Genomic DNA, 57,671 nt, shown 5'->3' on the forward strand with positions numbered 1-57,671 from the left:
GCGCGAAAGAAAATGGTCGCTGGTTTATTCGTGCAACCAACACAGGTGTAACAGCATTTATTGATCAAAATGGTCATATCACTGAACAAGCACCGATTGATAAAGAGTTTGTCTTGAGAGGTGATTTACCAGCTATGCAAGGCCAAACTCTCTATAACCGTCTAGGTGATTACCCAATTTTAGGATTTGCAGTATTACTGTTGGTTTTAGGTTGGATCTATCGTCCACGTCAAGTTGATGTGTCTTATAAATCACGTCGCTAAATTATAATAGCTTTGTACCCAGAGGCACTTCAAACTCTGGGATACAAAGTGCTACATCCCCATCTGCGTTATGAAACCCTGTCACTAAACATTCTGACTGAATAGGCCCGATTTGTTTTTTAGGGAAATTTACGACAGCAACGACTAATTTACCAATCAAGTCCTGCAGTTGATAAAGTTTAGTAATCTGAGCACTCGATTTACGTACACCCAATTCTTCACCAAAATCTACATGCAGAATATAAGCAGGTTTACGCGCCTTTTCAAAAACCTCAGCTTGAATAATTTTACCTACACGAAGCTCTACTTTTAAAAAATCATTCCACTCGATTTGTTCCATTTACTTTTCTCATATTCTTAAATATCTGATTTGAAGCATATAATATGTACAAATAAAGAAACACCCTCTTTTTATTTTCAGCTCTCAAAATTCATGTTAAATTAAATCTGCTGACTCAAAAGCCGTAAACGTTTACGTCAATCAACGTGCCAACATACCTCCAACAATGCTTGGAGCTATTTATTCAAAATATTTTTATATTTTGAATGGCACGGGCGTTTGTTGGTTTACGGAGTTAAAATGAAAAACTCACAATCTTTATCTAGTTTTAGAAAACTTCCAAATCGCTATACCTCTATCGTTTTACCATTTCTTTTATCGATCATTATGACTTTTGTGGTTTCAATGATTAGTACATTACGAAGTTTGGGATTAGAAGAATTTTCCCTATATGTATGGATGTCTGCATGGGCAATTTCTTGGATAATCGCTTTTCCAACATTACTTTTAGTCTTACCGATCGTCCGTAAAATCACGACACTATTGGTACAGCCTGCTTAAACAAAAAAGACGTAGATTTAATATCTACGTCTTTTTCAAAAATGAAGTTAGCTATCATATCAGTATTAAAAAGCGATAGATAACTGCAAAGATAAATAAGCAACTAGACTTGATAAAAAAACCATTGGTACATAGCGATAAGCTTTAAAAACTAATTGCTCATATTTAGATGATATTTGTTTCGCTTGCCATACGCTCGCTTTTAATGCAGTGAAAAAGCTCACCATTAACCATGCACTGACAATACTTAATGCGAAGAAACCAATCATGATTTGGCTGCTACCTTCTGTACTCAGCCATAGTTTTAATGAAACTTCAGCAATTGGTAATAATGCTAAAATCAATAGGACAGACTTAAGCATCGCCCAATGAAACTGATTCAGTTCATCAAGTACGAGAAATGCTTTCATTTAATCTCTCCCATAGTTTTATAAAGTGGTTTTTATTTATTATGCAAAGCTTTTATTTAAATATATAGCTTATTTTCTCTCATATTTTAACTTTCTTGTAACTATTAAATATGGGAATAATTCTTATTTTAAATCTCAAATCTAATTATTAACTTTATTACTTTATTTTCAACAGCTTATTATATTTTTGTGATTAAGAAAGATTATCAATTCGAATTATCAATTTCTCTTACTCTCTGAATCGATAATCTCTCTTATATTTTAATTAAGGCTGGTAATAAATATCTGCATCGTTACCTTCACCACCTTCTTTACCATCTGCACCAAATGAATATAGGTCAAAAGGATGGCCGTCTTTTCCAGGAATGACGTATTGAATATCATTTTTCCAACTATCTTTAGGGTAACCACCTTTCACATAACCACCCGGCATCCAGTTTTTTGCTGTAGCAGGTTGGTTAATAAGTGCATCTAGTCCACCTTCTTGCATAGTTGGGAAATGCCCGTTATCAAGCTTGTACTGATCTAAAGCACCCGCTACACCCTTCAAGGTAATTTGAGTCGTATCGATTTTAGCTTTTTCACTACGGCCCATAACGTTCGGTACGATTAAAGCAGCCAACACGCCTAAAATTACAATAACGACCATAACTTCAATAAGGGTAAAGCCTGACGCACGTTTCATTCGAGCACCGCTCGAACGTGCCGCAAGTCCGAAAGCTGTGCTTGAGGAACAAACATCTGATACAGAGCTATGCTCAGAATGGCACGTTGGCTCAAGCTGATTTGAAACCGCAGCTTCACTATGTTGTTTCATCACTGTTTCGCTTTGAATATTTTTTACTTTCATCATTATCTCTAATATCAAAGTTATTAAATCATATTGTTCATATTTACGATTGGTAGCATAACCGCGATTACAATAACCAGCACAATGCTTGCCATTAATACCAGCATAAGCGGTTCAAGTAATGCCAATAAGGTTGAAATAAATGTCGTAACCTCACGGTCTTGCATAGTCGACGCACGTTCCAGCATACGGTCAAGCTCACCTGATGCCTCACCACTTCGAATCATTTGTACCATCATTGGTGGGAAATAACCACTGCGCTCCAATTGCGTACCCAAGTTACCACCTTCTGTGACACGTTCAGCAGCATGAGCAATTGAGTCACGGATCACCCAGTTATTGGTCACAGCAGCACCAATTTTTAAAGCGTCTACCAAAGGCACGCCTGAACGAGTCAAAATAGATAAAGTACTGGCAAAGCGTGCAGCATTAATACCACGGGACAGTTTACCGAATAATGGCAGTTTGAGTGTTAAGCGATCAAAAGCATAATGACCAGCCGTTGTTTTTAAAAACCGCACAAAGGCAACAACGCCTATCACAGCAAAAAGAATAATAAACACCCACGCATGGCGAATAAAATCACTCGCTTTCATTAAAGCGACTGTAATCCATGGTAAGGCATCTTTGCTTTGATCGAAGGTTTTTACAATCTCTGGGACAACGTAGGTCATTAATCCCATCACAATACCAAATGACATGAGCATTAAAATGATCGGGTAAATCATGGCACCTTGAACTTTCTTTTGCATAGCAAAACGGTTCTCAGTGTAGTCGGACAACTGATCTAAAATCAGGTCCAAATGCCCTGAACGCTCACCTGCGGCAACCGTTGCAATATAAAGGTCAGGAAAACGTCCTGACTGTTGCATGCCTTGCGCAAGTGAATGCCCTTCTAATACTCTTGAACGAACAGAGAGTAAAAGATTTTGCACATGTGCTTTTTCACTTTGTCTGCTCACGGCGCGCAAAGCTTCTTCTAGAGGAATTGCAGCAGCAACCAAAACAGAGAGTTGTCTGGTCATTAGTGCCAAATCGTAAGCACTAAACTTTTTTTGAAATAATCCGTGGCTTTGATGCTTGTCTTTTTGTTCAACAGGATCAACGCTAATCGGAGTCCATGCTTTATCACGTAATTGTTGGCGAATCTGACGTGCTGAGTCTCCCTCAAGCACCCCCTTTTGCTGCTTCCCTGAAGCATCAATAGCAGTAAATTGATATGCAGGCATGGTAATGTTCTAATTTTCCAAAAATAATAGTCGCTGCTGTTGCATCTATGCTACGCAATCATTCATATTCATTCTATAGCCTGTGTAGAATACCCAAGTCCTCTTCACGACGCTACGCCGTTTTTTTAAAATTGACGAAATGAGCCTCTATGACCATAACGCCAAAACCTGATTCTATTGTTTATCGTGTGCGTGTTGCCGTACCTGTGCATCTGTACGACACTTTTGACTATACACTCACCAAAGCACAATATGAACGAGCTCAGGTAGGTTCACGCGTCGCTATTTCATTTGGACGGCAGAACCTGATTGGTATCATTACTGAAAAAGTTGACCCACAAGAATCATTTACAGGCAACTTTCAGCTTAAAGCCATTTCTGAACTTTTAGATGATGAACCTATTTTAGATGAACAAGTTTTAAATTTATTGACATGGTCAGCACAATATTACCAATTTCCAATTGGTGAGGTTATGCAAACGGCCCTACCCGCGTTATTGCGTCAGGGTAAACCGATGGATGTGTTGTTTCATTTATGGAAAATCATTCCATGTGACAATGTTGAAGCTCTGTTAAAGCGTTCCATTAAGCAACAAGATGCTTATCAGATTTTAAAATTGCACCCTGCGGGCACTACAGAAAATATTCTTAATTTAAGTGGTGTAGAAACGGCTACGCTTAAAGCGCTGCAAAAGAAAGGACTCATAGACTGTACACTTGAGCCTCATGATTTTAGCCCAGCACCTGTGCAATTGGCTCAAATGCCACTTACGCTAAATGATGACCAAAAGAAAGCAACTCAGCACGTCATTAACGCACAGCATCAATATCAGGCGTTCTTGTTAGATGGCTTAACGGGAAGTGGGAAAACCGAAGTTTATCTGCACATCATGCATGAAGTACTAAAACAAGGTAAGCAAGTACTGGTGTTAGTACCTGAAATTGGTTTAACCCCTCAAACTATTTCACGCTTTAAGTCTCGTTTTAATTGCGATATTGCTTTACTGCATTCGGGCTTAAATGACTCTAAACGCTTACAAGCTTGGCAACAGGCTCAAACAGGCAAAGCATCTATTATTTTAGGGACTCGCTCAGCCATTTATACACCGCTGCCACGTTTGGGCCTTATCATTTTAGATGAAGAACATGACCTGTCTTATAAACAGCAGGAAGGCTTTCGTTATCATGCGCGTGATGTCGCACTGTACCGAGGCCACTTACAAAGCTGTCCTGTTATTTTAGGCTCGGCGACTCCAAGCATCGACAGTTATCACTTGGTGGAAACTGGCAAGTTAACCTCACTGCAACTTAACCAACGTGCAGGCCACGCGCTTTTACCTAAAATGCATTTGATCGACCTTAAAATTGTCAAAAAACAGCATGGAATTAGCCAGCCTTTAATCGAGCAAATTAAAAATACCCTAGCAAGAAAAGAACAGGTTTTAATTTTTTTAAATCGTCGTGGCTATGCGCCTGTACTTGTGTGTGAAAGCTGTGGATGGCAAGCGAATTGTCCACATTGCGATGCGCATTTTACGTTGCATACTCAGCCTTATTCTTATTTGCATTGTCACCACTGCGGCACGGTTCATCGCTTGCCAGACCACTGCCCTGAATGTCAGCAGAAGAGTTTAAAAACTTTAGGTGCAGGAACAGCTAAGGTTGAAGAACACTTACAAGAACTATTCCCAGACTATGATGTGATTCGTGTTGACCGTGACAGTACAAGTCGTGTCGGTAGCTGGCAAAAAATCTATGATCGTATTCATCAAAACAAACCCACAATTTTGCTTGGTACTCAAATGTTGGCAAAGGGTCACCATTTTCCACATGTGACCTTGGTTGCTATTTTAGATATTGATGCAGGTTTACTAAGTGTCGATATTCGTGCGCCAGAACGTACTGCACAGTTGATTGTACAAGTGGCTGGTCGTGCAGGTCGTGGAGAACACAAAGGTCATGTTTATTTACAGACTTTAAGGCCAGATCATCCTTTACTCACTACACTCATCGAAAAAGATTATCGGGCAGTCGCAAAACAAACATTAGCTGAGCGTAAAGTTGCATTACTGCCGCCTTATCGTTATGCAGTCTTAATTCGTGCTGAGTCGAAAGATCGTGACTATACCTTACATTTTTTAAATGAAGCTGCCGAACAGCTTCGCCAAATTGCAGGTGATATTGTTGATATTTGGGGGCCGATTCCAGCACCAATGGAACGTAAAGCGGGACGTTACCGCGCCCATATGGTGATTTTGTCTGCCGACCGTGCTCGTCTGCATTTTTACTTAAGACAATGGTGGGCTCAGTTGGTTCATGCACCAAGACAGCATCAACTTAGACTCTCTATTGATGTTGATCCGCAAGAATTTAGTTAGATGATTTGAATATGATGGTGTGAAGAAGCCTTTTTGGCTTTACACTTAAAAAGATCAATACATTCGGGGTAATGAATGTCATTCCTACTGCAAGCAACAATTTTTCTTGGAGCTTCTCTGATTTTAGTCCCTTTGGGTAAACGCTTAGGGATTGCAACAGTTTTAGGTTATTTATTTACGGGCATCCTTCTTGGCCCAAGTGTTTTAAATATTGCCCATGACCCTGAAGCCATTATGGAATTGGCTGAGTTTGGGGTCATCTTACTTATGTTCCTCATTGGCTTAGAGTTACGTCCACAACGTTTATGGGAAATGCGTGACTCCATTTTCGTGATGGGAAGTTTGCAAGTGGTGATTACGGGTGTAATTCTTATGCTCACCGTATTGCTACTATTTCAGCAACAACTTGCTGCCAGCTTTGTCATTGGTTTTGCCCTCGCACTGTCTTCTACTGCGTTTGTATTACAGTTACTGACCGAAAAACAACAACTCAATACCACCTACGGTCAGCAATCGTTTTCAATTTTGCTTTTCCAAGATATTGCAGCGATTCCTTTATTAGCAGTCATTCCACTGTTAGCAGGAACAGAATCTACTCATCATGGCATTGCTTATTTTGCTGCCATCATTGCAACATTCAGTGGTCTGTTCCTATTTAGTCGCTATGTGATGCGTCCATTTTTCCGTTTCGTTGCAAAAAGTGGTGCAACTGAACTGATTACCGCAGTAGGGTTATTTATTATTCTTGCTGTTGTGCTACTCATGGATACTTTAGGGATTAGCACAACTCTAGGCGCTTTCCTCACTGGGGTACTTTTAGCCGACTCAGAGTTCCGTCATGAACTTGAAGCAAGTATTGCTCCATTTAAAGGACTATTACTTGGTTTGTTCTTTATGACTGTGGGCATGACCACGCAACTGTCTTTACTGATTGAAATGCCTTGGCTCATTATTGGTGGAGCGATTGGCCTACTCGTTATCAAAACCCTCGTGTTAACTACCATTGCCCGCTATAAAAAATACAGTTGGAACAATAGTCTGCTGCTTGGAACTTGCTTGGCTCAAGGTGGTGAATTTGCTTTTGTCATTTTAAGTCTTGCGAAAAGTGAAAAAGTTTTAACTGATGCTTTATTAGAGCCTGTTACGCTAATTGTGACGTTGTCGATGGTCCTTACACCAGTAATTTACTGGATTATGGCAACTAAAATCATTCCTTTGTTTAATAAAGAACGTCCACCTGAGTATGATGAAATTCCTCAGCAAGATAATCCAATTATCATCGCTGGGTTTGGACGCTTTGGACAAATTATTGCACGTATTGCCCGCTTGCAGCACTTAGGCTTTACTGCCATCGACAACAACCTTCACCAAGTGGACTTTGTGCGTCGATACGGCGGTAAACTCTACTATGGAGATGTCACCCAACCTGACTTACTTCGCTCGGCAGGCATCGAAAAAGCCCAAGTATTTATTCTCGCAATAGACGATGTCGAAGACTCTATGAACGTTGCACGGCATTTAAGATTGAACTATCCCCACATAAAGTTACTAGCACGTGCACGTGACCGACATCATGTACATCTATTAAGAGACTTAGGTGTTGAACATATTTGGCGTGAAACCTATTTATCATCATTAGGTATGGCTTATCGCGCTTTACGCGAACTTGGTATTTCCGATGAACAAGCCTATAACAATATCGAAATCTTTCGAGATTATGATGAGAAATTACTCATTCAGCAGCAAAGCATTTATACCGATGAACAAAAGGTTTTTGAAACTCATCGTAATGCGCTGGCTGAACTTGAACATCTCTTCGAAAGTGATGCACAGCAAGCCACATCAAGACATGACGTGGACTTAAAGCGTCATTTACAACCAAATCGTATCGACATTACACGAGATCACGAAGAATAACTTGAGATTTCGCAAAATGGCTATATTAAGGACTTATTCACATTGCCTAAATGATTGCGACAATCGGTACAAAAGTTGCCGTTGTCCTGCTTGCAGCTTCGCTGCATTCCCTAAGCTTGATTAAACCGAAGTTGTTATAATCTGCTTAGGGCCCTGGAGAATATTATGTCTGATTTACGCCAACGCTTTTATATAGAGGACTTTCCTGTTCGCGGTGAAGTAGTTCATCTAGAAGAAGCATTACAAACTATTTTAGCTCAACGCGACTACATGCCTGCGGTTAAAATTCTACTAGGCGAGATGTTGAGCGCGACTGCATTACTTGCAAGTACTTTAAAAATCAAAGGCCGTATCAGCTTGCAAATCCAGGCTAGCGGCTCTTTCAAATGGGCTATGGCTGAATGTAATCACTTAGGTGAAGTTCGTGCTTTAGCAGACTACGAAACAGATCCACGTTTTGTTGAAGCAACTGACAGCAGTACAGTCCTTGGTGCTTTAGTTAATCCAATTTTATTTATTAACATCGAACCCGAGCATGGTGAGCGTTATCAAGGGATCGTACCTCTTGACCAGACAAATCTAGCGGGTTGTTTGATGCAGTATTATGATTTATCTGCTCAAATTCCAACTCGTATTGTATTGGCAAGTACAGCTAAACGCTCTGGTGGTTTACTCATTCAGTTATTACCTCGTCATGATGAAGAAGAGCAAAAACTGGTTGATGAAGACCTATGGCCACGTTTGACTATGCTGACTGAAACACTTAAGCCTGAAGAACTGACTGAGCTTTCAGCGAATGAGATTTTGTATCGTCTCTATAACGAAGAAGAAGTACGCTTGCCAGAAGTTGAACACTTAAAATTTGGCTGTACGTGTTCTAAAGAACGTTGTGCTAAAGCATTACTTCAAATTGGTGTTGATGCTGTTCATGAAACACTGGAAGCTCAGAACCCAATTCAAATGGATTGCCAGTTCTGTAACACCCGTTATGAGTTCACTGCTGAAGAAGCACTGGGTTTATTTGGTGAACATTTGAGTTAATTACTCACTTCATAAAAAGGCGGTTAAACCGCCTTTTTATTTATCTATAGTTTTTGATGATAATTTTCAGCATCTTATTTTAAATCAGTTAATATGAGCTTACTTTATAGCCTAATAAACAAGATGCTTATATTTCATGAATTATTTTGATTATTTTCTCTTTATTTTTAGTGTCATTATTATGATTGCTACCCCTGGCCCAGTCATGATTTTAGTGGCAAGCGCTGGACTTAAAGGCGGCTATAAAAAAGCACTTGAAACCATTTTTGGTACAAATCTCGCATCACTGGTTTTAATTTTTATTTCAGTACTCGTACTTAAAGGAGTACTCGGTATTAATGAAAGCTATTTAAATATTATTCGTGTTTTAGGCTGTCTCTATATTGGCTATTTAGGTTTGAGCATTCTAAAAGAAGTGATTCAAGCTCCACATCCAGAAGCAATACAAACCGTTTCTGCCCAAAATGGTGGTTTTAAAAAAGGCTTTTTGGTCGGTATTTCAAATCCTAAAGATATTATTTTCTTTTCGGCTTTCTTTCCTCAGTTTGTCTCTATTTCACCTAACTTAAATTTCAGTCTAACTGTTCTTACCCTGACATGGATTGTTTTAGATTTTTTAACCCTGTCTTTAGTGTATGTATTTTTCCGTCGCCTTTCTAACAGCCACTTATACCCTAAAATACTCGGCTTATGCGGCCTATTGCTTTTATTAATTGCCTTATACGGTTTATATCAGACGTTCATTTAAGCAATCAGAGGCATAACCCTAATCGACTTATGTCTCTTCCACCTTGCCTCTCCATTTCTGTAAGAGAACAACTCTTATACAATCTAGCTCATTGAAAGCCTTAAAAATTGTTTCATAATGAAATAAACAACACCATCGTGATAAAACATTATGGCCAAAAATTATTATGAAGAATTAGGGGTTACACGAGAAGCCTCTGCTGATGAAATTAAAAAAGCATATCGGAAATTAGCTCGTAAATATCACCCCGATATCAGCAAAGAAAAAGATGCAGAAAAAAAAATGCAGGCGATTAACGTTGCCTATGACACGTTAAGCAATGCAGAAAAAAAAGCTGAATATGACCAAATGTTAGATCACCCACAGGGCTTTAATGACTTTGGTCAAGGTGCAGCTCAAGGTGGATTTGATGGCGCGCGTTTTTATCGTCAGGGCTTTACGGGCGGCGGTGGTGAACAAGCTGATTTTAGCGGTTTCGAGGATTTGTTCGGCCGTTTTGGTGCTGGTTTTGGTGGTGGGCAACAACAATACCAAAGACAACAACGCAGTTACCGAGGTGAAGATCAGCATGCCAGCATAGAGGTCGATCTTGATATTGCCTACCATGGATCAACACAACAGATTACCTTACAAATTCCGACTGTGAATGTCTATGGTGAGCCTGAGGTACAACGTAAAACCCTACAGGTGAAAATACCGAAAGGCATGAAGGAAGGCCAACAAATTCGCCTAAGCGGACAAGGTCAAAGTGGTATCAATGGTGGTGCCAACGGCGATCTTTACATCGAGATTCAATATAAAGACACAGATCGTGTTCATGTCGAAGGCAGTGATGTATATTTAACTGTAGATGTAGCACCTTGGGAGGCCGCATTAGGTCAAGGTATTGAAGTAAAAACACCTGCTGGGTCGTTACATGTCAATTTACCTAAAAATGCAAAACAAGGACAACAGCTACGTTTAAAAGACAAAGGGATACCAAATAAAACGCCAGGCCATCTTTATTTAATTTTAAATATTGTATTCCCGCCTGCACATTCTGAAAAAGAAAAAGAAGCGTATCAGCAATTGGCTGAAGCCTTTGCTTCATTCGAACCTCGTTCATCTCATTAGGGAGCAAGATCATGACAACCATCCATTATCGAGAAATTGTATGTGACGGCCACACCTTTAGTGCTGAAGTCGTTGATGAACAATCTACATTTGACTTACAACAATTTGCTCAAGCCTGTGGTCAAAGCCCGGACTGGATTTTAGAGCTTATTGAGTACGATATTTTAGTGATTGAAAGTACACCTGAAAAACATCAGTTCATGGGTGAAGATGTCATTCGTGCTCGTAAAGCTTACCGTTTGCAACGTGACTTTGACGCAAGTTTGGCAGCAGTTGCGGTGATGTTAGATTTGATTGATGAAGTGCAACAACTTAAAAAACAGTTGAAGCATTTTCATTAAGATTTTTTCTTCTAAATAATTTTTCACACAGGTATGAGCTAACGCTATGGGCGGCATGGATGCCGCCTTTTGGGCTGCGGTAACATGGATGTACCGTCAGCCCAAGAAAGGGGTTTTGTTACTTTTGCCCAGTCAAAAGTAAGGATATGCCTATGCAATAAGTATCAAATTAATCCCTAAATTTGAGGCAGTACTAACAAATCAACTTTACTGATTTTGAAAATTCCTATTACTTCAACCGAGTAATCTTCTCCACTTCCTTCAAAGTCTGCTTAATCGGTTCATATTCCAAAAACCAGAACAAATTCATACGCTCTTGGCGGTGCTGCTGAGCCAATAAATCAATAACACTTTTCTCGCCACGCCCTACCAAATGCTGTCGATAGAAGTAGTAAAGCAAGAAAACCGTACTGAGCAACATGACACCAAGCATAATCCAGAACCCCACTGGCGACTTAAGCCCTGGAATAAACTCAAAGTTCATTCCATAAATACCTGTTAAGAGTGTAAGCGGTGCAAATACGGCCGTAATAATGGCAAGAATACGCATATTTTCATTGGTCTGGTTCGCAATCGCTGAGAAATGCAAATCAATCGCCGATTGAATAGCACTACGTAAACGTAAAGTATGCTTTTGAATACGTTCGACATGACTCATTAAATCATTCAAACGAACTAACAGAAGATCTTGAGAACTATGTGTCCGCTCGCCAATCACATGATGATAGTTTTCTACAATTTCATCTCGAAACTCTTGTAGGGTTTCAATTTGTTCTTCACAAAGGTTTTCGACCTGTTGAAAGGCCATATTTTCATGAAACAGTTGATGCCATTGTTTAAAACGGCGATTGCCCTGTAATAGTTGTTGTTGCCAATGCTCGACCCTTCTAGTTAAAGGTGAACGAATATCCAGATAACCATCCACCATGCTATTGAGCAGACGTAAACACAAATCTACAGGTGAATTAGGCAACTTACGGGTTTTGTTTTGCTCTTCTAGAGTTTTACATAAAATATTTTCAAGACGCTGAATATAGTTTTCAATCGACTTATTGCCCTGCTCCCGTACGCTAATCAGAACTTTAGGCGTAAAAATAAAACTAATTGGCGTGGTGGCTAAGCCAAATACACTCTCATGAGTTTCCCCATTTTTAATTTCATCATCAGGTGTCACGAGCTTTTTGAAAATGAGCAGATCATATTCTTCAAGCGTATCAAAGGCACAAGGATGCTCAATATTGGCAATATCTCGCATATGAAATTCATTAATTGCGACATCTGAAAGCTGCTGAATTTTCTGTTGCCATTCTTCATTATGATTAACAACATCAGATCTCACACTATCAATCCAGAAGAACTCTAGAACATGTTCAGTGTGCTTTTCTCGGCTCAAAAAAACATAGCCATCCTTTTGATGACGATAAAAATAATAAACCTGCATACCACGTCGATCTGTTTGTGTATTACTTGCATCATGCCATAAAAAAAGCCCGCATCAAGCGGACTTTTTTATTAGTGAGTTAAGCAATTATGCTTGCTCAATATCTTTCATAGTTAATTTGATACGACCACGGTTGTCAACATCAGCAACTTGTACTTTAACTTCCTGACCTTCTTTAAGAACGTCAGTTACGTTCGCAATACGCTCATTCGAGATTTGCGAAATATGAAGAAGGCCATCAGTACCAGGCATAATGTTTACGAACGCACCAAATTCTACGATACGGATAACTTTACCGTCATAGATTTTACCTGGCTCAACTTCAGCAGTAATCGCTTGGATTTTTGCAATAGCAGCTTTAGCAGCAGCTTTAGTTTCACCAAATACGCGAACTGTACCGTTATCTTCAATATCAATAGCAGCTTTAGTTTCTTCAGTAATTTGACGGATAGTTGCACCACCTTTACCAATTACGTCACGGATTTTGTCCGGATTAATTGTAATTACTTCAAATGTTGGAGCATGCATTGAAATTTCAGGACGAGCGCGTGAAATTACTTTGTTCATTTCATTAAGGATGTGCATACGACCAGCAAATGCTTGGTTTAACGCAACTTCCATAATTTCTTCAGTAATACCTTCGATCTTGATGTCCATTTGAAGTGCAGTAATACCGTTTGCAGAACCTGCTACTTTAAAGTCCATGTCGCCAAGGTGGTCTTCGTCACCCAAGATGTCAGAAAGTACAGCGAAACGCTCGCCTTCTTTCACTAAGCCCATTGCGATACCAGCAACTGGCGCTTTAAGTGGAACACCTGCATCCATAAGTGATAATGATGCACCACATACAGAAGCCATTGAAGATGAACCGTTAGATTCAGTAATGTCAGATACAATACGGATCACGTACGGGAAGCGGTCAGCAGCAGGAAGAACTGCTTGAACACCACGACGTGCTAAACGACCATGACCAATTTCACGACGTTTAGGACCAGACTCACGACCTGTTTCACCTACAGAGTATGCAGGGAAGTTGTAGTGCAACATGAAGTTGTCAGTTTTAGTACCAGAAAGCGTATCAACCATTAACGCATCACGAGTATTACCCAAAGTTGTTGTTACCAACGCTTGAGTTTCACCACGTGTAAATAATGCAGAACCGTGAGCACGGTCTAATACGCCAACTTGAACGTCGATACCACGAACAGTTTTAGTATCACGACCATCAATACGTGGCTTACCTGACAAGATGTTGTCACGTACTGTGCGGTATTTAAGGTCTTCAAATAATTCGTTTACTTCGTCAGCAATGCCAGTTTCGTCATTTTCAGGAACGAACTGAGCTACAGCTTCTGCATAAAGTGCATCAAGTGCTGCATAACGGTCTTGTTTAACCGCAATTGTATATGCTTCAGAAATTTTAGCTTCGAAAGCTGCTTTTAATTGCTCAAGGAGTGCTTCATTTTTAGTTGGAGCAACCCAAGTTGATTCAACTGCACCAGCAGCGGCAGCAAATTCTTTAATTGCTTGAATCGCGATTTGCATTTCGTCATGACCGAAAAGCACCGCACCAAGCATTTGGTCTTCTGAAAGCTCTTTCGCTTCAGACTCAACCATTAATACAGCAGACTCTGTACCAGCAACCACAAGGTCAAGGTCAGATTGAGCAAGTTGTTCAAAATTCGGGTTTAAAACGTATTCACCGTTAATTAAACCAACACGTGCGCCACCAATTGGACCACGGAAAGGAGTACCAGCAATAGACAATGCTGCTGATGTACCAAGCATTGCTGCGATATCAGCATCCATAGTTTTGTCAGAAGAAACAACTGTTGCTGTTACTTGAATTTCGTTGAAATAACCTTCTGGGAACAACGGACGAATTGGGCGGTCAATAAGACGTGAAATTAAAGTTTCAGCTTCAGACGCACGACCTTCACGCTTACCATAACCACCAGGGATACGACCTGCTGCATATTGTTTTTCTTGATAGTTAACTGTTAACGGGAAAAAGTCTTGACCCGCTTTTGCTTTAGGTTGAGCAACAACTGCAACTAAAACAGTTACACCACCCATTGTGATTAAAACTGTATTCGCTTGACGAGCAACGCGACCCGTTTCTAAAACGACTTGATGTTGACCGAATTGGAATTCTTTACGAACGATGTTAAACATTGACATGTATTGTATTTTCCTAATTTTATTCTAGTGAGACCCCTAAGGTTTGGCATTCAGACTACACCAATTGGTAGATAAATGACAAAGCTTAGAAGCCATCACACTAGACCAAAAATTTTAAATAATATTAAACGCAAAGAAGGAGCGCACAAGCGCCCCTTCTATAAATCGCCTAACGGTGATTAGACGAAACTTTCTTTTCAGGAACAAAGCATAGCAACATGCGATAAACCGAAAACAAAGCAAAATCGAATTAACGACGTAGACCTAAAGCACCGATCAAAGCAGTGTAACGCTCGTGGTCTTTACCATTTAAGTAGTCAAGTAATTTACGACGTTGGTTAACCATACGGATCAAACCGCGACGGCTATGGTGGTCGTGTTTGTGAGCTTTAAAGTGACCTTGTAAATCATTGATTTGAGCAGTCAATAAAGCTACTTGTACTTCTGGTGAACCAGTGTCGTTTTCAGCGCGAGCAAATTTAGCGATGATCTCTGCGCGGTCTGCATTAGTTAAAGCCATTCGATTTCTCCGAGATGCTTAAAAAATAAAATGATATGAATCAGTTGAGCGCAACTGACTGCCGTGCATCACTACAGCAAGTCGCCTATTTTAAGGTATCTATATATGGATTGCAAAATTGTTTTCAGTTACCTGTCATTTTAGACACTGACATCAGCGTCTCAACCCTGCACACTTGGCCTTCAATAAAAAGAAAGAAGCGCGAGGGACGTGTGAAAATATTTTCGACTAATACCTGTCCGGTACCAGACGATATTGGATCGGTCATTCATCACAAAGATGAAGTGCCTGCCGAACTGGGCGGAATGAATGAACATCAGGTTCAAAAGATCTGGAAAAGTATTGAGTCGCTTTATAAAACCGGGAACTATCCGCTCATTACTTTTTGTTTACGCAGGCAGGGGAAAATTTTATTAAATCGAAGCATCGGCTATGCTCAAGGGAACTCTCCAGCAGGTCTGCAAAATAATGCACTCATTGCAAAGCCTGACACTCCTGTTTGCTTATTTTCAGCCTCAAAAATGATTACTGCCATGTTGATTCATCTTTTAGATGAAAAAGGCGAAATCAACTTACTCGACCCTGTCAGTTATTACATTCCAGAATATGGTGTAAATGGGAAGCGCCGTGCGACGATCTTTCATTTATTAGCACATCGTGGCGGCATCCCCTATATAGACGGCGAAGTCACTCCTGAACTACTTTTTGATAAAGATGAAATTTTAAAGCGCCTATATGCAGCAAGACCTGTTTCACCAGCAGGCAATCACCTTGCTTATCATGCTGTAACCGCAGGTTATATCTTAGGAGAAATTATTGAGCGAGTCACAGGACAAGACCTTCGCCAATTTGTGCATGAGACCATCGAGAAACCGATGGATATGCCTTATTTCAACTATGGTTTGAAACCAGAATATCGCTCCAAAGTCGCACTAAATTGTGCAACAGGTTTACATCCTCGCTTAGGAACAGATCACTATCTCAATCATGTACTAGGTGGCGGCTTACAACTCGCTGTAGATGTGACCAATGATAGCCGTTTTATGGATACCATCTGCCCTGCCGGTAACATTTATACCAGTGCCGAACAAGCTGGACGCTTCTTTGAAATGCTTTTAAGTGGAGGAAGCTACCAAGGCAAGCAAATTTTAAGTGAAAAAACAATTTTTAGAGCAACACTCCCCACCACAGGAGTTAATATTGATCGAACCTTATTAATCCCGATGCGTTATGCATTAGGTCCAATGCTCGGTAGCAATCCGGTAGGTTTATTTGGTCCAATGACTGGTCAAGCTTTTGGTCATCTTGGTTTTTCCAATATTTTATGTTGGGCCGATCCAGAGCGTGATATTAGCGTTTCTCTGTTGACTACCGGAAAATCCGTAGTAGGTACTCATCTGCCTGCTTTGGCAAATCTGCTCTATCAAATTTCTAGCCAATGTCCTCGAATTCCTAGAGATCAACGTCGTTCATTGTTCGGTAGTGACTCACATGAAACAGATCTAGTTTAAATAGCAATAATCTAGCTATAAAATAAAAAACCCAAGCATTTCTGCTTGGGTTTTTGGCGCTGTAGTTCTTATTTATCGTGTTTATCGCTGTTCTTATTGTTATATGTGAGATGCTTTATACATCTTTCTTCTAGTTTTACTCACTTCCGTTGTTTTTATTTCTATTTCCTTATGGGATGTATTCTCTCATATCCAATTATGAAGAAAAGTAGTATTTTTCTTATCATCATGTAAGCAAAAACGTACAGGTCTGTCTAATATTTAGCGTTTGTCTGTAACAGCTAAATAACGTACGGTTCTGTATAACATTTAACTTAACAATTCACGGGAAAAATGACTATTTAAGAATCATATTACAAATAAATATATTAATTCGATTGGTTTAAATTATTGATAATAAGGACAAGAAATCGTGTGAAATACATAAAGATTTATTTAATTTATTTGACGTGATAAAACTCTAAATATAAAAAAGCCCTGTAGTCTCTCCCAAAACTACAAGGCTTAGCGGCTGTAAGTTTCCTCTTTATTCACCTACTTCATTGTAAGTTCGCAGTCTCTCGACTTAAGTTATTATTATTATGCGATTTTGCCCGACATTCCTTGCCAAGCTCGTTGTGCGTTTATAATCTCAAAAACAGGGGGTGTTCTCTAGCAGCAAATATCTCGAATCTATGTAAGCTTTTTCTTACAAAGGTCAAAATATTAAGTTTGACTTAACGAACTAACCGATTAACCTTTTCAACTAAACCGCTTCTTCTTGTCGTCCGAACTGTAAAAGATTGTAATAAAGCCTCAGGGTGAACCAAAAGACTCACTACCTTTTTCGCTCGTGTAATCGCAGTGTAAATAAGTTCTTGGCTTAGCAAATTCTTGGCAGCCTGATCGAGAACTACAGCAGTATGTGTAAATTCAGAGCCTTGCGATTTATGAATGGTTAAGGCAAATGCACTTTGAATACTTTTAGGTAGTCTGTTTGCAGCAACCCATTTATTTAAACTAGGGAAATACACTTCAAACTGTTGAGGCTGAGTACGGTGTTCAAAACATAAACCAATGTCACCATTTGAAATGCCAAGTTGGTAATCGTTATAAGTCATCATAACCGGACGGCCAACATACCACCCTCCTAAAGTCACGATACCTAGCTGTTGTTGTGACCAACGTTCGGCATATTGATTAAGTTGCTGTAAGCCAAATGGTCCATGACGTACAGCAGTTAAAATACGGTAGTCATCGAATGACTTAACGATATTTTCAATATGCTCAATTGAGCGATCATCTTGTAAATAAGCTTTTAGGCTTTGCACATAGCCTTGAAAACCCACCATCAATTTTTGATAGTAAGCTTCTAACTCTATAGATGCCCCCTCAGGTAAGTATTCAAGCTGAACCACATCGGGCATATTAGCTTCTAAAGGAATTGAACGTAGCTCTGAAACCTGAACAATATCAATTTCAAATTGCTGCAAAACCTGCTCATGATTGATCTGACCGGTTTGCATTTGAATAAATCGTGCCACTTGCCCAATTAAAGCACCTTCTGCAAAACGACGACTGGTTTGAAGGTGAACACGGTTTTCAGACAAAGCGTCGATTTGCTGTAAATCTGCAAGTACAGCTCCAACATCTACTGAAGCAAGCTGGTTGGCATCGCCTAGCAAAATAATTCGGCAAGACTCAGGCACCGCTTCAAATAATAAAGTTGCCAGATTTAAATCCAGCATAGAGGCCTCATCCACTACAATAACGTCATAAGGCAAAGTCTGCTTTTGATTAAACCGTGGAGTTTGACTATGCCCCATACCCAATAAGCGATGAATGGTTTGGGTACTTTGGTTTCTTAGCTCATCACTAACTAGTCCTGACTCAAGAAGCTTGGGGTCATTAAACGAGTTTTGTAAGGCTTCTTGCATACGCTGTGCAGCTTTACCCGTCGGAGCAGCCATCGCCACACGAATATAAGGGATGGCTTGACTCAGCACAGCAATAATACGAGCCAACGTATACGTCTTACCTGTCCCCGGCCCACCTGTAATGATACTTAAGCTCTGCTGAGTCACCATTTGCAAAGCAGCTTGCTGATGAGGATCCGTGAGTAAGTTTAAATGCTCTTCACACGAAACGGGTTGAATTGGTTGTTGCTTTAATCGACGAATTTGCTCAGCTAGACGTTGCTCTAGGTTCCAATATCGGTATAATGCCAACCCCTGCCCGTCGTGGACACAAGGGGCAACTTGAGACTTTGCTTGTTCAGCAGATATCACCAGTTGGCCAAGTGTTTCTATTTGCTCTGGGCTAATCTCAATACAGCTGTCACCCTGCAAGCTCGCTTCAATCAGCTGCTGTAAAAAATAAGCTGCCTCTGGAGCCTGTGTCTGTGCAGTAAACGGGGCTTGATTTAGAAAGGTACTCCAAGTCATTAACCAGCTTAAATCGCTTTGTTCAGGGCTATTTAGATTGTCCACACACTTATCCACCTAGTTTTCCACACGCTTGTCCACATGGTTATAGACAGGCTTATCCACACCCCAAGTATTTGTTAATTCTAAAATTAGATCATTTATCAGCATTTTTTATGCAATTTTATCCTCAGCAAAGTACCCTAAAATAGCATCAAGTCGTAGAACAAATTCTGTACTTGGCTGCCAATAATAATAGCCTTGCTCAGCTTCGCCATTCATACCCCGCAAGTAAAGATAAGTCGCCCCACCTAAGTGTTGTTCAATATCATAATTCTGCATTTTGACTTTTAAATAACGATGTAACGCAACCAAATACAGGCCTGCTTGTAGCCAATAGCTGGCTAAAGACATACTTTGTGCAATGCTTTCTACACTGTAATCGGCAAGGTTTTCACCTAAGTAGTTACTCTTATAGTCAGCAATGTGATAACGCTGCCCATCAAAATAAACCAAGTCTATCGAACCATTTAAATAGCGAGCAGAACGAGCCTCTAATAACTCTGGCATTTCCATACCATATTCAGCAAAAAGTTGATGAATACGTTTCATGGCTAGCACACGATCTGACAGTGCTAAATAAAAAGGACACTCTGATAAATAGTGCTCTGGCTGTAACTGATTTAAACGAAAACCTTGATATAACGGCGTACTTAGAATCTCTTGCAACCATTCGGCCACAGCGTGATAAAGCGAATATTCCGCTTCTTGTTCTTCGGGAAAGCTTTCTTGGTATTTGATTAATAAATCTTGCCACAAACTACTGTAGTCATTTTTAAAACGACGGCGTATTTCACTTACCCACTCATCTGAACATTGAAAATCAATATGTTCAAAAATTTCATGTAAAAAATTACCTGCGAGTGTGCCTCTCGGAAAATTGCTTTTGATCCAGCTAATCGGCTGTGCTGTGGCCGCCTCAACAGAAATAACCTGATCGAGTTCATCTTCGGCTAAAACAGCTTCATGGCTCTGGCTCGCAAGTAAATCTGTACCTACTTTATGTCTTAAATGCTGTGCCAGATAACTAAAACTAGTTTTGCCTCTTGAGTAGAAGCGCTGATCAGGAAAATGCTGTGCCTGTATCTCAATAATATTGATGTGTTGATTTAAATGCATGGCAGCAGGTGGCTGCTCCAAAATCATTTCATCTGTACAACAACGGTGCTGGAAAGGTTCAGCTCTATTTTTCCAAAAAGCTAAACCTGAAACAGACTTGCCATCTGTATCTTGTAACAGCGCATAAACACGATGACTAGCACGGGTTAAAGCCACGTACCATAGACGGTTTTGTTCCGCCAAAGCCCGTTCTTCATGCTGCTTCAGCTCGGTTTCGTTTAAATATGCTTTATCGGCAATCGCAACAACTCGTTGCGTTACGGTTTGAGCCGATTCAGGCGTAGTGACATCTTGAGTTGAGAAATTGAGTGTTTTGTTATTTTCCCGAAATGGCTTGTCGGCCCCGAGCAAAAAGACAATTTTAAACTCAAGGCCTTTTGACTGGTGAATAGTCATGAGCTGTACGCCAGCTTCACTCGACAATCTACGCTCTAGCTCCCACTCACGGTCAAGCGGTGACTGTAATTGCTTGAGATACCAATGATAGAGATTTTGCGCACCCTGATATTTCTCGCTATGTTGGCTTAAAATTTCGGTCAAATGACGCAAGTTCACCACGACCCGCTCATTATCTTTACTCTGAGCAGCAACCAGATTTTTCCAAATGCCAAATTGGTTTAAACATTGCTGCCATGCTACTAAAAAGCCCTGAGCCGACCACAATTCCCGAATAGCATCAAAGCCTGTCATAAACTGGCTTAAACCTTCAGCTGTTTGCTCAAGTTGCAACAGTTGTTTTAGATCCATAGCAAACAATCGGCTAATCAAAGCTCGTTTCAATTTTGCCTCATCGTAAGGATGAAGAATCGCGGTGAGTAAGGCCCCAACATCTTGAGCAATGGTGCAATCAAAAACACTTCGTTTTGATGGTCGGTTAACGCGTATTCCTAAACGTTCTAATTGAAACTGAACTTTATCAAGGCCATCATGATTGCGTGACAAGACCGCAATATCATCTTCATTTAAAGCTTGGGTCTGAGTATCTTTTTGAAGATATAACTGCCCAGTATGTGACTGATTGAGTAAATCCCGAATCTTCCATGCTACTTGCTGTGCTTCCGTTTCCTTGTCTTTCAGTAGAAGCCAACGTAAAGGGTACGGGTTAGACTGATTTTGATCGACTAAAGCTGGGTGAGGTCGAGTCCCTGCCCGAATCGGGTCATATTGAACCTGTTCACCAAAGTCGATTTGCCTTTGAAACAAGGCATCAACCACTTCAACCAAGTCAGCGACTGAACGATGGTTATGAATTAATTTATATTCTCGACCATGCTTTGCCTGAATATCTTTATAAGCATTTAAAAAGGTAAGCATGTCCCCACCACGGAAACCGTAAATTGCCTGCTTACGGTCACCCACCATAATCATGCAACCTTTTTGGTAACGCTCTGGATGGCGCCAAATGCTGGCGAGCATATCGTCTTGGTCTTGGTTAGTGTCTTGAAATTCATCGACTAAAATTAAGGGATATCGAGCCTGCACAAATACGGCGAAACGTTGCCCCTGCTCGCCCTTTAAAGCTTCTGACAAAGTGCGAATTTGTTGAGAAAAAGTCGTCTCGCCCTTGTTTTGTAAAACCTGCGGTAAGCGTTTTTTAACCTCTACACACAAATAGGCTTTTAAATAAATATGAAGCTGATCGAACTGTTCAGCGTAGTTTTTCAGCACACCAAATAACTGCTGAATCTTCTGAATACAAGGATGCTGATAGAATCCATCAGAAATTTCGGCAGGACACTTTTTAAAAACTTTCTGATCGGCAAGTTGGCCTAAAAACTTAAAAACGAGTTCCCGTTGTGCTGCCAAAGATCCATCAAAAACTAAAATACTGTCGCTTTGCGTTAGAACTTGTAAAAGCTGCGGTAAACACTCGCTAAATAATTTATTAAACGCTCCATTACGAAATACTGTGCCGCTTACATGTTTATAGTGTTCACCATCAAGCGAGTAATACGGTTCTAAAAGGCTGATATCAATTTCTGTTGCCAACTGTTTGAGCTGAGCAAGCTGTTCAAATTCAATGGTAGGCTTTTCGGGAAGTTTAAAATGAGCCGAACTAAAATTTAGTGAGTCTTCGACCAGTTTGACAAAACTGTTGACACTTTTTAACTCACCTGCCAGATACAACGCATCAATCACAGTTTGAGGCTGAGACTGTATCCATTCACGTAGTACATCATGAATCAGTTGGCGGCTATAGGCTTTAGCATCATCGGTAATTTGAGCACGTTCAATTTTGCCGCTCTCAAAAGCAAACTCACGTAATAGCTTTTGGCTAAAGCTATCGAGTGTTCCAACAAACAACTCATCTAGCTGATCGATGACAAGCTTTAAACGTTCACAGGCGTAGGCAATACGTGTCGCAAAATGCTTGAGAACATGTTGCAGTAATAAGTCAGATTCAAGCTCAGCCTGTAAAAGAATCTCTTTTTCAGTCAGACTCCGCTTGGCATCTAAGTAACGGTAGGTTTCGACCAGACGTGCACGAATTCGGCTTTTCAACTCGGCCGCAGCAGCACGGGTAAACGTGGTCGCAATGACTTGGCGCGGTAAATATTTCTCAAGGAAAATACGTACCATCAAACTCGACAGTGTATAGGTTTTCCCGGTACCCGCCGAAGCTTCAATTAAGTGCAATCCGCTAAATTCAATATCAGTAATAGGTTGATAAGACACCTGTACTCTTGAGTTCATGCCTTACTCCGAATATTGAAATTGAAAAACTGGATGATACAAATCATATGCAAACTCATCACAAGCGTGTTGAAGCAATGCTTGTGCATCTTGTTCTTGCAAAATAAAACGCCAGTCCTTATGTAACTTACACGCTTCATTTTGAGTCATATCGATAGCGGTAAATGACCCAGTTTCATTCCAGTATTTTAACAGCTCGGTATAGCTCTTCTCATCCAGTTTTATTTTTTCTGTCTGATTTGATACTTCCCACTGATATGCCTTGGCTTTTTCCAGAGGCTTTAGCATTAAAGCTGCTGGTAGCACCAGTGGTTGCTGTTGAGCATAACGCCAGATCTTAAACCACGGTTGTAAATACTGCCGAGCTTGCTCCGAACTAATACCTTTACAGATTACGGTTTGATCACTAAAAACCACTATACGGCGTCTTTCAGCTCCTGCACTTCCCTCATTTAAATAGGCCAACCAAAGCAGGTACTCTAGCCAGACTTTTGCACGTCTTTTGGCCCGAGCACTTGATGCTTCCATGCTGACCCAATCCTGAGTTTCAGATTTTGGCACTGTAATATTCATGTGCAGCTGTTTGGCAATTCGCCAGCTTCGCTGAGTGGTTTGCGTGACTGCTGGAGCATAATGATGAAGGCGTTCAAGCAAGCATTCCTGTTCAAAAATACCCTGTTGCCAAGCACTGTACTGAACTTTGCCTACAGGCAACTGATCAAGTAGAGCCTCAGGCTGCGCCTGTTGTTCATTTTGCTGTAAAAAATGTCGAATGGTATAACGACCTAAACCATCTAAAAGCAAAGGTTCGTTCTGATCTAACTCCCCAACACTTCCCAAGTTTTCTACGCCTAAAGTTTTTAAATATAGACGTGCGGGGAAAGTCACATCTTGTATCCACTGATGGCTGTCTAAAACCAGCATGTCAGGTATTTCTAAAGGATAAGATGTATTTGCCCAAGGCTTAAGAACACCGGAAGCTTGCTGAATTTGCATCGCCACATTAAACCAATGATCTTGATAGCGAATATAGCTGTTCTCGGCCATAAAACCTTTAGGGTCAAACGGCTGTAAATAATGTAAATGGTAGAGTTGCTTTAATTGAGACGGAATTTCAATGCCTTCAATCATTTCTCGATCGGGTGCATTTGGCTCCGGTTTTACAATAAGCGCAAGATGCTCACAGAACTCTTGAAGAATACTAGAAGGATCTCTCACTTCACCGTCATTGACGTCAAAGCCATTATAAAACAGCCATAAGTTTTCTTGAGCTAAAAGTAAGGCATCTAAGAAAGCACCTTGGTCATCCTCAAGACGGGAACGATCACCTAATTGTTGACGTAAGGCATCCATCAAATCAAATGGTACATGCGTATCACGGTTTGGAAACTGCCCTGCATCCAAGTTCAACATCACAATTAAGCGATAAGGTAAGGGGCGAATTTGTCCAATCTGAGCAAAGGTAATCTGTCCAGTCGGTTCAGCTTGTGCCGTCTGATTTTCTAAAGTTCGCTGAATCTCATCTAGAATATAAGGCAAAGGCAAGGTAATTTTACGTAAGGTGCCTGTTTCTGCCTCGGCATAGTAACTTGCTAGCGTTAACATACGCTCTTGTTTTTTCACAATTTCCCGAGCAGTTTTTAAAGCAGCCACACCAGCCTGTTCAAACTCGACTATATCTTGCGACAACACTTGCAGCCAGTATTCTACGGTATGTACTTTTCTTTGCTCGTGCATAATGAGCCAGTCACGGCGCTCATTTAAATCTTGATAAATCTGAATGAGTGTACCAATCAGCTCAAAATCGCCCGGCTGAACCTTAGAGTAACTGAGTACCTGATTAAACGTAGCATGTTCAGGAATTGCAATGCCGAGCGCTAACCGTTCTAAAGCAAATTTAAAACTATAGCGATAATCATCGTCGCCGTCACATAAGCTACGTTTTAGATGCTCTGCATCAAGACCACGTTTAAATCCTGCATCGGCCAGTAATGCCAAAACTCGCTCTACTTGAGCATATTCAAGAGCATAGCGCTGCTGCGTCGCATGTAAACCAAGCCAATCAGCGAAATCATCAAAGCTAAATCGTCCTTGCATAAGGTGAATACGCCCAATCACGGCACGCCATGCATTGAGTGCATCAAGTGAGGCAATCCCTGCTATTTTTACGGGTAAATGCACACCTTGCTCGGTTGCCGTAGCTGGAAAAACACTTCGTATTAAAGGCTCAACTTCTGCCAAATTAGGCACTAAAACCAGAATATCATTTGGACGACGCGGCTGTTCATGCGATTTAGCCAACCAGCCAATCAACTGCTCTTTCAATACTTCAAGTTGGCGCAATGTTGAGTGGCAAACATGAATCTGGATAGAGTCATCTTTCAGTGCAAGTTCATATTGCTTAGGCTGTGGTTCCACCAAATGCAAAATATCTGACTGAACTTTGCCAAGTAGACTCTCAGGAAAATCATCTACAAAGGCGTCCACCCACTTACCTTCTTCACCTGTAGACAAGTTTGAAAGTAATGAGAAGTGGTCGCGGGCTTGTTTACCCAATCTTGTTAAAAGCGGATGCCTCGACTCACGCGCCTCAGCATTAAAGTTAAGCGTAAATTTATCAAAAAAATCGGCAATTTCAGCATCGGTCGCTTGAGGATTTTTCGCAATAAAACGCTCTTTCACACCTAAGTCATAACGTTGTTTCCACAGCGGATCGACACTATCGGCCCAATATTCCTGTGAAGGGTTATAGTGCAAAATCAGCACATCAATGTATTGCCCTAAACGGCGCAGAAACTGAAGCTGGCTAGGCGGTAAATCCAGCAAAGTAAAAACGACAATTTGCTCTGGCAAACGAGATAATGCCTTCTTCTGGCGCTCAGGATGGTCTAATTCCTGCCAAAACAGCTCGTCAATTTGCTGCATTTGCATAAAATCATCATGAAAATGCTGCTGCCATAACCAGCGCTGCCAACGTTCTAACTCTTGTGTTTGCTGCAAAGTAAAAGCAGAAATTTCTTTATCTTTCTGCGCAATATACTTTTCGATATCGAGTGCTCGGCCTTGTCCCCACGCTGCTAACCAGTTATTTGGACAAGTACAGGTATTTTCACAACCACGTTGGCACTGTCCCCGATAGACCATATAGTTACTAAATAAATCGGCAACCTGCTCGGCAACCCAATACAACATTTTTTGTTTTTTTAGCTGCTTCTCAATCCCTTGTTCAAGTCGATCTGCGCTGTCGTAAATACGCTGAACAATAGAATGCAATGGATGTGAGTCATCTATACTCATTTCATCAGGCTGAATAAATTCTTGTAAGGCTTGATGTACACGCCATTTAAAAATCAAGCGTGGAATATTCGCTTTACGAACCTGTTCTTTATGCGCAGTAAGAACCTGTTGATAGGCGTACCACTGAAAACCGCGAACTCGTTGATGGAACTGGTAATTGGCTGTCATTCCTTGTTGTTCTGCAAGTTTTTGTATCAGCCACTGCTCAACTGCAGGACTAGGTACAATAAAATGCTGGGCTTTCAAAACCTGTAAAGGATGCGTAGAAGGTTGGGACGTAGATGCCAGTACGCCCTGCAACAACACATCAATACGTTGACTTTGAATAACATGGATGCCCATTTATTTCATACCCTACTCGCATAATTTATGCACAAAATCATAAACATTCATTACTATACAACTGAATCTGACTATGTCACGTTGGTTTAAACACAGCATAATCTAACTTTAGGTGTCACTTGCCTTGTGTTTGGAAGGCACCATTAAGGAACCCATTACAGGTAAACATTATGAAAATTGATAACATTCCTGACTATATTGATCCTAGCCTAAATCTGGAACAAATTCGCGATGAGTGCCACGATCTCATTCAGAAAAGAGCTTACGTGTCTGCTGGCGCAGCAATTGTACCGATTCCTTTTTTTGACGTGGTCGTAGATTTGGGAATTTTGACACAGCTTATTCCCGATATTAATGCTCGCTTTGGCTTAGCACCTGAACATGTCAGCGTCTATGATCCAAAAACAAAAACCATTCATTGGGATGAATTGCGTAAACGTGGCTTTCAATTTTCAGGTTTTATGGTCGCGCGTACAACCGTTAAAAAAACCTTTAATGGTTTCTTTGGCAAAATCGTAACCAAACAAGTGACAAAATTTATACCATTAGGCGGACAAATTGTTGCAGCAAGTTTAGGTTATTTTATGATGAAAAAAATAGCCCAAACTCATCTAAATGATAGCTATAACCTTGCTAAACGCATTCAACAAAAGGGAATCAACTCTACAGTACTTGAGAGTTAATACAATCCTATCGTAATTTTTTAAGGCACGTGACTGTGCCTTATTTTTTGCTTTTAAAATTTACACAATAAAACAAAAGATATGTTAAAAACTGTAATCTTCACTTATTTTTTTAAGTTTTACTAAAGTTTAAAAGTCTATTATTCAGTCTACAATGCCAAATGAAATACGGAGAGTCATTGTGGAATATGGACAATCAACATCCCGTTTACGTGCCATTTTTAATGTAACCAGTGGTAACTTCCTAGAACAATATGACTTTTTCCTCTTCGGTCTATATGCAAAAGCGATAGGTGAAACTTTTTTTCATTCTGATAGCAGCTATGCCGCACTAATGAAAACTTTTTTGGTATTTGCCGTTAGCTTTTTGATGCGACCAATTGGCGCACTTGTCTTAGGTCCATATGTCGATCGAATTGGCCGCCGAAAAGGACTAATGGTCACCTTAAGTATTATGGCACTTGGTTCCTTGTTAATTGCATTAACACCCGGATATGCCACCATCGGCTTTGCAGCCACTGTCTTAATATTTGTTGGTCGTCTAGCCCAAGGTTTCTCAGCTGGAGTTGAGCTAGGTGGTGTCTCCGTTTATTTATCTGAAATTGCTGAACCACATAACCGTGGGTTTATTACCAGTTGGCAATCTGCTAGCCAACAAGTTGCTGTAATTTTTGCTGCCACATTAGGCTATTTAGTCAGCTTAGCGTTTACGAAAGCACAAGTTGATGCCTGGGCTTGGCGTATTCCATTTTTTGTCGGTTGTGCAATTATTCCGTTTATATTCTGGTTACGTAAATCTTTAGCCGAAACCGAAGCTTTTGCCTCTCGAAAAGAGCATCCAACTACTAAACAAATTATGTCAACGCTTGCAGCGAATTGGAAAATTGTAGTCGTTGGAATGTGTATGGTTGCAACTACTACAACCATGTTCTATTTCATTACAGTTTACACCCCAACTTATGGAAAAGAAGTTCTACATTTAACAACTGCAGAAAGCTTATTTGCAACGGTAATGGTCGGGGCAAGTAACTTTATTCTATTACCTATAGGTGGTTATTTATCAGATAAAATTGGCCGAAAACCATTATTGATTACCACAACAGTTTTAATTTTTGTAAGTGCTTATCCGCTATTAAGCTGGCTGACTCAAAACATTAGTTTGGCACACATGTTAATTTCACTACTTTGGCTATCTCTGCTCTATAGTTTCTATAACGGCGCATTGGTCGTTTCCCTCACTGAAATGATGCCAAGCTCTGTAAGAATTGCTGGGTTCTCTGTAGCGTACAGTCTTGCCACTTCTATATTTGGTGGGTTAACGCCTATGATTGCCACATATCTTGTACAAGAATCTGGCAGCAAAAGTATGCCTGCTTTCTGGTTAATGTTTGCCGCAATCATTAGTTTAATTGCAACGCTTATTGTATTTCGCAATCGGAAAACTCTTGCTATAGAATCTCCATCAATGAAGGATCAACTTGCATAATCAAATAAGCACTAATATTTAAACAGTTAAAGGAGACCTTAGTCTGCCTTTAACTGTTTTAAAATCGCTCTTAATACCTCTAACCGAGCTGTATATTTGTCATCAGTCGCAACAATATGCCAAGGTGCATACTCAGTGCTCGTCCGTTCAAACATATCTGCTGCTGCTTTTAAATAGTCATCCCATTTATCACGATTACGCCAGTCTTCTGCAGTAATTTTAAAGCGTTTATGCGGTGTCTCTTCTCTGGCTTTAAAACGCTGCTCTTGCTCATCTTTACTAATCGCTAGCCAAATTTTCACTACAATGGTTTGACTATCAAACAAATCTTTTTCAAAGCGATTAATCTCATCATATGCCCTTTGCCACTCTAAAGGTGACGCAAACTCTTCAACTCGCTCAACGAGTACGCGACCATACCATGTCCGGTCAAAAATCGTAATTTTTTCAGCTTCATTAATACGGTTCCAGAAACGCCATAAATAAGGATGTCTCGCTTCAAAACGTTCAGGGGCTCCAATACAGTGAATTTCATATTCACGCGGATCTAAATTTTTAACAATTCGTTTAATGGCACCACCTTTACCTGCGGCATCCATTCCTTCAAATGCAATCACCACATTTCGTTTATCAAAGCGCATGCTATCTGCAATTCTTTTGCTCAGTTTATCGAGCTCTTTTTTATATTCGGCTTTATCAAGCTTTTCCTGAGCAGGTTTTAATAAACTTTCAGGAATCTTTGCTTGCTGCCATTTTCCTTTGACTTCATTTTCATGCTCAGGTAAATCACGCATATTTTGCAAAAGATATTGGGCAAAAAACTGATCACGCTGTGTTTCATCTTCCCCATCAATAATGTACCAATCATCGGTAAAACGGCGGCGTAAATTTTGCAAAGTGTCATATTGTTTTTTATTACGCCAGTCTAAGCCGTGGAGTTTATGCCAGTGCTGTTCAGAAGGGTCTATTTTATCTAACCGTTTTTGCAATGATTTCCAAGAAAGATCAAACCAGACTTTAATCACATCGACATAATTATTTTTTAAGTCTTGCTCAAATGAACGCATATTTTCAACATACGCATCAAAACGTGCCTCATCCAAAGGCTCTGCAACATGAGTTGCTGTCACAAGCAAGTCGCTATACCAATTGCCAAACATCACCACAATTTGGCCTTCAGTTGGAATAAACTCTGAATAAAACTGCCAAAATGCTTCTGTATCGGTAAGCATACGTGGCGCATCTGCTTTTACCCGCAAATATCTCGGGTCTAACCATTCGCGAAGCTGCTTCACTGCCTCCCCCTTTCCAGCAAGCTCAATACCACTCATTAATATCAATGTACTTTTAGCATTAGGCTTACCTCGACTATCTTTTAAAGCATATTGTGCTTCAATCAAATCGACTGAGAGCTGTTCTTTATCTCGAATTTCGAATTTCGGTTGTTGTTTACTCATACTCTGGAGCTCTAATCTTTTATTGTTTAATTTCGATGATCTTTAACTTATGCGCTTAAATGATGAATTGCTATACAAATTATGTCATTGCGGCAAGATTTCACTTAAAAATTGACGCATAAATCATTTTTTTTACATCTACTCGCCATAGTAGAAGGTTACAATGCCTCTTATGATTTTTTGTAAATAGCCCAATATTAGAGCCTTACATGTCTAAACTCGCTGCTTTTGATGATCTTTTACAACAATATAAAACATTTAATTATCATGATAATCCTGTGCTTGCCCAACGTTTGCAAGATGTACAAACATGGCTAAAAGAGCGGATGAAAGATACCCATCATGACTTTTTTAATTTGCCAGAGCATAAGCTCATGTCAGAGTATTTTTTAAACCGTTTATATGGTGGCCCAGAGTTCGATGCGCTTGCTGCACAAATTGAACGTCTATTGAAATATGCCCATAAAGCCGAAAAAGTATTACCTGAAAATGCGATTAAAACCGGAACTAAATCGGTAAGTTTGGCTGTGCTTGCAACTCAACTTGATGAGCAAGTTGCCATGCAACTTCTCGCAGACTACCCAGCAGATACCGTACTCACCGACGAGATCATGCGCTTAACCTTAATCAAGCTTGATCAAGCAGAAGCCCGTTATCAACAGCTTGCTCTTCTTGACGATCTAGGGATCGCTTTAGATAAATACATGCGTTCATTTATGATGTTCACTGCATTTAAAATGTGTAAAGGAATTGCTCAAAAATATCATTTCGAATTGATGTATGATTTTATTCAAGATGGTTTTAGTGCGATGAAACCGTTAAAATCTGCCGAGAGCTTTATCAAGACTTTTACGGAAAAAGAACGCCAAATTGTTGAAAATGTACATTCAGGGCATCCGAATCCGTTTAGAGTGTGATAAGGTCGGCACATAGAAAAACTCAACCTCACGAAGTTGAGATTTTATTCATTATATTTGCATGATGATGCCTGTAAAAATAGACAAAATCTGTCATCATGCAGAACTTATTCCGTTTCACTTGAGTTTGAGTCTAGGAGAGACAATATGTCTAACGAAAACCAAAAGCCAACATCTCCAACTGAGCAGGCACAAAGTTCAGACAAAGTTAGCCCATTCCTAAGCTCACCTTTACCGCAAGGTACACCTCAAGGGCAACAACAATCTTTACAGCAAACGCTAACAGATACACCTGTTAGTGGTTCTGTACCTAAATATAATTTACCACGTGGCGCTGGTAACACTGGCAACGTTGGTGAAACAACACACTTTGGTTACTCAACAGTTAGAACTGAAGATAAAGCTCAAAAAGTTGCTGAAGTTTTCCACTCGGTTGCAAGCAAATATGACTTGATGAATGACTTGATGTCATTTGGTATTCACCGTCTATGGAAGCGCTTTGCAATTAATATGTCTGGTGTTCGCCGTGGTCAACACGTGTTGGATATTGCGGGCGGTACAGGCGACTTAGCAAAAGTATTTAGCCGTGAAGTAGGTCCGCAAGGTCATGTGGTACTTTCCGACATTAACGAATCTATGCTGAATGTTGGTCGTGACCGTCTGATCGATGCAGGCTGTACCAATGTCGATTTCGTTCTTGCCAATGCAGAAACATTAGAGCCATTTGCAGACAACAGCTTTGACCTTGTCACTATTAGCTTTGGTTTACGTAACGTAACTGATAAAGATGCAGCACTTGCTTCTATGTTCCGTGTACTTAAGCCAGGTGGTCGTTTACTGATTCTTGAATTCTCTAAACCTGTATTTGAGCCATTCTCAAAACTTTATGATCTTTATTCATTCACTGCTTTACCGATTATGGGTAAATTGGTTGCCAATGACTCAGAAAGCTATAAGTACTTGGCTGAATCAATTCGTATGCACCCAGACCAACGTACTTTAAAAGGTATGATGGAAAATGCTGGTTTCCAGAACTGTGACTATCACAACTTAACTGCTGGTATCGTTGCCGTTCACCGTGGCTTCAAACTGTAAGGTATAGCGATATGTGGTCGATTCTGGCACTTGGTGCAGTCGAACGTATCATTCATCATCTGATCGATCTGGATGCATTAACCCGCATTCAGCTCAATCAGTTACAGGGCAAAATGTTGCGTGTTGTCATCGATAGCCCGCAGCTTTCTGTCGATGTATTCTTTGACCAAGAAAAAGTACGTCTTGAGCCTACTGCAACTGGGCATAGCGAAAAACCTTCTATTTTTGAACAACGCCCTTTTGATCCGCAATTCAAAATTTCTGAAGCAACAGCAACTTTGCATGTCAAAGATGTGGTTGAACTCATCAAACTATTGGTGAGTGATGCAGACCAGATTGGTAATATCCCACTAGAAGGTGACTATCACCTATTACAAGATATTCAAAAAATTATGCAGCAAGCTGAACCTGATTTAGCTGCGCATTTATCAAAATGGGTTGGTCCTCAACTCGCTCATGAAATTGGCAAGATTCAACTTGCACCAAAGCATTTAAAACGTTCTCTTCAAAGCCATCTATTTTTTGCTGAAGATGCTTTAAAAGAAGACAGCGGTTTATTTGCCCCACGCTGGGAAATGGACAATTTAAATCAAGCTACGCGTAAGCTTAATCAAGATATTGACCGTCTAGAAGCTAAATTGCAGCAGCTCAATGCACAACTACAACCCACTCAAGACTAGGTAAGACTGTATATGATTCCGCACGTTTCACGTTTACTCGAACTTTGGCGTATTGCAGCGCACTATAGACTCGATACGTTATTCCCTGCGGATGAATTACCTGTTAAAGCTCAGCGTGCATTAAGTGTTATTAAAATGCATCCTGCTGCATGGTCGAGTCGCGAACGTAAAAATCCTTTAAAGCTTAAAGAAGCTTTAGAAGAGATGGGTCCACTTGCAATCAAACTTGGACAATTATTGTCAACTCGACGTGATTTAATTCCACCTGAAATACTCGCTCAATTGGTCTTACTTCAAGATCAGGTAAAACCTTTTGATAGCAATGTTGCCAAACAACGTATTCAAGAATCATTAAAAGCTGACGTAAATACCTTGTTTGCACGATTTGATGACCAGCCATTAGCAGCTGCTTCAATTGCACAAGTTCATACTGCTGCTTTGCACGATGGTCGAGAAGTCGTTGTTAAAGTGACTCGCCCCGACATTCGTAATCAAATTTTGCAAGACTTTGAGATTTTGGCATGGTTAGGCAACACACTAGAAAGTCGCCTTGAAGCTGCTCGTGCCTTACATCTCTCTGAAATTATTCAAGACTACCGCCAGATTATTTTAAATGAGCTGGACTTGAGTATCGAAGCAGACAACACGCGTCGTATGCGCCATTACTTTACTGGCTCAACCATGATGTACGTGCCTGAAGTCTACATGGATACCAAAGATGTCATGGTGGCTGAACGTATTACTGGTGTGCCTATTTCAGATACGGCAACCTTTGACCGTCTAGGCATGGATCGCGCACAACTTGCAGAAAAAGGACTAACCATTTTCTTTACGCAAGTATTCCGCGATAACTTTTTCCATGCTGACATGCATCCCGGCAATGTCTTTGTAGAAACAATTAACCCAAGCAATCCACGCTTTATTGCACTCGACTGTGCAATTATGGGTGAGTTATCTAAGCATGACCAAATGACCATTGCCCGCATGTTGCTTGCTGTCATGAACAGCAACTTTATGCAGCTCATTCAAATTGTGCATCAAGCTGGCTGGATTCCACCGGGAACTGATCAAGATGCGCTATCGCGTGAAATGCGTCGCACAGTTGGTCCAATGGTATCTAAACCAATGGATCAACTTGATTTTGCGGGCATCTTGATTCAAGTAATGGATATTGCCCGTCGCTTCCATTTAGAGATTCCACCTCAACTCATGTTGTTGCTCAAGACTTTAGTGCATGTCGAAGGTCTAGGCACCGATCTTTACCCGCAGCTCGATATCTGGAAATTGGCAAAACCTATTTTGACTGAATGGGTCAAAGCCAACATGAACCCAGTCAAAAATATAAAAGAGTTAGGACAGCAACTACCTGACCTGCTTTTAGGTGCCCAAGATTTCCCAAGCTTAATTGTTGACAGTTTAAATGGTTTAAAAAATCAGTCTGCTTGGCAAGACCGTCAGTTACGCGAAATGCAGCAACTTCGTTTGCAAATGGAACATCAACAACGCCGCAGTTGGATATTTGGCAGTACCATGCTGATTTTGCTCACCATCGCGATTATTAGCCCTTGGTTTGTTTCTATTATTTTAATTGTGCTAAGCAGTTTATTAGCGCTTTGGCGTATATTGAAATAAGTTCTAAAACCCTTGCAAGTGCAAGGGTTTTTTATGGCCAACTTTAATTTTTAAAAAATATAGATCGCTTATTCGTTCATTGCTAAATTAGCATTCATAAATGCTTGAAAAGAACAAACAATGAAAACACCTCATTTTGCTATTATCGGGGCAGGTACAGCAGGTTTAGCCACTGCCATTTTACTTGCCCGAGAAGGCAATAACGTTACTATTTTTGAACAAGTTGATGAGTTATCTCCAGTAGGTGCTGGATTATTACTACAACCCGCGGGCTTAGCTGTATTTGAACATTTAGGTGTACTCGACAAAGCCTTAACCTTAGGTGCGAGAGTCACGGGCCTAGAAGGACAACTTCCGGATAAGCGCCTTTTAGTTAACAGTCATTATCACGAAGCATCAGCAAATCTTTATGGTTTAGGCATACACCGTGCCACTTTATGTCATGTGCTCACTCAAAAGCTTAGCGAGTATTCAAGCCAGATTACTTGGTGTATGAACCATTCTATTGAAAGTTTTGAAGAACGTAACGATGAAGTTCGACTATTCGGAACTCATCAAAACCAAAAGTTTGATGCTTGCTTTGATGGTCTACTCATTGCCAATGGTGCTCGTAGCCAGTTACGCCCCAAAGCATGGGTAAAGGTTGACAAAGCTTATCCATGGGGAGCGGCGTGGAGTATCGTGCCTGAGTGCCAAGTCCTCGATTCTGAGATTCTGCATCAATTTTATGATCACTCGAAAATTATGATGGGAATTCTTCCTACAGGAGCCATTCCAACAGAACCTCAACAGCGCCTTTCGAGTATATTTTGGAGCTTACCTACCCCACAATTACAAAGCTTTTTGCAAGATGAACAAGCCAAGCAGGCTTGGTTAAAGCAAGTCTCAGAGCGATGGCCCAAAGTGGCAGAATGGCTAAAAGAAATTTTGTATAATAGTCAAACTCAACCTAAATGGTTATCTGCAAACTATCGTGATGTCGTCATGACTCAATTTGGTCAAGGAAGAATCGGGGTAATTGGAGATGCAGCTCATGCAATGAGTCCACAGTTAGGGCAAGGCGCAAATATGGCGTTATTAGATGCTTGGGCTTTTTCTCAATCATTACAACATGCCAAGAAGAACCAGAATATTGATTGGTCCCTACTCTGGCAGCACTATCACCAGCTTCGCCACTCATCCACCCAGTTTTATCAATTTCTCAGTCGCTTATTAACACCACTCTATCAATCTGATCATTGGTGGACTGGAGGTTTAAGAGATCTTGTTTTTCCGTGGATGTATCAAATTCCCTATTTTCGAAAGGAAATGGCCATCACAATTTCAGGTTTAAAGACTAGTCCGTTTCAACAACTTGATTATGATCAAGTCGCTCAATTACCTAAAGAAAGCCGTGCGTTTCATTTAAAAAATGAATCCCTGTCTGACTATTAACCCTATTGAATACTTGTGAGTAGCATATGAAAATCAGCCATCTTGATCATCTTGTTTTAACTGTTGCCAGTATTGAGAATACATGTAATTTCTATCAAACCGTGTTGGGGTTTGAGGTCATCACTTTTAAAGGTGATAGAAAGGCTCTACAGTTTGGAAATCAAAAAATAAATTTACACCAGCAAGGTAACGAGTTTGAACCTAAGGCATTACAGCCAACTCCCGGATCTGCCGACCTGTGTTTTATTTCAGATACCCCTATTTCAGAAGTGGTTGCACACCTTAATCAATTAAATATACAAATTGAAGAAGGTCCTGTTGAACGTACTGGTGCAATGCACTCTATTCTTTCAGTTTATATTCGCGACCCAGATCAAAATTTGATTGAGATTTCAAACAACATAAAGTTATAAGTCATTTATAGTTTGCAGGGATATTTTGTAATTGTTTTTCAATATCCCAATCTTTAGGTTTCTCTTTTAATACCGACCAATTAGCACCTGCCTCCAACCATCTCTTGCGGTTTGCTTTTACGGACTCTTTAGTACAATCTTGATATCCAAATTCAGTGCCACAACAATCACAAATGTCAAAGTTTGGATTTTCCCCATTTTCACCCCACGGCTCTTCACCCTGTATCAGCCCACACACTCGACAAGCAAAATTTTCTATTTTATCCAAAATTTATTTTCCTAAGTTATACAATATGCTGAGATAATTTTATAATAGCGATGACTTCACAAATCAAAAGTAATTTAAACAACTCTCAAGTTATAAGTTACTCATATCTATCTTACATATAAATCATATAACCGATTTTTTATACAACAAGCATAGCCAACCCCAAGCACAAGCGCTACACTAGCTCATTTCCACTCAATGGATTTCCGCTCATGTCAAACTGGTTAGATGAAGTTAAATTTGATTCCAATGGTCTTATCCCTGCCATTGCTCAACATCATCAAACCGGACGTATTTTGATGGTAGCGTGGATGAACCGTGAATCACTTGCACTCACAGCAGAAAAAAAACAAGCTGTGTATTTCTCTCGCTCTCGCCAAAAACTTTGGCACAAGGGTGAAGAATCAGGTCATTTCCAAACGGTTTATGAAATTCGTCTGGACTGCGATGGTGATATAATTATATTACAGGTGGAGCAACACGGTGGTATCGCGTGCCATACAGGTCGTGAGTCTTGTTTCTACCGTAAACTTACCCCACAGGGTTGGGAAATTGTCGATGCACAATTAAAAGACCCTACTGCAATTTATGGTGACAAAGCTAAAACTGAAAGCCACGATCACGCTCACACCACTGAACAAGTTGATGTGCTTGCTCACTTAGGGCAATTGATGCAAGAGCGTAAGCAAGCAGAAGCAGACACTTCATATGTTGCAAGCCTCTACAAAAAAGGCATTAATAAAATCTTAGAAAAAGTTGGCGAAGAAAGCGTAGAAACTATTATTGCTGCAAAAGACTACGCTGCTCAAAATACAGAAAGCAATTTAAATGACTTGATTTATGAAACTGCCGATTTGTGGTTCCATAGCATTGTCATGTTGGGTTATTTCGATCTTAATCCACAACTTATTATTGACGAATTAGCTCGTCGTCAGGGTTTATCTGGTTTAGTTGAAAAAGCTAACCGCAACAAGGTTTAAAATCACTCAGTGTCGAATATCGAAAAACCTAAAGCCACCTATGAGCAAGCAATTGCCATAGATAATGGACGTCTTGGGCAATCATTTAAAGTGATTGCCTATGCGGGTACAGGTAAAACTACTACATTACAAATGATTAGCGATGCCATGCCTGAACGGCGTGGTATGTACCTAGCATTTAACAAAGCAATTGCTGGTGAAGCACAAAACAAATTTCATCGTAATGTAGATTGTCGTACTTTTCACTCACTCGCCTTTCGCAGTGTGCCACGAGGTGTGACTGATAAATTACGCTTGCCGCGCTTAAGTCCAAGCTTCATTGCAAAAGAATATCGACTAGAACCGATTACCTTGCGACGTATGATGGGTGGGCGTTATGAAAAATACGTCTTAATGCCAAGTCGCCTCGCAAGCCTTGTCGCAAATGCGGTGAGCTATTTCTGTTCGACTAGCTCACAATACCCCGCTCCTCGACATATTCAGGCACCCAACTGGTTACATCCAGACGATATTACTGAGCTACAAACCCACCTTTACCCTGCTGTTGAACGGCGCTGGTTAGAGTCTATCGACCCGAACCATCAGGCCGGAATTGGTCACGATATTTATCTCAAGCTTTGGGCATTGTCTGAACCTAATATTCCAGCCGATTATGTCTTATTTGATGAAGCCCAAGATGCTGATCCTTTAATGCTGGGGATTTTACTTCGTCAAAAAACTACGCAAGTTATTTATGTAGGCGATGCACATCAGCAAATCTACGCGTGGCGCGGTGCAGTAAATGCCATGCAACAGCTGCCTTTGCCAGAGTCTCGCCTCACTACTTCTTTCCGTTTCGGAGAGGCAATTGCCGATGTTGCCAATGCTTTGCTAGGTGGCTTAAATGAGACAGTTCCTTTGCTTGGTAATCCGAACCAAAAATCAAGTGTCGTCAATAAACCGCATACCAAAATGCGTGATGCGATTTTGTGTCGTACCAATGCTCGGGCAATGGAGCTTTTATTAGCTGGTTTAGTTCACGGTGACAAAGTAAGTTTGCAGGCAGACCATCAAAAACTAAACCGCTTTGTAGATGCCGCAAGCCTTTTGAAACAAGGAAAACGAGTTACTGACGTTCCCGAGTTGGCATGGTTTAACTCATGGCATGATGTTCATGAATATTGTGAAACCAATGAAGGAAGTGACATTAAACCCTTGGTTAAACTGGTAGATGATCACGGTACTGACCCACTGAAAAAAGCGCTTGCGAAGATCACCCCACTTGAACAGGCTGACTATGTCATCTCTACCGCCCATAAAGCAAAAGGACTAGAGTGGAATCGTGTCCATATTGAAGATGACTATCAATTTAAAATTAATGGCTTAGAGCACAAGATTACAGATGAAGAATTAAGATTACTTTACGTGGCCTGTACTCGTGCTAAAGTAAGTCTAAACATCCATCATCTTTATGATCTGATACAACAATTAAAAGTAAGGGCGCCTTTAAGTCTTCGAAAGTCGGTTGGTTGAAGCGCTCATAATTAGGTGAGCCTATGAGACTTGAATCTATCCAATTTAAACATGTTGCTCTGTTTCATGATCTAAAGATCCAGTTTGAATATGATAAACAACCAATTACTTTAATTTTAGGTGAACAGGCAACCGGTAAAAGTATGCTGCTTAAGCATATTTATAATGCCTTAACATGGTTTCCTGCTCGCTTGAAAGATGTCCGTACTCCAGGCGTGGTTATGCCTGATCAAGACATTACCCTTTCTCGTTTGCAGTCTAAAATAGAAGTCAGTATTCATATTCCTTCAGAGTTTGGTCAACTCCCTGAAACAACTTCAGCACAGCAGACTGACACATCACTTTGTAGCTGGAAACTGTTTAAGACCTTAAATTCGAGTGGAATAGGCATGAGTCAAGTCGAAACTCAACAACTCGATCAAGCCATTGCACTTTATCATCAAGTAACGAGAAAAGACCCACTTCAAGGTCTGCCCTTACTTGCCTATTATCCATCTGAGCGCTTTGTTAACGATATAAGTTTGCTCAACAAAAACCTACCGGGCATTACCCAATCTATTTCTGCTTACGATATTAGTTTAATTCCATTTACAACGTTTACTCGCTTTTTTGAATGGTTACGTGAAATTAGCGATATTGAAAATGCGCAAGCAGCTCATGTTGTTCAAAAAATTATTTCACAACAATCAAATCCAGAAGATCAGGACGAACTTTTACGCCAACTTCAAATCGAATTGGCAGGACAACCAAAGCAACTACCCTCACCAAACTTATACGCACTCAAATCAGCGTTAAAAACGGTTTTTCCAGAGCTTTCTGAGCTCTATTTATAATATCATCCAAAGCTTCAACTTATGGCGCATTACCAAGGTGAGGTTTTAACGTTTCAGCAACTTTCAAATACCACAAAAACATGGATTGCTTTGGTAGGTGATATTGTTCGTAGACTTTGTTTACTCAATCCATTAAGTCTAAACCCTTGCCTTGAAGGCGAAGGAGTTTTGTTAATTGACCAGATTGATTCGCAATTAGATGCTCTGCATTGTTCTGAAATTTTAAATCGTATGCATCAAGCCTTTCCGCGTTTACAAATTATAGTGACTGGAAGCCGTGAAGAATTACTTGAACATGCAGTTACCTACCAATGTCTTAAATTAGAACATTGTAAAGTTACTCAACTTGATTTAAATACCACTCAACAGCAGCTTGAACACCTTTATACGCTCTTGCAAAGAGACGAAACAGTTCCTCATGTCGATACACTACCGCTTGATACTCAACCTTCAATAACTCAAATCGACAGTTTGTACCAACAAATCCAAGGCTTAAATGAACAGCAAAAAATTGAATTATTACGTATGATTCATACAGGAGATACTTCAGAAGAAACTTCTTCGCTATGAAACGTTATTATCCATTTAGTGCAATTTTTATAATAAAAACCTCATTCGCTAAATATACGATGAAATCTGGTTTTTAAGCTGAAAAATCACTAGATGTTGTTACCGCATGTAATAACATCAGATTTTTAATGATTTTTTAGTGTACAATAAATTTCATTTTGCGTTTTTATTATTCAAGTTGCGCAATACAACTTGTTTCTCGCTTTATTTTTCTAATTTGGTCGGGTTTTCAGAATATAAGCTTTGGAAATCTCTTTGAATTCCTATCTATTCTGAAATGAAAATTTCACCTTTAGGCTTCGGTCTAAATTATATATGGATACGAGTGTGCTACCGATAATTATCTTATTACCGTTAATATTAGGCACCACCCTTGTTTCATTGCTTCAACGGTTTTCACGTGGAGTAACGGCTTTAGGGGCAATCGGAGTCAGTTTAACCAGTTTTGGTTTATTACTGACTCAAGCTAAAACAGTGCTTAGTGGTGCAAGCATTCAACAAAGTTGGGATTGGTTACCACAACTTGGGATTAATCTGAGCTTTAGACTTGATGCCCTTGGTTTATTATTTTCTCTTCTTATTACCGGTATCGGTACACTCATTTATATTTATGCCTATTACTATTTAGGCCCTAAAAATTCACTAAGTAAACTATATTTATTACTCATGCTGTTTATGGCAGCTATGTTGGGTATTTCTCTTTCCAATAATTTAATTATTTTATTAGTCTTTTGGGAACTTACCAGTATTTCATCCTTCTTATTAGTAGGTTACTGGAGTCATTACGAAGCAGCCCAGCGTGGCTCACGTATGGCACTTACCATCACAGGAATGGGTGGACTCGCTATGCTAGGTGGATTTGTCTTATTAGGACAAATCACAGGTACCTACGAAATTAATGACATTGTCGGAATGAAAGATCTGATTCAAAGTCATCATCTTTTCGTTCCAGCGCTTTTTCTTATTTTACTCGGTGCTTTTACAAAAAGTGCGCAGTTCCCTTTCCATTTTTGGTTACCCAATGCAATGGCTGCACCCACTCCGGTATCGGCTTATTTGCACTCAGCAACCATGGTTAAGGCTGGTATTTTCTTATTAGCTCGTCTTGCACCTATCTTTATTGGTGCCGCGCTTTATCACAACATCGTTACTTTTGTAGGACTATTTACGCTCTGTATGGCCGCATGCTTTGCAATCTTTAAAGAAGATTTGAAAGGACTGTTAGCCTATTCAACCATTAGTCATTTAGGTCTTATCGTGTGCTTGCTTGGTATTGGCTCACCTTTAGCTGTTGCAGCAGCGGTTTTTCATATTATTAACCATGCAACATTTAAAGCTGCGCTGTTTATGATTGCAGGGATTATTGACCATGAAACTGGTACACGTGATCTTAGAAAGTTAAGTGGGGTATGGCAATTACTGCCGTTTACCGCAACACTTACCATGATTACTGCAGCATCAATGGCAGGTGTTCCGCTCACCAATGGCTTTATTTCTAAAGAAATGTTCTTTACCGAACTGTTAGCAAACCTTTCAGATTCAACGGTTATCTTTGCCAGTATTATTGCGACTCTTGCAGGTATTTTTGCAGTGAGTTATTCAATCCGATTAGTACACGGCGTGTTCTTTGACGGTCCAATTGGTAAACAAGTGCCAAATAAAAATGCGCATGAACCACCAATTGGCATGCGAGCACCAGCCATACTACTTGCAACACTCTGTATTTTAGTGGGTATTTTCCCATCCTTACTGGTTGAGCCTTTAGTTAACAGTGTGACACGCGCAAGTCTCATGCAGCCTGATTTTGCAGGAACTCATCTTGCAATCTGGCATGGATTTAATGCACCTTTAATTATGAGTATTATTGCCTTAGTAGGCGGTACACTTTTCTATTTTGCTTTAGCAAAAGACGGCATGATTCGTAAAATTGACCTCGATCCAAGACTTGGTCGCTTACAAGGTCGTATTTTATTTGATTTGTTTTTAAAACATTTATTATTAACTAGCCGCAAAATCAAACAAAAAACTGAGAATGGTTCGCTACAAAGTTACCTATTCCTCATCATTGCTTTTAGCATCATCATGGTTACCCTGCCTTTAATCAATCAAGGGCTTACAACAGGTACCCGTGAACTGACACATGCACCATGGATTGCCATTGTTCTTTGGCTAACATTATTCTCTGGTTGTTGGATGATGCTCTGGTTTCATCATGAGCGTATCAAAGCAGTACTCATTAGCGGTGCAATTGGTCTTGTGGTTACCATGGTATTTGTCACCATGTCGGCACCAGACTTAGCGTTGACTCAAATTACAGTCGATGTAGTTACTACTGTATTACTGTTAATGAGTTTATCTCTACTTCCCCAACTTACACCGTATGAATCTCTTCGTTCTCGACGTTTAAGAGATGCAGCTTTAGCAATTATTGGTGGTTTAGGCATTGGCTGGATTACGTGGCTCATTTTAACTCGTGATCACAATTCAATTTCATGGTTCTTTGCGCAGCAGTCTTTACCACTAGGTGGTGGTTCAAACATTGTAAATGTCATTTTAGTCGACTTCCGTGGCTTCGATACCTTCGGTGAAATTACCGTACTCGGCATTGCTGCGATTGGAGCACTTTGCTTAATGGATGGTATGCGGGTACACGGCACCACCATGACACAAGGCCTCACCTATCGCTTTAACCCATCTCCGCTCATGTTCCGTATTACGGCATCATGGGTACTGCCTTTAGCACTTGTCGTAAGTGTCTACATCTTTATGCGTGGACATAATTATCCTGGCGGTGGCTTCATTGCAGGTCTAATTACCTCAATGGCACTGATTATTCAATACATTGCTTTAGGTCAAGATCAAGCGGAACAAATGCTAAAAGCACAATCTGGTCGTCTATACGAAGTCTGGATTGGTTCGGGTTTAACAATTGCAGGCTTAACTGGTATTGCTGCATGGTTCTGGGCACGTCCATTCTTAACTAGTGCTCATGTCTATGTTGAGTTACCAGTTTTAGGAAAACTACATCTGGCTTCAGCAGCAAGCTTTGATTTGGGTGTGTATATCACAGTGGTAGGTGCCACGATGCTACTTATCTCTGTATTAGGGGACTCTCGCCACTCGAGTATGTCTGGTCCTGTACCTCATGGGGAGAAATCATCATGATCAGTTTAGAATTCTTACTGGCCTCTGCCATTGGGTTACTTGTTGCGACAGGCATTTATCTCATTTTGCGTGCACGTACATTCCCTGTTGTATTGGGATTAGCCGTACTCGGTTATGCAGTTAACCTATTTTTGTTTGCGATGGGCCGCTTACAAGTGAGCTCACCTGCAATTTTAACTGAAACGACGAATATTACCGACCCACTTCCTCAAGCACTTGTTTTAACTGCGATTGTTATCGGATTTGCGACTACAGCATTCATTGTGCAACTAGCATTACGAAGCCGTTATGAATCAGGTAGTGATCATGTTGATGCTAAAGAAGATATTTCCCCAACATACGACCCACGTGAGGATGAGCCGTGATGTTTGATTTTTTATCTTTTTGGCAAGCAAATACACCTATTTTCAGCATCCTCATTCCTGCTTTTACTGGTTTTATCTTATTACTTTTAGGTAATCCTGGCGCTGGCGCATTGAAAGAAGATTGGCGACAACCTTGGCGTCGTGGCATTAGTTTAGTCTCAGCAATTGCAGGCTTAGTCACTGCTGTTAATTATCTTATTGTTGCAAATACTGGACAAATTACGGTTTACCAGTTGAGTGAGTGGTCAGCTCCTTTTGGTATTGTCTTGGTACTCGACCGACTCTCTGCATTTATGCTGGTTTTAACCTATGCATTAGCAGTTCCAGTTCTATGGTATGCCAGCGCAAATTGGGATACACGTGGACGCTATTTCCACGCCATATTCCATTTTCTTTTAATGGGGTTATGCGGAGCATTTCTCACAGGTGACTTATTCAACCTGTTCGTTTTCTTTGAAATTTTGCTTATGGCGTCTTATGTCCTGCTACTACATGGACAAGGGAAGCCACGATTTCAACTTGGCGTACACTATGTCATTATCAATCTTTTAGCCTCTGCCCTATTCTTAATTGGCCTTGGTATGATTTATGGCAGTGTAGGCAGTCTAAATATGACTGACGTTTCACGCCTTTTACCAACTTTAGATGCAGACCAGCATAAATTAGCAGTTGCTGGTGCCCTACTCTTATTTGTTGTATTTGGTATTAAAGCTGCCATGTTACCGGTTGGTTTTTGGCTACCAAAAACTTATGCCGTTGCAAGTACGCCCGTTGCAGCAATTTTTACCATTATGACCAAAGTGGGGATTTATGCCATTTTACGTGTCAATGGAACAGTATTTAACGATGTAATCAGTCAGGAAATCTTTAAAGGTTGGCTCCTTCCAATTGGTTTAGTCACTTCTTTATATGGTGTGATTGCAGCAATTGGTGCAGATCGTCTCAGACGTTTTGTTGGTTTTATGGTGCTGTCTTCGATTGGTACTCTATTGACCGCAATAGCAATGTCAAACACGCAAGCATGGTCAGGAGCATTGTTCTATCTCGTACACAGTACACTTATTGGCGCTGCGTTTTACCTGTTCTGTGGCTGGATGACTTCACAACGTGGTGACTTTAAAGATCACTTAAAGATTGCTCCGCGAATCAAGCAAGAAAAAGCAGCGATGCTGACTTATTTTTTAATTGCAATGATGCTTGCCGGGTTACCGCCTTTTAGTGGCTTCTTTGGGAAAGTATTTATTCTACAAGCGACTGTTGAAACTGCATATCAAGGCTGGATCATTGGAGTTGTGCTTGTTGTAAGTCTATTAAGCATTATTGCGTTAACACGTGTCGGGTTTATTTTATTCTGGAGAGCTTCAGTACCAGAAGAAGATCCAAAGAATCCTGCTTACATGAGTTATCAAGCTCTACCTGTACAAGCACCACCACGTAATGATTCGGTTATTTATATTCTGCTTGCAGGCTTGATCACTTATGTAGTGTTTGCTTCACCCGTATTGCACTACACCACTGGTACGGCTCAACAAATTCAAAACCATGCGCTCTATCAGCAGTCTATTCTTAAGACTGACCAAAATGGCGAAACTATTAGTGTTCAGCCTTATGACTCATCTTATTTACCAGAAACAAAGTATGGTGGAGAAGTTGAAGATCATAATGCCTATCTCGTTCCTGACATTATTTCTAAAGACACTTTTAACGGTGAGCATATTTCCGAATATAAGCGCCGCCAAATTCAGCAGCAAGAAAAATTGCTAACACCAACGATTGCTGATGAAAGTCAACTGAAACCTATGGAGCCTTAACAATGCAGCTATCTAAATTGCTTGAACGTTGGTTCCCACATCCATTTGTTTCTTTTTTGATTATTATTTTCTGGTTAATGCTCTCGCATAGTCTTGATGCCAGCGACCTACTTATGGCTGTAATTTTGGGTCTTGTGATTCCGCGTTTAGTTCGACCTTTTATTACCAGAACACCACACATCCATTGGCAACCAGCAATAAAACTATTTTTTGTTGTACTTTGGGATATTGTTATTTCCAATTTTCGTGTTGCAAAGCTGGTATTAGGGCCGCCTAAAAAATTACATCCTAAGTGGTACCGTGTGCCTTTAGAAACGGAACATGAACAGGTGAATTCATTACTGGCAATGATTATTACCACAACACCAGGTACGGTTTCTGCGGGTATTGATCAAGAGCGTGGTGATATTCTGGTGCACTCACTCAGTACAGAAAATACCGAAAGTGATGTGCAAGACATCAAACAACGCTATGAAGCTCCGCTCATGGAAATTTTTGATGTAAAAAGCAAATCGGAGGACAACATATGACCATCCTACCTTATGCTCTTGGTATTAGCATGATTGCTATCACAATCTCTATGTTGCTTTGCTTGTTTCGAATGGTGATGGGGCCATCAATTGTAGATCGTCTTTTAGCACTCGATACGCTTTTTCTAAATGCAACTTGTCTGATTGTTGTATTAGGTATCTATTGGACAACCACCTCTTTATTTGAAGGGGCATTATTGGTTGCCATGCTAGGGTTTGTTTCGACAGCTGCTTTGGCACGTTATTTCACAACTGGTCATGTGATCGATTAAAGGGAGGTCAAAATGCAATTTACAATGGAAATTATTGTTTCGATCTTTCTGGTTTTCGGTGCATTCTTTATGTTGGTCGGTTCAATCGGAATGGTACGCCTACCCGATCTATTCATGCGCTTACATGCACCTACCAAATCGAGTACGTTGGGTTTAGGTAGCTTTTTAATTGCTTCAATGATCTTTTTTGCTTTCCAAGGCCGCTTTGGTTTTGCCGAACTATTGATCACGCTTTTGGCTTTTATTACAGCTCCTGTTTCAGCCAATTTAATAGCACAAGCGGCACTACATCTACGCTTACGCTCACTCAGTGGTGAGGTTCCTGAAGCAATAGAACGTCCATTACCATGGGATCGCTATAAAATCGGACAACGCTTTTCACAGAATAAACCTCCGATGGATCCACCTAAACATTAAGTAAAATGTTGAATAATAAAAAAGCCACCCCAAGGTGGCTTTTTTATTTTGAGTTTTAATTACTCTTGGTCATCTGACTTACGTTCCGGTAAATCTTGTACCGCTTTTTCAATAAGACCAAACATATAGTTACCATATGCGTTCGTCTTATCGTAATGGAAACGTAAACGAGGCGTAATACGAGTTTTAATACGACGGCTTAACTCATGACGCAAGAAACCAGAAGCTTTATTTAATACATCTAAAGTTTCTTTATTTGCTGCTTCACTTTGTTCATCACCTAGCTCACGTCCCATAACAGTAACGTAAACTTCAGCATATCCCATATCCGCACTGACTTTCACCGCAGAGATGGTCACTAGACCACCTAAGCGAGGATCTTTAAGCTCTTGACGGATTAGCTCAGACAACTCGCGTTGTACTGAATCCGCCATGCGCTTTAAGCGTTGGCTACCCGCCATTAAAGACTCCGTTTAATCAATTGAACATCGTATACTTCAATCTTGTCTTGTACTTTGATGTCTTTATAACCTTTCACCGCAAGACCACATTCCATACCGGCACGAACTTCCTCAACCACATCTTTATAACGACGTAATGATTCAAGTTCACCTTGGAACACAACCACGTCATCACGTAATACGCGAATCGGTTTATTACGATGTAATGTGCCTTCAAGTACCATACAGCCTGCTGCTGCACCAAACTTACTTGAGTGGAATACTTCACGTACTTCAGCAACACCCAAGATTGTTTCACGGTGTTCAGGAGCAAGTTTACCGCTCATGGCATCTTTCACATCATCAATTAATTCATAAATGATGCTGTAGTAACGAATATCGATACCGTCTTGGTCACTGCGTTGACGAGCAGCTGTATCAGCACGAACGTTAAAGCCTAACAATACAGCTTCTGAAGATTCAGCAAGAATCACATCAGACTCAGTAATCGCACCAACACCTGAACTAATTACACGAACTTTTACTTCATCAGTAGATAGTTCATATAAAGCTGCATTCAATGCTTCTAAAGTACCACGTACGTCAGTTCTTAAAACAACATTCACTGTAGGAACGTCTTTTTTGCCCATTGACGACATAATATTTTCAAGACGCATTGCGCTTTGACGATCAATACGTTTTTGACGTTCACGGTCAGCACGAGCATCAGCAACTTCACGTGCTTTCTTCTCGTCATTTACAACAAGAACTTCATCACCTGCCATTGGAGCATCTGGAAGACCCAGAATTTCTACTGGAATAGATGGTCCTGCTGATTTAATTGGCTTACCGTTTTCATCAGACATTGCACGGACACGACCATAAGATGAACCTGCAAGAACAAGGTCACCAATATTTAATGTACCGTTTTGAACAAGAATAGAAGTTACTGCACCACGGCCTTTATCAACACGTGCTTCAATAACAACACCTTGCGCAGCACCTTCAGCAGATGCTTTTAATTCCATCAATTCTGATTGAATAAGAATTAAATCAAGGAGTTCATCAATACCTTGTCCAGTATGTGCAGAAACCTTAGCAATCGGAACATCACCACCCCATTCTTCTGGAACGATTTGTTTCGTTGTTAACTCGTTTAACACACGGTCTGGATCAGCAGATTCTTTATCCATTTTGTTGATTGCAACAATAATTGGAGTACCTGCTGCACGTGCATGGTCAATTGCTTCTGCAGTTTGTGGCATTACACCGTCATCTGCCGCAACAACCAATACCACGATATCTGTCGCTTTAGCACCACGTGCACGCATTGAAGTAAATGCAGCATGTCCCGGTGTATCAAGGAATGTAATGATTCCTTTGTCTGTTTCAACGTGATACGCACCAATATGCTGGGTAATACCACCTGCTTCACCAGCCGCCACTTTTGAACGACGGATACGGTCAAGCAATGATGTTTTACCATGGTCAACGTGACCCATAATCGTAACAACTGGTGGACGAGTTGTTTGCTCACCACGTGCTTCTTCAGCCGCTTCAAGCAAGTTATCTTCCGCTTGTGTATCAGAAACTAGAACAGGGTTGTGGCCCATTTCTTCTACAACAAGTGCTGCTGTATCTTGGTCAATCGCTTGATCTTGGTTAACCAACTCACCCATTTTCATAAGTGTTTTGATAACTTCACGTACTTTAATCGCCATTTTTTGAGCAAGATCGGCAACAACAATACTTGAACCGATTTCTACATCGTAGACTTGCTTTTTAACTGGCTTTTCAAATCCATGCTTATTTGCTTGGCTTGATTTTAAACCACGTTTGTTATGGTTAACGAAGCTTTGCTCTTCTTGACCACGACGACCGCCTTTCTTACCAGCACGCGGGTTAGTAGTTGCACCACCACGTTTAATTTCACGGTCTTCTTGCTTGAATGAATCTTCATAAGCTTGGCCAACAAGACCTGAAGCAAGTGGAGAATCATCAATTACGCGGATTGTTGTCGTTGTATCATCATTTGAATACTTAGACGCCATTTTGCGCATTTGTTCAAGTGTACGTTGTTGAGCTTCTTCAGCCGCTTTACGACGTGCAGCTTCTTCAGTTGCTTTTAACTGAGCTGTCTGTGCTTCACGCGCTTTCTTTTGCTCTAAAGTTTCTGCTGGTTTTGGTGCAGGTTTTACTGTACCACCACCACGTTTTTTCACTACAACAGCAGCTTTAGGTGCTGACTGTGCAGCGCTATCTTGTTGGTGAGCAGCACGCATCGCATCTAAAGTTGCTTTTGCTTTTTGCTCTGTTTGAAGACGCGCTTTTTGCTCTGCAGTATCACGCGCTTGTTGATCTGCACGTGTTTTAGCTTCTGCTTCTGCACGCGCTTTAGCTTCTGCTGCAATTTGTTCTGGGTTTGGCTTAGCAAAAACCTGTTTTTTACGTACTTCTACGTTAATTGTTTTTGCTTTACCTGAAGTACTTGCAACTTTAGCGGTACTGGTTGTTTTACGTTTCAACGCAATTTTTCCTGTGTTACCACTTTCCTGACCATGCACTTTTTTCAAATGATTGACTAAAGTGTCCTGTTGTTCAGTGGTAATAATGTCGTCTGCTGTACGTTGAGGCAAACCTGCTTCACGAGCCTGTTCTAGGAGCTTCTCAACAGGACGTCCTACAGTGAGAGCTAACTCTTTAATCGACTTGTCCGTCATATTTCATCTCCTAGTTAAACCATGATTCGCGAGCTTTCATGATCAATTGACCAGCTTTTTCATGATCAAGACCTTCAATATCAGAGATATCGTCAGTAGCCTGATCTGCCAAATCATCAACGGTAATAATACCGCGAGCGGCAAGCGAGTAAGCGATCTCAGAAGTCATGCCTTCCATAGTGAGGAGGTCTGCGCTCGGTTCTTGAATATTTTCTTGCTGTTTCAAAGCATCAGTAAGAGCTGCTTCTTTTGCACGACTTTGCAATAACTCAACCAATTCAGCGTCAAGCTCAATTTCGTCAAAAGTTTCAGCAGGCACATAAGCAATCTCTTCTAAAGAAGTGAAGCCCATTTCTACCAATGCCATTGCTAAATCTTCTTCAATATCTAAACGTGATACAAACATGTCAAGATACTGCTGAGCTTCATTTTGCTGACGAGCACGATACTCTTCTTCAAGCATCATGTCGAGTTTGTAGCCAGTTAAATCAGAAGCCAAACGAACGTTTTGACCTTGTGAGCCAATCGCACGAGCCAATTGATCGCTGGTTGCAAAAATAATGTCGGCACTTCTTGCATCTTCATCAAGCACGATGCCTGAAACATCAGCTGGTTCTAATGCACTTGCAATGTATTGAGCTGGATCATCAGACCAAACCACTACATCAATACGTTCACCATTTAACTCTTGTTGCACAGCTTGGATACGCGTACCACGCATACCAATACACGCACCTACAGGGTCAATACGGTGATCATTTGTTTTCACTGCAATTTTAGCACGAACGCCGGGTTGACGTGCTGCCGCTTTAATTTCAATGATTTCTTCAGAAATTTCAGGAATTTCTTTTTTCATTAAAGCAATTAACATTTCAGGCTTAGCGCGTGATAACAATAACTGAGCGCCACGACCTTCACGGTTAACATTATATAAAATAGCGTTTACACGTTGCTTTGGACGAAGAATTTCTTTAGGAATCATTTCTTCACGTGCAAGATAAGCTTCTGCGTTGTCGCCTAAGTCGATAATAAAGCCATCTTTGGTTTGTTTTTTCACTTCACCGTAAATCAACTCACCAACTTTAGACTCGTATGCATCAGCAACTAAAGCACGCTCAGCTTCACGAATTTTTTGTACGATAACTTGTTTTGCAATTTGTGCAGCAATACGACCAAACTCGATAGATTCCACTTCGAGCTCACGTACATCACCAATTGACCATTTAGATGGGTCAAGATCAGAAATCGCGTCTTGGCAAGCTGGCATTTCATGATCTTCATCTGCCACAACAGTCCATTGACGGAATGTACGGTAATCACCTGTTTTACGATCAATTTCTACACGAAGCTGAGCTTCTTCAGCATGTGTACCTTCGTAAAATCTTTTCTTCGTTGCAGCAACTAGAGCTTGTTCTAAAGCCTCGAAGATCGCTTCACGACTAACACCTTTTTCATTACTAACCGTTTCTACAACGGTAAGAATTTCGCGGCCCATAAGTCACCTACCGATTTCTTATATAATTTAAATAAATTTAATCTTGATAGATCAAGTTTGCTTTATCGATATTGTTGCTGTCGATATCAAGCACATGCTTTCCTTCAACTTCAACCTTAATCTCTTCATTTTCAAGGTCTACAGCAAGGAGTTTTGCTTGAAATTTACGGCGATTTTCTACTGCTGCAATTAAACGCAAAGCAACCTGTTGTCCAATGTAACTTTGCAATTGTTCGAGTTGAAAAAATGGGCGATCCCAACCTGGTGAAGAAACTTCTAATGAATACTCACCTGAAATCGGGTCATGAACATCTAACATTGCGCCGACTTGTTGTGTAACCCGTACACAATCTTGCACACCAATACCACGACCTTGCTCTACTTCACCATCTTCATTAATAACTGGTTCAGCATTTTCATCAACTGGTCTATCGATATAAATACGCAATAATGAACGTTTACCTTGTGGAAGGAATTCGATTCCCCACAGGTCAACACCACATGCTTGCACTGCTGGGGCAATCATGTCATACAATGCTTGGGATTTATTTGATAATTTCATTTACTCTCGTCATTCTCGTGCGATTCAATCGGTTGTTTTAACCGACACAGACCTACTATAGTGAAGCATGACTATTTGACCAATTGATGTCGACACTACACGATAGCGATACGATAACCAATAAAAAAGGGCGTTAATCGCCCCTATGTAGCACAGAAAACAATAGTCCACTGTGCAAAAAGGCCCACTTGTCTGTGAGCCTCTTTTAAGAAACTTGGTAGCGGGAGCTGGATTTGAACCAACGACCTTCGGGTTATGAGCCCGACGAGCTACCAGACTGCTCCATCCCGCATCAACGTGCAAAAATTATATACAAATATCAAAAAAAGTCAATGTAAACTTATCTAATATTCGCTTGATTAAGTTGCACCTTAATCAAATTGGTAGCGGGAGCTGGATTTGAACCAACGACCTTCGGGTTATGAGCCCGACGAGCTACCAGACTGCTCCATCCCGCATCAAAAAACTGCTTGCACTCAACTTTCTGGTTCAAAGTTGGTGCGGAAGGGGGGACTTGAACCCCCACGCCCGAAGGCACTACCACCTCAAGGTAGCGTGTCTACCAATTCCACCACCACCGCAGCTTGTGGGACGCATTCTAGTCCTTCCAACTACAAAAGGAAAGCCTTATTTCGAATTATTGCCCTGTTTTTGGTGCATTTGGCGAAGTTTCAGGCGATGTAGTTTGAACTGGTGCTGAAGTTTGTACAGTTTTCAAACTATATGCTTCTGTAGTTTGCTTTTTTGCAAAAACAGCAAGAGTCAAACTTGTTACAAAGAACAATGCGGTTAAAACAGCAGTTAGACGAGTCAGGAAATTACCTGAACCAGATGCACCAAATACCGTTGCTGCACCACCTCCACCAAAGGAAGCTCCGGCATCTGCGCCTTTACCGTGTTGCACTAAAATCAATGCAATCATCAGTACTGCTAAAATAATATGTACAACAAGTACAAAAGAGTGCATACCCTATCCTCGTTATTTGCTTTGCGCGAAGGCTTGTACAATTTGATAAAAAGATGCTGCATTTAATGAAGCACCGCCGACCAACGCACCATTAATGTCTGGACATGCAGCCAATTCAACAGCATTTTCAGCTTTTACACTACCACCATACAAAATAGCAATATTTGAACCCGCCGAAGTAAGCTGACATAAGCCTTCACGAATTTTAGCGTGCATCGCTTGTGCATCTTGTGGAGAAGCTGTTTTACCTGTACCAATTGCCCAGATAGGTTCATAAGCAATCACGACTTGGTTTTGCCATTGTTCAGCAGTAACCACAGGTGCAATATCGCAAATTTGCTGTAAAACAACTTGCTCTGCATGGCCTTGCTCACGCTGTTCAAGACTTTCACCCACACAATAAATGACAGTTAAGCCCGCATTTAATGCATTTTGGAGTTTCGCCTTCAAAATTTCAACGTTATCACCAAAAATATCTCGACGTTCAGAATGCCCTACTAGTACAAAATTAATTTGACTATCTTTTAATAATTCTGCGCTGACTTCACCAGTATAAGCACCTGTGCCCGCAACACGCGATACATCCTGCGCAACTGTATATACTGTTTTTGCAGCATCTTGCAATTGCGCTTGTACCATTGTAAGTGCAATTGCAACAGGGGCAACGCCCACATGGCAGCTTTCATCTGCAATTTGGTTTTGTTGCAATAATTGTTTAAATTCTTCTATAAGTTGGTTGGCGTTAGCACTCATTGGATTCATTTTCCAGTTGCCAACTACCCAAGGCGTAATCGTCGTACTCGACATACTGCTCACCTTTCATCAAAAATGCAGCACATTCTACACGCATTTATACAAATTTCAGATACTTTTCTTTAATGGGATTACTTATATCTTTTCTACTCTTGAAATTAAAAAAACTTTATAAGGGTTCAAAGTTAAACATTCTAAAAATTAATCCATAAAAACTTCGACTGGTTCAAGCTTTAACAGCCTGAGTAGGACTAGAGCAACATTTTATAAGGTAGTAATTTTACATAACAAAAGTATAATTTTTCATATACCAATTATAAACACATTAGCATAGGCAGGCAGATGTCAGCATTACATACATCTCCAAAATTTACGGGGTTTTTTCGGCGTTTAGTCGAAGAAAAGCATGTGTCGGCAGCGACCATGCAAAATGCATTAGATGCAGCAAAGAGAGCTAAGCAGGATACAGTCGCATATTTAATTGAAGAGGTTCATCTCTCCCCTTCTTTACTGGCTGAAACAATTTCCGCTGAGTTTGCTGAACCATATTTTGATCTTGATGTTTATGACACATCTCAGATTCCTAAAGATCTGGTCGATCAAAAACTGATTTTAAAACATCGAATTTTGCCACTTATTCAAAGAGGCCAAATTTTATATGTTGCGACCAGCAATCCAAGTAATATTGAAGCGATTGATGCGATTCGTTTTAATAGCAAACTGATGGTTGAGCCTGTCATTGTTGAGCACCATAAACTCGAAAAAGTTTTAGGTCAGCATTTCGCAGAAGAAAGCAGTTTTGATTTTAATGATGAAGAGTTTGATCTTGATGTCAGTCTTGATGGCCCTACCACTCAAGAGGATGAAGAAGAAACGCCACAAGGTGATGAAGCACCCATTGTTAAATATATTAATAAGTTGCTTATTGATGCCATTCGTATGGGCGCTTCAGACTTACATTTTGAACCGTATGAAAAGTCATATAGGGTACGTTATCGAGTCGACGGTGTGTTACGTCAAATTGCCAATCCACCTTTACAATTGGCAAACCGTTTGGCGTCACGTTTAAAAGTAATGTCTCAAATGGATATTTCCGAAAAACGTGTCCCGCAAGATGGTCGTATCAAACTTAAGCTCTCAAAAACTAAAGCAATTGATTTCCGTGTGAACTCACTTCCGACGTTGTTTGGTGAAAAGCTAGTTCTACGTATTCTTGATCCATCAAGCGCAATGCTAGGGATTGACGCATTAGGATACGAAGAAGAACAAAAAGCTTTATTTATGGAAGCTTTAGATAAACCACAAGGCATGCTTTTAATTACTGGACCAACAGGTTCCGGTAAAACAGTATCTTTATATACAGGCTTAAACATTTTAAATACTGAGAGCTCTAATATTTCTACTGCCGAAGACCCTGTAGAAATTAACCTTGAAGGGATTAATCAGGTTAACGTAAATCCCAAAGTAGGTCTTACGTTTGCTGCTGCACTTAAATCATTCTTACGACAAGACCCTGACATTATTATGGTCGGTGAGATTCGTGACTTGGAAACAGCAGAAATCGCAATTAAAGCTGCACAAACGGGTCACATGGTGATGTCAACACTGCATACCAATAGTGCGCCTGAAACGCTCACTCGCTTACGCAATATGGGGGTTCCTTCCTTCAATATTGCAACATCAGTCAACTTGGTTATTGCTCAGCGGTTAGCACGCCGCCTTTGCTCTCAATGTAAAATACCTACAAATGTTCCAAAACAAAGTTTATTGGAAATGGGTTTTACCGAGCAGGACTTAGCACATCCAGACTTTCGGGTTTTCCAACCTGTGGGTTGTCCTGAATGTCGTGACGGCTATAAAGGCCGTGTTGGTATTTATGAAGTAATGAAAGTTACACCTGAAATTTCCAAGATTATTATGGAAGATGGTAACGCTCTAGAAATCGCGGCCGCTTCTGAAAAATTGGGGTTTAATAATCTACGTCGTTCAGGTTTAAAAAAGGTAATGCAAGGTGTGACCTCTCTACAAGAAGTCAACCGTGTGACCAGTGAATAAGACACTATTTAAAATAAGGATAATCTAATGGCTGTCAAAAAGGCACAAATGATGCCTACTTTTGCTTATGAAGGGGTTGACCGTAAGGGCGTAAAAATTAAGGGGGAACTTCCAGCTAAAAATATGGCTTTAGCTAAAGTGACCTTACGCAAACAAGGGGTTACCGTTCGAACCATACGGGAGAAACGTAAAAATATTCTTGAAGGTTTATTCAAGAAAAAAGTATCAACGCTTGATATTACGATTTTTACACGACAACTGGCGACTATGATGAAAGCGGGTGTACCGCTGGTACAAGGCTTTGAAATTGTCGCGGAAGGTTTGGAAAATCCAGCTATGCGTGAGGTAGTACTTGGGATTAAAGGTGAAGTTGAAGGTGGCAGTACCTTCACTTCAGCTTTAAGAAAGTATCCTCAACATTTTGACAATTTATTTTGTTCACTTGTTGAGTCTGGTGAACAATCAGGTGCGCTTGAAACCATGCTAGATCGTGTGGCGATTTACAAAGAAAAAAGTGAATTGTTGAAGCAGAAAATCAAGAAAGCAATGAAATATCCTGCGACGGTTATTGTGGTAGCCATTGTGGTGACTATTATTTTGATGGTTAAAGTGGTACCCGTTTTCCAAGATCTATTTTCTTCTTTTGGAGCAAAGTTACCAGCCTTTACACAAATGGTCGTAGACATGTCGAAATGGATGCAAGAATACTGGTTTATTATGATTATCGCGATTGGTGTAATAATTGCCGCTTTTTTAGAAGCTAAAAAACGTAGTAAGAAATTTCGTGATGGCTTAGATAAACTTGCGCTTAAATTACCTATTTTTGGGGACTTGGTGTATAAAGCAATTATTGCCCGTTATAGCCGTACGCTTGCGACCACATTCGCAGCGGGTGTACCACTGATTGATGCACTTGAGTCAACCGCCGGCGCAACCAATAATATCATCTATGAACAAGCTGTGATGAAAATTCGTGAAGATGTCGCAACAGGACAACAACTTCAGTTTGCCATGCGTTTATCTAACCGTTTTCCTTCTATGGCTATACAAATGGTTGCAATTGGTGAAGAATCTGGGGCGCTAGACAGCATGCTCGATAAAGTTGCGACCTATTATGAAAATGAGGTTGATAATGCTGTTGATGGTTTAACTTCAATGATGGAACCTTTAATCATGGCGGTTTTAGGGGTGTTGGTAGGCGGTCTAGTTGTTGCTATGTATCTTCCAATTTTCCAAATGGGCTCAGTTGTATAATGCAGGACATCATTGCTTATTTTATTCAAAACTTAACTGCACTTTATATTGCAGTTGCACTCGTGAGCCTATGTATTGGTAGCTTTCTTAATGTAGTGATTTACCGCACTCCAAAAATGATGGAGCAAGATTGGCAATTCGAATGTCAAATGCTCCTAAATCCAGAGCAACCTATTATTGACCATGAAAAACTAACATTAAGCAAAC

Annotated in this window: 46 protein-coding genes, 3 tRNA genes and 1 pseudogene (2 of these 50 only partly in view); 29 read left to right on the top strand and 21 right to left on the bottom strand. The window is 40.5% G+C overall.

What is annotated here, in order from left to right:
• Nucleotides 1-263, top strand: partial view of an apolipoprotein N-acyltransferase gene (gene lnt / locus ACLCEG_RS13265; RefSeq protein ID WP_410567856.1) — the end only. The gene continues 1,297 nt to the left of window position 1, outside the view; only the last 263 of its 1,560 coding nucleotides appear in the window; its start codon lies off the left edge, out of view; the stop codon is at nt 261-263.
• Nucleotide 264: 1 nt separating this feature from the next.
• Here lnt and ACLCEG_RS13270 read toward each other — a convergent pair whose 3' ends face one another.
• Complete coding sequence (locus ACLCEG_RS13270; protein WP_209045787.1) at nt 265-603, bottom strand: tRNA-binding protein; 339 nt, start codon at nt 601-603, stop codon at nt 265-267.
• 240 nt (nt 604-843) lie between these two features.
• On the opposite strand from ACLCEG_RS13270, the gene ACLCEG_RS13275 reads away from it, so the two are divergent.
• Nucleotides 844-1,104 carry a DUF2798 domain-containing protein gene (locus ACLCEG_RS13275; protein ID WP_410567858.1) on the top strand — a complete coding sequence of 87 codons (261 nt, stop codon included), beginning with the start codon at nt 844-846 and terminating at the stop codon, nt 1,102-1,104.
• Between the two features lie 65 nt (nt 1,105-1,169).
• On the opposite strand, the gene ACLCEG_RS13280 is transcribed toward ACLCEG_RS13275, so the two are convergent.
• From ACLCEG_RS13280 to gspF, 3 genes are all read right to left on the bottom strand, one after another.
• Nucleotides 1,170-1,514, bottom strand: coding sequence for a hypothetical protein (locus tag ACLCEG_RS13280; RefSeq protein ID WP_004698999.1), 345 nt, complete (start codon nt 1,512-1,514; stop codon nt 1,170-1,172).
• A gap of 265 nt (nt 1,515-1,779) precedes the next feature.
• Nucleotides 1,780-2,364, bottom strand: coding sequence for a type II secretion system major pseudopilin GspG (gene gspG, locus ACLCEG_RS13285; RefSeq protein ID WP_039251176.1), 585 nt, complete (start codon nt 2,362-2,364; stop codon nt 1,780-1,782).
• Between the two features lie 23 nt (nt 2,365-2,387).
• Entirely contained in the window at nt 2,388-3,593 is a 1,206-nt protein-coding gene (gene gspF / locus ACLCEG_RS13290) for a type II secretion system inner membrane protein GspF (protein WP_004699003.1), read from the bottom strand.
• A gap of 149 nt (nt 3,594-3,742) precedes the next feature.
• Here gspF and ACLCEG_RS13295 point away from each other — a divergent pair, with 149 nt between their 5' ends.
• The 6 genes from ACLCEG_RS13295 to ACLCEG_RS13320 all read left to right on the top strand — a co-directional run bounded on the left by ACLCEG_RS13295 (nt 3,743) and on the right by ACLCEG_RS13320 (nt 11,131).
• Entirely contained in the window at nt 3,743-5,971 is a 2,229-nt protein-coding gene (locus ACLCEG_RS13295) for a primosomal protein N' (RefSeq protein WP_410567860.1), read from the top strand.
• A gap of 75 nt (nt 5,972-6,046) precedes the next feature.
• The gene (locus tag ACLCEG_RS13300) at nt 6,047-7,888 is read left to right on the top strand and encodes a monovalent cation:proton antiporter-2 (CPA2) family protein (RefSeq protein WP_410567862.1); all 1,842 of its coding nucleotides are present in this window, start codon (nt 6,047-6,049) and stop codon (nt 7,886-7,888) included.
• 165 nt (nt 7,889-8,053) lie between these two features.
• The gene (locus tag ACLCEG_RS13305) at nt 8,054-8,929 is read left to right on the top strand and encodes an Hsp33 family molecular chaperone HslO (protein WP_004699009.1); all 876 of its coding nucleotides are present in this window, start codon (nt 8,054-8,056) and stop codon (nt 8,927-8,929) included.
• A 136-nt stretch (nt 8,930-9,065) separates the two neighbouring features.
• Nucleotides 9,066-9,677 carry a LysE family translocator gene (locus ACLCEG_RS13310; RefSeq protein WP_410567864.1) on the top strand — a complete coding sequence of 204 codons (612 nt, stop codon included), beginning with the start codon at nt 9,066-9,068 and terminating at the stop codon, nt 9,675-9,677.
• Between the two features lie 150 nt (nt 9,678-9,827).
• Nucleotides 9,828-10,790 carry a DnaJ C-terminal domain-containing protein gene (locus ACLCEG_RS13315; RefSeq protein ID WP_410567866.1) on the top strand — a complete coding sequence of 321 codons (963 nt, stop codon included), beginning with the start codon at nt 9,828-9,830 and terminating at the stop codon, nt 10,788-10,790.
• Nucleotides 10,791-10,801: 11 nt separating this feature from the next.
• Nucleotides 10,802-11,131 carry a chaperone modulator CbpM gene (locus ACLCEG_RS13320; RefSeq protein ID WP_410567868.1) on the top strand — a complete coding sequence of 110 codons (330 nt, stop codon included), beginning with the start codon at nt 10,802-10,804 and terminating at the stop codon, nt 11,129-11,131.
• A gap of 229 nt (nt 11,132-11,360) precedes the next feature.
• Here ACLCEG_RS13320 and ACLCEG_RS13325 read toward each other — a convergent pair whose 3' ends face one another.
• From ACLCEG_RS13325 to rpsO, 3 genes are all read right to left on the bottom strand, one after another.
• Entirely contained in the window at nt 11,361-12,572 is a 1,212-nt protein-coding gene (locus ACLCEG_RS13325) for a magnesium transporter CorA family protein (RefSeq protein ID WP_049065194.1), read from the bottom strand.
• A gap of 87 nt (nt 12,573-12,659) precedes the next feature.
• Complete coding sequence (pnp, locus tag ACLCEG_RS13330; protein ID WP_171220364.1) at nt 12,660-14,747, bottom strand: polyribonucleotide nucleotidyltransferase; 2,088 nt, start codon at nt 14,745-14,747, stop codon at nt 12,660-12,662.
• A 256-nt stretch (nt 14,748-15,003) separates the two neighbouring features.
• Nucleotides 15,004-15,273, bottom strand: coding sequence for a 30S ribosomal protein S15 (gene rpsO / locus ACLCEG_RS13335; protein WP_001229357.1), 270 nt, complete (start codon nt 15,271-15,273; stop codon nt 15,004-15,006).
• 212 nt (nt 15,274-15,485) lie between these two features.
• Between rpsO and ACLCEG_RS13340 the strand changes: the two genes are divergently transcribed.
• Nucleotides 15,486-16,784 carry a serine hydrolase domain-containing protein gene (locus ACLCEG_RS13340; RefSeq protein WP_410567921.1) on the top strand — a complete coding sequence of 433 codons (1,299 nt, stop codon included), beginning with the start codon at nt 15,486-15,488 and terminating at the stop codon, nt 16,782-16,784.
• Nucleotides 16,785-17,500: 716 nt separating this feature from the next.
• Here ACLCEG_RS13340 and recD read toward each other — a convergent pair.
• From recD to ACLCEG_RS13355, 3 genes are all read right to left on the bottom strand, one after another.
• Nucleotides 17,501-19,252 (bottom strand): exodeoxyribonuclease V subunit alpha, encoded by a 1,752-nt coding sequence (recD, locus tag ACLCEG_RS13345; RefSeq protein ID WP_410567870.1) that lies wholly within the window; start codon nt 19,250-19,252, stop codon nt 17,501-17,503.
• A gap of 108 nt (nt 19,253-19,360) precedes the next feature.
• Complete coding sequence (locus ACLCEG_RS13350; protein ID WP_410567872.1) at nt 19,361-23,059, bottom strand: UvrD-helicase domain-containing protein; 3,699 nt, start codon at nt 23,057-23,059, stop codon at nt 19,361-19,363.
• 3 nt (nt 23,060-23,062) lie between these two features.
• Nucleotides 23,063-26,698, bottom strand: a complete 3,636-nt coding sequence (locus ACLCEG_RS13355; RefSeq protein WP_410567874.1) for an exodeoxyribonuclease V subunit gamma — start codon at nt 26,696-26,698, stop codon at nt 23,063-23,065.
• A 170-nt stretch (nt 26,699-26,868) separates the two neighbouring features.
• Between ACLCEG_RS13355 and ACLCEG_RS13360 the strand changes: the two genes are divergently transcribed.
• Both ACLCEG_RS13360 and ACLCEG_RS13365 read left to right on the top strand, forming a co-directional pair.
• Nucleotides 26,869-27,381 (top strand): hypothetical protein, encoded by a 513-nt coding sequence (locus ACLCEG_RS13360; RefSeq protein WP_004699033.1) that lies wholly within the window; start codon nt 26,869-26,871, stop codon nt 27,379-27,381.
• 181 nt (nt 27,382-27,562) lie between these two features.
• A complete protein-coding gene (locus ACLCEG_RS13365) occupies nt 27,563-28,867 on the top strand; it encodes an MFS transporter (protein ID WP_107972874.1) in 1,305 nt (434 codons plus the stop codon).
• 38 nt (nt 28,868-28,905) lie between these two features.
• On the opposite strand, the gene ACLCEG_RS13370 is transcribed toward ACLCEG_RS13365, so the two are convergent.
• Entirely contained in the window at nt 28,906-30,324 is a 1,419-nt protein-coding gene (locus ACLCEG_RS13370) for a phosphate--AMP phosphotransferase (protein WP_410567877.1), read from the bottom strand.
• A gap of 209 nt (nt 30,325-30,533) precedes the next feature.
• On the opposite strand from ACLCEG_RS13370, the gene ACLCEG_RS13375 reads away from it, so the two are divergent.
• The 6 genes from ACLCEG_RS13375 to ACLCEG_RS13400 all read left to right on the top strand — a co-directional run bounded on the left by ACLCEG_RS13375 (nt 30,534) and on the right by ACLCEG_RS13400 (nt 36,495).
• On the top strand, nt 30,534-31,241 hold the full coding sequence (locus tag ACLCEG_RS13375; protein ID WP_019456887.1) for an FFLEELY motif protein: 708 nt from the start codon (nt 30,534-30,536) through the stop codon (nt 31,239-31,241).
• A gap of 147 nt (nt 31,242-31,388) precedes the next feature.
• Nucleotides 31,389-32,336: a bifunctional demethylmenaquinone methyltransferase/2-methoxy-6-polyprenyl-1,4-benzoquinol methylase UbiE gene (gene ubiE, locus ACLCEG_RS13380; RefSeq protein ID WP_004699042.1), complete on the top strand. Its 948-nt coding sequence runs from the start codon at nt 31,389-31,391 to the stop codon at nt 32,334-32,336.
• Nucleotides 32,337-32,347: 11 nt separating this feature from the next.
• Nucleotides 32,348-33,016, top strand: a complete 669-nt coding sequence (locus ACLCEG_RS13385) for an SCP2 domain-containing protein (protein WP_004699044.1) — start codon at nt 32,348-32,350, stop codon at nt 33,014-33,016.
• 12 nt (nt 33,017-33,028) lie between these two features.
• Nucleotides 33,029-34,648, top strand: coding sequence for an ABC1 kinase family protein (locus ACLCEG_RS13390; protein WP_004699046.1), 1,620 nt, complete (start codon nt 33,029-33,031; stop codon nt 34,646-34,648).
• Between the two features lie 120 nt (nt 34,649-34,768).
• Nucleotides 34,769-36,082 (top strand): FAD-dependent oxidoreductase, encoded by a 1,314-nt coding sequence (locus tag ACLCEG_RS13395; protein WP_410567879.1) that lies wholly within the window; start codon nt 34,769-34,771, stop codon nt 36,080-36,082.
• A gap of 26 nt (nt 36,083-36,108) precedes the next feature.
• Nucleotides 36,109-36,495, top strand: a complete 387-nt coding sequence (locus ACLCEG_RS13400) for a VOC family protein (RefSeq protein WP_174735579.1) — start codon at nt 36,109-36,111, stop codon at nt 36,493-36,495.
• A gap of 1 nt (nt 36,496) precedes the next feature.
• Here ACLCEG_RS13400 and ACLCEG_RS13405 read toward each other — a convergent pair whose 3' ends face one another.
• Nucleotides 36,497-36,763, bottom strand: coding sequence for a hypothetical protein (locus ACLCEG_RS13405; protein ID WP_200028157.1), 267 nt, complete (start codon nt 36,761-36,763; stop codon nt 36,497-36,499).
• Nucleotides 36,764-36,975: 212 nt separating this feature from the next.
• Between ACLCEG_RS13405 and hisIE the strand changes: the two genes are divergently transcribed.
• The 9 genes and pseudogenes from hisIE to ACLCEG_RS13450 all read left to right on the top strand — a co-directional run bounded on the left by hisIE (nt 36,976) and on the right by ACLCEG_RS13450 (nt 47,218).
• The gene (gene hisIE / locus ACLCEG_RS13410; protein ID WP_410567881.1) at nt 36,976-37,743 is read left to right on the top strand and encodes a bifunctional phosphoribosyl-AMP cyclohydrolase/phosphoribosyl-ATP diphosphatase HisIE; all 768 of its coding nucleotides are present in this window, start codon (nt 36,976-36,978) and stop codon (nt 37,741-37,743) included.
• Between the two features lie 9 nt (nt 37,744-37,752).
• Nucleotides 37,753-39,255 carry a UvrD-helicase domain-containing protein gene (locus ACLCEG_RS13415; protein WP_410567883.1) on the top strand — a complete coding sequence of 501 codons (1,503 nt, stop codon included), beginning with the start codon at nt 37,753-37,755 and terminating at the stop codon, nt 39,253-39,255.
• A 23-nt stretch (nt 39,256-39,278) separates the two neighbouring features.
• A pseudogene (locus ACLCEG_RS13420) lies at nt 39,279-40,658 on the top strand (AAA family ATPase).
• 315 nt (nt 40,659-40,973) lie between these two features.
• Nucleotides 40,974-43,823, top strand: coding sequence for a monovalent cation/H+ antiporter subunit A (locus tag ACLCEG_RS13425; protein ID WP_410567885.1), 2,850 nt, complete (start codon nt 40,974-40,976; stop codon nt 43,821-43,823).
• Nucleotides 43,820-44,188: a Na+/H+ antiporter subunit C gene (locus ACLCEG_RS13430; protein WP_000624229.1), complete on the top strand. Its 369-nt coding sequence runs from the start codon at nt 43,820-43,822 to the stop codon at nt 44,186-44,188. Before ACLCEG_RS13425 ends, ACLCEG_RS13430 begins: the two co-directional genes overlap by 4 nt.
• Nucleotides 44,188-45,999 (top strand): monovalent cation/H+ antiporter subunit D, encoded by a 1,812-nt coding sequence (locus ACLCEG_RS13435; RefSeq protein WP_410567887.1) that lies wholly within the window; start codon nt 44,188-44,190, stop codon nt 45,997-45,999. The genes ACLCEG_RS13430 and ACLCEG_RS13435 overlap by 1 nt, the downstream gene beginning before the upstream one ends.
• A 2-nt stretch (nt 46,000-46,001) precedes the next feature.
• Nucleotides 46,002-46,529, top strand: coding sequence for a Na+/H+ antiporter subunit E (locus tag ACLCEG_RS13440; protein ID WP_039251201.1), 528 nt, complete (start codon nt 46,002-46,004; stop codon nt 46,527-46,529).
• Entirely contained in the window at nt 46,526-46,801 is a 276-nt protein-coding gene (locus ACLCEG_RS13445) for a monovalent cation/H+ antiporter subunit F (protein ID WP_019456876.1), read from the top strand. The genes ACLCEG_RS13440 and ACLCEG_RS13445 overlap by 4 nt, the downstream gene beginning before the upstream one ends.
• Nucleotides 46,802-46,813: 12 nt before the next feature.
• On the top strand, nt 46,814-47,218 hold the full coding sequence (locus ACLCEG_RS13450) for a Na+/H+ antiporter subunit G (RefSeq protein WP_004699064.1): 405 nt from the start codon (nt 46,814-46,816) through the stop codon (nt 47,216-47,218).
• Nucleotides 47,219-47,277: 59 nt separating this feature from the next.
• On the opposite strand, the gene ACLCEG_RS13455 is transcribed toward ACLCEG_RS13450, so the two are convergent.
• From ACLCEG_RS13455 to tpiA, 9 genes are all read right to left on the bottom strand, one after another.
• Nucleotides 47,278-47,679 (bottom strand): ribosome-binding factor A, encoded by a 402-nt coding sequence (locus ACLCEG_RS13455; protein WP_002114836.1) that lies wholly within the window; start codon nt 47,677-47,679, stop codon nt 47,278-47,280.
• Complete coding sequence (gene infB / locus ACLCEG_RS13460; RefSeq protein ID WP_004699066.1) at nt 47,679-50,378, bottom strand: translation initiation factor IF-2; 2,700 nt, start codon at nt 50,376-50,378, stop codon at nt 47,679-47,681. The genes ACLCEG_RS13455 and infB overlap by 1 nt, the downstream gene beginning before the upstream one ends.
• 10 nt (nt 50,379-50,388) lie before the next feature.
• Nucleotides 50,389-51,873 (bottom strand): transcription termination factor NusA, encoded by a 1,485-nt coding sequence (gene nusA / locus ACLCEG_RS13465; RefSeq protein WP_004699068.1) that lies wholly within the window; start codon nt 51,871-51,873, stop codon nt 50,389-50,391.
• Between the two features lie 37 nt (nt 51,874-51,910).
• Nucleotides 51,911-52,435, bottom strand: a complete 525-nt coding sequence (gene rimP, locus ACLCEG_RS13470; protein WP_002157009.1) for a ribosome maturation factor RimP — start codon at nt 52,433-52,435, stop codon at nt 51,911-51,913.
• 215 nt (nt 52,436-52,650) lie between these two features.
• Nucleotides 52,651-52,727, bottom strand: a tRNA-Met gene (locus tag ACLCEG_RS13475).
• Nucleotides 52,728-52,816: 89 nt separating this feature from the next.
• A tRNA-Met gene (locus ACLCEG_RS13480) sits at nt 52,817-52,893 on the bottom strand.
• Nucleotides 52,894-52,931: 38 nt separating this feature from the next.
• Nucleotides 52,932-53,016 (bottom strand) — tRNA-Leu (locus tag ACLCEG_RS13485).
• 56 nt (nt 53,017-53,072) lie between these two features.
• Nucleotides 53,073-53,402, bottom strand: coding sequence for a preprotein translocase subunit SecG (gene secG, locus ACLCEG_RS13490; RefSeq protein ID WP_019456770.1), 330 nt, complete (start codon nt 53,400-53,402; stop codon nt 53,073-53,075).
• A 12-nt stretch (nt 53,403-53,414) separates the two neighbouring features.
• Nucleotides 53,415-54,209 (bottom strand): triose-phosphate isomerase, encoded by a 795-nt coding sequence (gene tpiA / locus ACLCEG_RS13495; RefSeq protein WP_410567889.1) that lies wholly within the window; start codon nt 54,207-54,209, stop codon nt 53,415-53,417.
• A gap of 288 nt (nt 54,210-54,497) precedes the next feature.
• On the opposite strand from tpiA, the gene pilB reads away from it, so the two are divergent.
• The 3 genes in view from pilB to ACLCEG_RS13510 are tightly spaced (at most 27 nt apart) and all read left to right on the top strand, a layout consistent with a single transcriptional unit that may run on beyond the window.
• A complete protein-coding gene (gene pilB, locus ACLCEG_RS13500) occupies nt 54,498-56,210 on the top strand; it encodes a type IV-A pilus assembly ATPase PilB (protein ID WP_199999939.1) in 1,713 nt (570 codons plus the stop codon).
• A 27-nt stretch (nt 56,211-56,237) separates the two neighbouring features.
• Complete coding sequence (locus ACLCEG_RS13505) at nt 56,238-57,464, top strand: type II secretion system F family protein (RefSeq protein WP_410567892.1); 1,227 nt, start codon at nt 56,238-56,240, stop codon at nt 57,462-57,464.
• Nucleotides 57,464-57,671 carry the beginning of a prepilin peptidase gene (locus ACLCEG_RS13510; RefSeq protein ID WP_410567894.1) on the top strand. 653 nt of this gene lie beyond the right edge of the window, so the window shows 208 of its 861 coding nt (coding positions 1-208); the start codon lies at nt 57,464-57,466; its stop codon lies off the right edge, out of view. The genes ACLCEG_RS13505 and ACLCEG_RS13510 overlap by 1 nt, the downstream gene beginning before the upstream one ends.

This window comes from Acinetobacter sp. H1(2024) (assembly GCF_046557555.1).
Classification (GTDB): domain Bacteria; phylum Pseudomonadota; class Gammaproteobacteria; order Pseudomonadales; family Moraxellaceae; genus Acinetobacter; species Acinetobacter seifertii.

What these genes read in the sequence shown, in the direction of transcription:
- ACLCEG_RS13440 (WP_039251201.1), top strand. Translation starts at nt 46,002, where the DNA reads ATGCAGCTATCTAAATTGCTTGAACGTTGGTTCCCACATCCATTTGTT.
- ACLCEG_RS13425 (WP_410567885.1), top strand. Translation starts at nt 40,974, where the DNA reads ATGGATACGAGTGTGCTACCGATAATTATCTTATTACCGTTAATATTA.
- ACLCEG_RS13445 (WP_019456876.1), top strand. Translation starts at nt 46,526, where the DNA reads ATGACCATCCTACCTTATGCTCTTGGTATTAGCATGATTGCTATCACA.
- hisIE (WP_410567881.1), top strand. Translation starts at nt 36,976, where the DNA reads ATGTCAAACTGGTTAGATGAAGTTAAATTTGATTCCAATGGTCTTATC.
- ACLCEG_RS13270 (WP_209045787.1), bottom strand. Translation starts at nt 603, where the DNA reads ATGGAACAAATCGAGTGGAATGATTTTTTAAAAGTAGAGCTTCGTGTA.
- ACLCEG_RS13395 (WP_410567879.1), top strand. Translation starts at nt 34,769, where the DNA reads ATGAAAACACCTCATTTTGCTATTATCGGGGCAGGTACAGCAGGTTTA.
- ACLCEG_RS13305 (WP_004699009.1), top strand. Translation starts at nt 8,054, where the DNA reads ATGTCTGATTTACGCCAACGCTTTTATATAGAGGACTTTCCTGTTCGC.
- ACLCEG_RS13370 (WP_410567877.1), bottom strand. Translation starts at nt 30,324, where the DNA reads ATGAGTAAACAACAACCGAAATTCGAAATTCGAGATAAAGAACAGCTC.
- ACLCEG_RS13435 (WP_410567887.1), top strand. Translation starts at nt 44,188, where the DNA reads ATGTTTGATTTTTTATCTTTTTGGCAAGCAAATACACCTATTTTCAGC.
- ACLCEG_RS13360 (WP_004699033.1), top strand. Translation starts at nt 26,869, where the DNA reads ATGAAAATTGATAACATTCCTGACTATATTGATCCTAGCCTAAATCTG.
- ACLCEG_RS13375 (WP_019456887.1), top strand. Translation starts at nt 30,534, where the DNA reads ATGTCTAAACTCGCTGCTTTTGATGATCTTTTACAACAATATAAAACA.
- rimP (WP_002157009.1), bottom strand. Translation starts at nt 52,435, where the DNA reads ATGAAATTATCAAATAAATCCCAAGCATTGTATGACATGATTGCCCCA.
- gspG (WP_039251176.1), bottom strand. Translation starts at nt 2,364, where the DNA reads ATGAAAGTAAAAAATATTCAAAGCGAAACAGTGATGAAACAACATAGT.
- ACLCEG_RS13315 (WP_410567866.1), top strand. Translation starts at nt 9,828, where the DNA reads ATGGCCAAAAATTATTATGAAGAATTAGGGGTTACACGAGAAGCCTCT.
- pilB (WP_199999939.1), top strand. Translation starts at nt 54,498, where the DNA reads ATGTCAGCATTACATACATCTCCAAAATTTACGGGGTTTTTTCGGCGT.
- ACLCEG_RS13450 (WP_004699064.1), top strand. Translation starts at nt 46,814, where the DNA reads ATGCAATTTACAATGGAAATTATTGTTTCGATCTTTCTGGTTTTCGGT.
- ACLCEG_RS13325 (WP_049065194.1), bottom strand. Translation starts at nt 12,572, where the DNA reads ATGCAGGTTTATTATTTTTATCGTCATCAAAAGGATGGCTATGTTTTT.
- secG (WP_019456770.1), bottom strand. Translation starts at nt 53,402, where the DNA reads ATGCACTCTTTTGTACTTGTTGTACATATTATTTTAGCAGTACTGATG.
- tpiA (WP_410567889.1), bottom strand. Translation starts at nt 54,209, where the DNA reads ATGTCGAGTACGACGATTACGCCTTGGGTAGTTGGCAACTGGAAAATG.
- rpsO (WP_001229357.1), bottom strand. Translation starts at nt 15,273, where the DNA reads ATGGCTTTAACTAATGCAGACCGCGCAGAGATCATCGCTAAATTTGCT.
- ACLCEG_RS13295 (WP_410567860.1), top strand. Translation starts at nt 3,743, where the DNA reads ATGACCATAACGCCAAAACCTGATTCTATTGTTTATCGTGTGCGTGTT.
- ACLCEG_RS13275 (WP_410567858.1), top strand. Translation starts at nt 844, where the DNA reads ATGAAAAACTCACAATCTTTATCTAGTTTTAGAAAACTTCCAAATCGC.
- ACLCEG_RS13320 (WP_410567868.1), top strand. Translation starts at nt 10,802, where the DNA reads ATGACAACCATCCATTATCGAGAAATTGTATGTGACGGCCACACCTTT.
- infB (WP_004699066.1), bottom strand. Translation starts at nt 50,378, where the DNA reads ATGACGGACAAGTCGATTAAAGAGTTAGCTCTCACTGTAGGACGTCCT.
- nusA (WP_004699068.1), bottom strand. Translation starts at nt 51,873, where the DNA reads ATGGGCCGCGAAATTCTTACCGTTGTAGAAACGGTTAGTAATGAAAAA.
- ACLCEG_RS13350 (WP_410567872.1), bottom strand. Translation starts at nt 23,059, where the DNA reads ATGAACTCAAGAGTACAGGTGTCTTATCAACCTATTACTGATATTGAA.
- ubiE (WP_004699042.1), top strand. Translation starts at nt 31,389, where the DNA reads ATGTCTAACGAAAACCAAAAGCCAACATCTCCAACTGAGCAGGCACAA.
- ACLCEG_RS13280 (WP_004698999.1), bottom strand. Translation starts at nt 1,514, where the DNA reads ATGAAAGCATTTCTCGTACTTGATGAACTGAATCAGTTTCATTGGGCG.
- pnp (WP_171220364.1), bottom strand. Translation starts at nt 14,747, where the DNA reads ATGTTTAACATCGTTCGTAAAGAATTCCAATTCGGTCAACATCAAGTC.
- ACLCEG_RS13400 (WP_174735579.1), top strand. Translation starts at nt 36,109, where the DNA reads ATGAAAATCAGCCATCTTGATCATCTTGTTTTAACTGTTGCCAGTATT.
- ACLCEG_RS13300 (WP_410567862.1), top strand. Translation starts at nt 6,047, where the DNA reads ATGTCATTCCTACTGCAAGCAACAATTTTTCTTGGAGCTTCTCTGATT.
- ACLCEG_RS13385 (WP_004699044.1), top strand. Translation starts at nt 32,348, where the DNA reads ATGTGGTCGATTCTGGCACTTGGTGCAGTCGAACGTATCATTCATCAT.
- ACLCEG_RS13355 (WP_410567874.1), bottom strand. Translation starts at nt 26,698, where the DNA reads ATGGGCATCCATGTTATTCAAAGTCAACGTATTGATGTGTTGTTGCAG.
- gspF (WP_004699003.1), bottom strand. Translation starts at nt 3,593, where the DNA reads ATGCCTGCATATCAATTTACTGCTATTGATGCTTCAGGGAAGCAGCAA.
- ACLCEG_RS13455 (WP_002114836.1), bottom strand. Translation starts at nt 47,679, where the DNA reads ATGGCGGGTAGCCAACGCTTAAAGCGCATGGCGGATTCAGTACAACGC.
- ACLCEG_RS13310 (WP_410567864.1), top strand. Translation starts at nt 9,066, where the DNA reads ATGAATTATTTTGATTATTTTCTCTTTATTTTTAGTGTCATTATTATG.
- ACLCEG_RS13505 (WP_410567892.1), top strand. Translation starts at nt 56,238, where the DNA reads ATGGCTGTCAAAAAGGCACAAATGATGCCTACTTTTGCTTATGAAGGG.
- ACLCEG_RS13430 (WP_000624229.1), top strand. Translation starts at nt 43,820, where the DNA reads ATGATCAGTTTAGAATTCTTACTGGCCTCTGCCATTGGGTTACTTGTT.
- ACLCEG_RS13390 (WP_004699046.1), top strand. Translation starts at nt 33,029, where the DNA reads ATGATTCCGCACGTTTCACGTTTACTCGAACTTTGGCGTATTGCAGCG.